Source organism: Acinetobacter sp. HY1485 (assembly GCF_027568475.1).
In the GTDB taxonomy this organism is placed as follows: Bacteria; Pseudomonadota; Gammaproteobacteria; order Pseudomonadales; family Moraxellaceae; genus Acinetobacter.
Genome location: NZ_JANKZG010000012.1, coordinates 1 through 45,358, shown reverse-complemented (window position 1 = coordinate 45,358; position 45,358 = coordinate 1). Strand labels below are relative to the sequence as shown.

The 45,358-nt window shown below is 38.7% G+C and carries 45 protein-coding genes, 1 rRNA gene and 2 pseudogenes; 31 read left to right on the top strand and 17 right to left on the bottom strand.

Annotation, left to right across the window (positions count from 1 at the left end; genetic code table 11):
* The first annotated feature begins 782 nt into the window (after positions 1–782).
* The 7 genes and pseudogenes from PCI70_RS11015 (at position 783) to polA (ending at position 8,521) form a co-directional block, all read left to right on the top strand.
* Positions 783–1,649 carry an MlaA family lipoprotein gene (locus PCI70_RS11015; protein ID WP_269915385.1) on the top strand — a complete coding sequence of 289 codons (867 nt, stop codon included), beginning with the start codon at positions 783–785 and terminating at the stop codon, positions 1,647–1,649.
* A 54-nt stretch (positions 1,650–1,703) separates the two neighbouring features.
* Positions 1,704–2,672 (top strand): RsbU family protein phosphatase GigA, encoded by a 969-nt coding sequence (gigA, locus tag PCI70_RS11010; protein ID WP_269915384.1) that lies wholly within the window; start codon positions 1,704–1,706, stop codon positions 2,670–2,672.
* Positions 2,673–2,750: 78 nt separating this feature from the next.
* On the top strand, positions 2,751–3,254 hold the full coding sequence (gene gigB, locus PCI70_RS11005) for an anti-anti-sigma factor GigB (RefSeq protein ID WP_269915383.1): 504 nt from the start codon (positions 2,751–2,753) through the stop codon (positions 3,252–3,254).
* Positions 3,251–4,066 (top strand): carbon-nitrogen hydrolase family protein, encoded by an 816-nt coding sequence (locus PCI70_RS11000; RefSeq protein ID WP_269915382.1) that lies wholly within the window; start codon positions 3,251–3,253, stop codon positions 4,064–4,066. The genes gigB and PCI70_RS11000 overlap by 4 nt, the downstream gene beginning before the upstream one ends.
* Positions 4,067–4,107: 41 nt before the next feature.
* The gene (locus PCI70_RS10995; RefSeq protein ID WP_269915387.1) at positions 4,108–4,902 is read left to right on the top strand and encodes a hypothetical protein; all 795 of its coding nucleotides are present in this window, start codon (positions 4,108–4,110) and stop codon (positions 4,900–4,902) included.
* Positions 4,903–4,910: 8 nt separating this feature from the next.
* A pseudogene (locus PCI70_RS10990) lies at positions 4,911–5,753 on the top strand (mechanosensitive ion channel family protein); the annotation flags it as partial.
* A 44-nt stretch (positions 5,754–5,797) separates the two neighbouring features.
* The gene (gene polA, locus PCI70_RS10985) at positions 5,798–8,521 is read left to right on the top strand and encodes a DNA polymerase I (protein WP_269915380.1); all 2,724 of its coding nucleotides are present in this window, start codon (positions 5,798–5,800) and stop codon (positions 8,519–8,521) included.
* A gap of 540 nt (positions 8,522–9,061) precedes the next feature.
* On the opposite strand, the gene PCI70_RS10980 is transcribed toward polA, so the two are convergent.
* Positions 9,062–10,066, bottom strand: a complete 1,005-nt coding sequence (locus PCI70_RS10980) for a metallophosphoesterase (RefSeq protein WP_269915379.1) — start codon at positions 10,064–10,066, stop codon at positions 9,062–9,064.
* Positions 10,067–10,097: 31 nt separating this feature from the next.
* Here PCI70_RS10980 and PCI70_RS10975 point away from each other — a divergent pair, with 31 nt between their 5' ends.
* Positions 10,098–11,699 (top strand): phospholipase D family protein, encoded by a 1,602-nt coding sequence (locus PCI70_RS10975; RefSeq protein WP_442865214.1) that lies wholly within the window; start codon positions 10,098–10,100, stop codon positions 11,697–11,699.
* On the opposite strand, the gene PCI70_RS10970 is transcribed toward PCI70_RS10975, so the two are convergent.
* Positions 11,700–12,485: a lysophospholipid acyltransferase family protein gene (locus tag PCI70_RS10970; RefSeq protein WP_269915377.1), complete on the bottom strand. Its 786-nt coding sequence runs from the start codon at positions 12,483–12,485 to the stop codon at positions 11,700–11,702. It abuts the gene before it with no gap.
* A gap of 138 nt (positions 12,486–12,623) precedes the next feature.
* On the opposite strand from PCI70_RS10970, the gene PCI70_RS10965 reads away from it, so the two are divergent.
* The 3 genes from PCI70_RS10965 (at position 12,624) to PCI70_RS10955 (ending at position 14,667) form a co-directional block, all read left to right on the top strand.
* Complete coding sequence (locus PCI70_RS10965; RefSeq protein WP_269915376.1) at positions 12,624–12,761, top strand: hypothetical protein; 138 nt, start codon at positions 12,624–12,626, stop codon at positions 12,759–12,761.
* 38 nt (positions 12,762–12,799) lie between these two features.
* A complete protein-coding gene (gene hflX / locus PCI70_RS10960; protein ID WP_269915375.1) occupies positions 12,800–14,125 on the top strand; it encodes a ribosome rescue GTPase HflX in 1,326 nt (441 codons plus the stop codon).
* Between the two features lie 101 nt (positions 14,126–14,226).
* On the top strand, positions 14,227–14,667 hold the full coding sequence (locus PCI70_RS10955; RefSeq protein ID WP_269915374.1) for a DUF2147 domain-containing protein: 441 nt from the start codon (positions 14,227–14,229) through the stop codon (positions 14,665–14,667).
* Here PCI70_RS10955 and PCI70_RS10950 read toward each other — a convergent pair.
* Genes PCI70_RS10950 through pdxA form a run of 3 tightly spaced genes read right to left on the bottom strand, consistent with a single transcriptional unit; the run spans position 14,613 to position 17,268 of the window.
* The gene (locus tag PCI70_RS10950) at positions 14,613–15,467 is read right to left on the bottom strand and encodes a symmetrical bis(5'-nucleosyl)-tetraphosphatase (RefSeq protein WP_269915373.1); all 855 of its coding nucleotides are present in this window, start codon (positions 15,465–15,467) and stop codon (positions 14,613–14,615) included. The two genes, PCI70_RS10955 and PCI70_RS10950, sit on opposite strands and share 55 nt — an antisense overlap.
* Position 15,468: 1 nt before the next feature.
* On the bottom strand, positions 15,469–16,281 hold the full coding sequence (gene rsmA, locus PCI70_RS10945; RefSeq protein ID WP_269915372.1) for a 16S rRNA (adenine(1518)-N(6)/adenine(1519)-N(6))-dimethyltransferase RsmA: 813 nt from the start codon (positions 16,279–16,281) through the stop codon (positions 15,469–15,471).
* Between the two features lie 15 nt (positions 16,282–16,296).
* Positions 16,297–17,268, bottom strand: coding sequence for a 4-hydroxythreonine-4-phosphate dehydrogenase PdxA (gene pdxA, locus PCI70_RS10940; RefSeq protein ID WP_269915371.1), 972 nt, complete (start codon positions 17,266–17,268; stop codon positions 16,297–16,299).
* Between the two features lie 440 nt (positions 17,269–17,708).
* Between pdxA and rplM the strand changes: the two genes are divergently transcribed.
* The 4 genes from rplM (at position 17,709) to PCI70_RS10920 (ending at position 19,712) form a co-directional block, all read left to right on the top strand.
* Positions 17,709–18,137, top strand: a complete 429-nt coding sequence (gene rplM / locus PCI70_RS10935) for a 50S ribosomal protein L13 (RefSeq protein ID WP_269915370.1) — start codon at positions 17,709–17,711, stop codon at positions 18,135–18,137.
* A 12-nt stretch (positions 18,138–18,149) separates the two neighbouring features.
* The gene (rpsI, locus tag PCI70_RS10930) at positions 18,150–18,536 is read left to right on the top strand and encodes a 30S ribosomal protein S9 (protein WP_016654987.1); all 387 of its coding nucleotides are present in this window, start codon (positions 18,150–18,152) and stop codon (positions 18,534–18,536) included.
* A gap of 115 nt (positions 18,537–18,651) precedes the next feature.
* A complete protein-coding gene (locus tag PCI70_RS10925) occupies positions 18,652–19,296 on the top strand; it encodes a glutathione S-transferase N-terminal domain-containing protein (protein ID WP_269915369.1) in 645 nt (214 codons plus the stop codon).
* A gap of 8 nt (positions 19,297–19,304) precedes the next feature.
* Positions 19,305–19,712 (top strand): ClpXP protease specificity-enhancing factor, encoded by a 408-nt coding sequence (locus tag PCI70_RS10920; RefSeq protein WP_269915368.1) that lies wholly within the window; start codon positions 19,305–19,307, stop codon positions 19,710–19,712.
* 34 nt (positions 19,713–19,746) lie between these two features.
* Here PCI70_RS10920 and PCI70_RS10915 read toward each other — a convergent pair whose 3' ends face one another.
* The 3 genes from PCI70_RS10915 to dxs all read right to left on the bottom strand — a co-directional run bounded on the left by PCI70_RS10915 (position 19,747) and on the right by dxs (position 24,734).
* A complete protein-coding gene (locus tag PCI70_RS10915; RefSeq protein ID WP_269915367.1) occupies positions 19,747–21,552 on the bottom strand; it encodes a DEAD/DEAH box helicase in 1,806 nt (601 codons plus the stop codon).
* A gap of 343 nt (positions 21,553–21,895) precedes the next feature.
* Positions 21,896–22,726, bottom strand: coding sequence for an inositol monophosphatase family protein (locus PCI70_RS10910; protein WP_269915366.1), 831 nt, complete (start codon positions 22,724–22,726; stop codon positions 21,896–21,898).
* Between the two features lie 100 nt (positions 22,727–22,826).
* The gene (gene dxs / locus PCI70_RS10905; protein WP_269915365.1) at positions 22,827–24,734 is read right to left on the bottom strand and encodes a 1-deoxy-D-xylulose-5-phosphate synthase; all 1,908 of its coding nucleotides are present in this window, start codon (positions 24,732–24,734) and stop codon (positions 22,827–22,829) included.
* Between the two features lie 231 nt (positions 24,735–24,965).
* Between dxs and ribA the strand changes: the two genes are divergently transcribed.
* The 3 genes from ribA (at position 24,966) to PCI70_RS10890 (ending at position 26,850) form a co-directional block, all read left to right on the top strand.
* Positions 24,966–25,577 carry a GTP cyclohydrolase II gene (ribA, locus tag PCI70_RS10900; RefSeq protein WP_269915364.1) on the top strand — a complete coding sequence of 204 codons (612 nt, stop codon included), beginning with the start codon at positions 24,966–24,968 and terminating at the stop codon, positions 25,575–25,577.
* A gap of 65 nt (positions 25,578–25,642) precedes the next feature.
* On the top strand, positions 25,643–26,569 hold the full coding sequence (hemF, locus tag PCI70_RS10895) for an oxygen-dependent coproporphyrinogen oxidase (protein WP_269915363.1): 927 nt from the start codon (positions 25,643–25,645) through the stop codon (positions 26,567–26,569).
* Positions 26,570–26,640: 71 nt separating this feature from the next.
* Positions 26,641–26,850 carry a hypothetical protein gene (locus PCI70_RS10890; protein WP_269915362.1) on the top strand — a complete coding sequence of 70 codons (210 nt, stop codon included), beginning with the start codon at positions 26,641–26,643 and terminating at the stop codon, positions 26,848–26,850.
* Positions 26,851–26,882: 32 nt separating this feature from the next.
* Here the strand turns inward: PCI70_RS10890 and PCI70_RS10885 are convergent, their stop codons facing one another.
* Positions 26,883–28,391 carry an OmpA family protein gene (locus PCI70_RS10885; protein ID WP_269915361.1) on the bottom strand — a complete coding sequence of 503 codons (1,509 nt, stop codon included), beginning with the start codon at positions 28,389–28,391 and terminating at the stop codon, positions 26,883–26,885.
* Between the two features lie 91 nt (positions 28,392–28,482).
* On the opposite strand from PCI70_RS10885, the gene aroE reads away from it, so the two are divergent.
* Positions 28,483–29,271 carry a shikimate dehydrogenase gene (gene aroE, locus PCI70_RS10880; protein ID WP_269915360.1) on the top strand — a complete coding sequence of 263 codons (789 nt, stop codon included), beginning with the start codon at positions 28,483–28,485 and terminating at the stop codon, positions 29,269–29,271.
* On the opposite strand, the gene PCI70_RS10875 is transcribed toward aroE, so the two are convergent.
* Both PCI70_RS10875 and hemW read right to left on the bottom strand, forming a co-directional pair.
* Positions 29,254–30,162 (bottom strand): Dyp-type peroxidase, encoded by a 909-nt coding sequence (locus tag PCI70_RS10875; protein WP_269915359.1) that lies wholly within the window; start codon positions 30,160–30,162, stop codon positions 29,254–29,256. The genes aroE and PCI70_RS10875 overlap by 18 nt on opposite strands.
* Positions 30,159–31,259: a radical SAM family heme chaperone HemW gene (hemW, locus tag PCI70_RS10870; protein ID WP_442865213.1), complete on the bottom strand. Its 1,101-nt coding sequence runs from the start codon at positions 31,257–31,259 to the stop codon at positions 30,159–30,161. The genes PCI70_RS10875 and hemW overlap by 4 nt, the downstream gene beginning before the upstream one ends.
* 185 nt (positions 31,260–31,444) lie before the next feature.
* Between hemW and PCI70_RS10865 the strand changes: the two genes are divergently transcribed.
* Complete coding sequence (locus PCI70_RS10865; protein ID WP_442865212.1) at positions 31,445–32,725, top strand: MATE family efflux transporter; 1,281 nt, start codon at positions 31,445–31,447, stop codon at positions 32,723–32,725.
* Between the two features lie 2 nt (positions 32,726–32,727).
* Entirely contained in the window at positions 32,728–33,618 is an 891-nt protein-coding gene (locus PCI70_RS10860) for a lysozyme inhibitor LprI family protein (protein ID WP_269915357.1), read from the top strand.
* Here PCI70_RS10860 and coaBC read toward each other — a convergent pair.
* Entirely contained in the window at positions 33,607–34,812 is a 1,206-nt protein-coding gene (coaBC, locus tag PCI70_RS10855) for a bifunctional phosphopantothenoylcysteine decarboxylase/phosphopantothenate--cysteine ligase CoaBC (RefSeq protein ID WP_269915356.1), read from the bottom strand. The two genes, PCI70_RS10860 and coaBC, sit on opposite strands and share 12 nt — an antisense overlap.
* Before the next feature lie 63 nt (positions 34,813–34,875).
* Here coaBC and radC point away from each other — a divergent pair, with 63 nt between their 5' ends.
* Together radC and PCI70_RS10845 are read left to right on the top strand one after the other, a co-directional pair.
* A complete protein-coding gene (gene radC / locus PCI70_RS10850; RefSeq protein WP_269915355.1) occupies positions 34,876–35,559 on the top strand; it encodes a RadC family protein in 684 nt (227 codons plus the stop codon).
* A gap of 5 nt (positions 35,560–35,564) precedes the next feature.
* Positions 35,565–36,476, top strand: a complete 912-nt coding sequence (locus PCI70_RS10845) for a bestrophin family protein (RefSeq protein ID WP_269915354.1) — start codon at positions 35,565–35,567, stop codon at positions 36,474–36,476.
* On the opposite strand, the gene PCI70_RS10840 is transcribed toward PCI70_RS10845, so the two are convergent.
* Entirely contained in the window at positions 36,473–37,321 is an 849-nt protein-coding gene (locus PCI70_RS10840; RefSeq protein WP_269915353.1) for a PHP domain-containing protein, read from the bottom strand. The genes PCI70_RS10845 and PCI70_RS10840 overlap by 4 nt on opposite strands.
* A 44-nt stretch (positions 37,322–37,365) precedes the next feature.
* Here PCI70_RS10840 and PCI70_RS10835 point away from each other — a divergent pair, with 44 nt between their 5' ends.
* The 4 genes and pseudogenes from PCI70_RS10835 (at position 37,366) to mnmD (ending at position 40,405) form a co-directional block, all read left to right on the top strand.
* On the top strand, positions 37,366–37,980 hold the full coding sequence (locus PCI70_RS10835; protein WP_269915352.1) for an inner membrane-spanning protein YciB: 615 nt from the start codon (positions 37,366–37,368) through the stop codon (positions 37,978–37,980).
* A 4-nt stretch (positions 37,981–37,984) separates the two neighbouring features.
* Complete coding sequence (locus PCI70_RS10830) at positions 37,985–38,272, top strand: YciI family protein (protein WP_269915351.1); 288 nt, start codon at positions 37,985–37,987, stop codon at positions 38,270–38,272.
* Between the two features lie 115 nt (positions 38,273–38,387).
* Positions 38,388–38,648: pseudogene (locus tag PCI70_RS10825) on the top strand (hypothetical protein); the annotation flags it as partial.
* Positions 38,649–38,650: 2 nt separating this feature from the next.
* Positions 38,651–40,405, top strand: coding sequence for a tRNA (5-methylaminomethyl-2-thiouridine)(34)-methyltransferase MnmD (gene mnmD, locus PCI70_RS10820; protein ID WP_269915349.1), 1,755 nt, complete (start codon positions 38,651–38,653; stop codon positions 40,403–40,405).
* Between the two features lie 9 nt (positions 40,406–40,414).
* Here mnmD and PCI70_RS10815 read toward each other — a convergent pair whose 3' ends face one another.
* Complete coding sequence (locus PCI70_RS10815) at positions 40,415–40,720, bottom strand: rhodanese-like domain-containing protein (protein WP_269915348.1); 306 nt, start codon at positions 40,718–40,720, stop codon at positions 40,415–40,417.
* 91 nt (positions 40,721–40,811) lie between these two features.
* On the opposite strand from PCI70_RS10815, the gene PCI70_RS10810 reads away from it, so the two are divergent.
* A complete protein-coding gene (locus PCI70_RS10810) occupies positions 40,812–41,300 on the top strand; it encodes a YajQ family cyclic di-GMP-binding protein (protein ID WP_269915347.1) in 489 nt (162 codons plus the stop codon).
* Positions 41,301–41,316: 16 nt separating this feature from the next.
* Here PCI70_RS10810 and PCI70_RS10805 read toward each other — a convergent pair whose 3' ends face one another.
* Together PCI70_RS10805 and trxC are read right to left on the bottom strand one after the other, a co-directional pair.
* Complete coding sequence (locus PCI70_RS10805; RefSeq protein ID WP_269915346.1) at positions 41,317–41,703, bottom strand: acyl-CoA thioesterase; 387 nt, start codon at positions 41,701–41,703, stop codon at positions 41,317–41,319.
* A 1-nt stretch (position 41,704) separates the two neighbouring features.
* A complete protein-coding gene (gene trxC, locus PCI70_RS10800) occupies positions 41,705–42,130 on the bottom strand; it encodes a thioredoxin TrxC (RefSeq protein WP_269915345.1) in 426 nt (141 codons plus the stop codon).
* Positions 42,131–42,237: 107 nt separating this feature from the next.
* Between trxC and PCI70_RS10795 the strand changes: the two genes are divergently transcribed.
* From PCI70_RS10795 to PCI70_RS10785, 3 genes are all read left to right on the top strand, one after another.
* On the top strand, positions 42,238–42,573 hold the full coding sequence (locus tag PCI70_RS10795; protein ID WP_269915344.1) for a TIGR01244 family sulfur transferase: 336 nt from the start codon (positions 42,238–42,240) through the stop codon (positions 42,571–42,573).
* Positions 42,574–42,675: 102 nt separating this feature from the next.
* Positions 42,676–44,034 (top strand): dihydrolipoyl dehydrogenase, encoded by a 1,359-nt coding sequence (locus tag PCI70_RS10790; RefSeq protein ID WP_269915343.1) that lies wholly within the window; start codon positions 42,676–42,678, stop codon positions 44,032–44,034.
* Between the two features lie 72 nt (positions 44,035–44,106).
* A complete protein-coding gene (locus PCI70_RS10785; protein WP_269915342.1) occupies positions 44,107–45,147 on the top strand; it encodes a 5'-methylthioadenosine/S-adenosylhomocysteine nucleosidase in 1,041 nt (346 codons plus the stop codon).
* A gap of 92 nt (positions 45,148–45,239) precedes the next feature.
* On the opposite strand, the gene rrf is transcribed toward PCI70_RS10785, so the two are convergent.
* Positions 45,240–45,354, bottom strand: a 5S ribosomal RNA gene (rrf, locus tag PCI70_RS10780).
* Between the last annotated feature and the right edge of the window lie 4 nt (positions 45,355–45,358).

The window sequence follows — 45,358 nt, the reverse complement described above, 5'->3', positions numbered from 1 at the left end:
ATTACTAGCAATATTCGCTCAAATAAATTTTCGAGTAAATTCTTACTAATTGTAACCAATGATTTTAATTTATCAGTGATCAATCAGTAAAAATCCACACAAGTTGTTCTTCAATTCTCTTAATGATCTTCTCGCTAATTCGTCATCAGCAAGCTAGGTCGGCTATGTTACTCGATTTAAAATCTTTGTCAACATGTTTTTTCAGCTTCTTCGTAATTCGTTGTTTCTTAACAACTTTTTCTCAGTCGCCCTGCCTATGGATACGCATTATAGACAATCCCTCACACAACTCAACCCTTTTTTTTACTTTTTTTAATGAACGATCACTTATAGTACGATTCGTAAGAAAATAAAGGGGTTTTGTTTAATTTATAGGCTTTTTCCCTACCGTTTTGAATGATTTATTTCTTTCTGTCCGTAAACAGATTGGGTTTTTAACTTTAAAAATCGAATTTATTAAGGCGATATTGCTAGTAATGACAGATTAAAATGACATGGTAAACACATTTTCAATTATTATATTTAGCTCTAACACTACTTCATCCCTTCCTTAGAAGATCAAAGTATCAAAGTATCAAAGTATCAAAGTATCAAAGTATCAAAGTATCAAAGTATCAAAGTATCAAAGTATCAAAGTATCAAAGTATCAAAGTATCAAAGTATCAAAGTATCAAAGTATCAAAGTATTGTTCATTAAAAATGACATTTTTCAGTTTTATATAACTTATTTTTTATTCATGTTATAAAATGCAAAGGTTTCTTCTATTTTTAGGTACTATTTTATGCGCCAATCTTGCATATGGTTAGCATCTTTTGTTTGTTTGGGCATGAGTTCTTCTTTGTATGCAAATGACACTCAACCGTCTGATGACACTATAACAACAACAGAAGTTGCAACTGAGAGTTCTTTTGCAACAACAACTAAAACAACGCGTCAATTGCGTCAACATCTAAAAGTTCTTTCTAATGAATTAAAGGTAGATGCAAATGCAGCCCAACCTGAGCATATTAAAGATCCATTTCAATCATTTAATCGTAAAATTTATAGCTTTAATGATTTCTTAGATCGTCATGCTTTACGCCCGATTGCTTTACAGTATAAAACTAAGGTGCCACAGGAAGTACAAGGCGCTTATGAAAATTTTCACGGTAATTTAGGTGAGCCTTGGAATGCGACTAACCAAGTAGTACAAGGTAAACCAATGAAAGCGCTTAAAACATTTGGACGTTTTACTTTAAATACACTTACCACATTAGGGTTAGGCGATCCTGCACGGCGTCTAGATCTACAACATGAAGGTGAAAGCCTAGGCACAACGTTAGGTTATTACGGTGTTCCATCCGGTCCTTATTTAATGTTACCTTTTTATGGCCCAAGTACATTGCGCGATGGGCTAGGCACGATTGTGGATAGTCAAGCACAAGTTCAACGATATGCCTTTGATGATTATCCAGGTTTATATTGGGGTGATTTAAGCCTAGCTGCAATTGATTTACGTAGTAATTTAATTGATATGGAAAGTGGTTTACAGGGTGATCGTTATTCTGCTATTCGTGATATTTACCTACAGCGTAAAAAATTTATAATTGCTGAAAAGAAAGGTACCGAAGATCAAGATGTTTCTTTTGTTAGTGATGCTACTGAGTAGAGTCATTCTGTAATTTAGCTTATGATTAATTTTTAGTTAGGTATATTTTCGCTTATGTATTTCATTCGCCCTACTCGTTCTGTTTCACATTTAGAACATGTGTTAAGTGCTTTACCGAGTGTACAGATGATTGATGTCGAAGATATTCCGCTTTACGAACAAAATATAATTGCAATTGCAGATGTGCAAGATTTTTTGAAATATCGTTGGCGGTTGCCTACTATTGTTTTGGCATTTGAACATGAAGGCTCTGCACTTGCAGAAGCATGGCAAGTGGGTGCTTTAGCAGGTTGGGTTTGGCATAAACTTCCTGAGCACCCTATCGTTGCGCTTGAAAAAATTGATGCTCAATATAAGCGAAATCAAGATAGTCGTGATTTACCTTCTGCAGCCGTTTTACAAAAAAAATTACTTCCTGACCCAATCCAAATTTCTAACTATGCAATTGACGCTTTTTTTAAACCATCTACTTATTTATCGGGTGATTGGTACGATTATTGGAAAATTAGTGATAAGGAAATTATCTTTTATTTAGCTGATGTGTCAGGACATGGTGTTACAAGCAGTTTGCTTACTTCTTGGATGGCAGCATTTCATGGACGTTCTAAAACGCCTAAAGAATTAATTAAAAAACTTAATAAAATGTTAGTACAAGAAAATATTGAAAAGCACATCACCATGATTACAGGCATTTTAAATTTTGAAACGCATACGTTACGTTGGTCAAGTGCTGGACATTATCCACCTGCTATTTTATTTAACCCAAACGAAGAGCCTATTATTTTAAATACCAGCAGTTTTCCTTTAGGGCTCACAGAAGATTTAGATGTTGAAGAATTTGAATGTAATTTAGCGAAAGATGCACGTTTTATTGTCTGCTCTGATGGTGCCTTAGAGTCGTACGATGGGGGATTAAACGAGCAATTTCAGCAACTTATTTTACACCTCAAAAATCATACGTTTACCCCACCACAACATGTGGCTGATGATATTGCTATTTTAAATATTTGTCGTTTGAAATAATGTGATGCATTCCCCCTCTTGAGTCTGCATATCGGCTATGGGATAATTTGACAATCCTTCTCAAAAAATGGCATATCTATGTCAACAGGTCATGTTGAATATGCAAGTTTGAATGGTACGCATTTTTTCAAAATTATTGGGGAAGTTCGTGCGCAATCTTGTATAAGTCTAGACAAACTATTGAGTAAGATTGAACAGCAATCTGATGTGATTGGTGCTGTGGTAGACTTAACTCAGACAACTTTTATTGACAGTACAGTTCTTGGTATTTTAGCCAAACTTGGTATTAAGCTTAAACAAGCCCATCATATTCAATCTGTTATGTTGTCGACTAATCCAGATATTACAACACTTGCAAACAGTATGGGTTTAGGACAGGTGTTTGTTATTTTAACGTGTAATGAAGAAACAGCTGTATGCACAAAAACATTGCCCGATGGTCAAGTGACTCAAGCCAATATGTTAAGCACTGTTTTAGATGCACACAAAACGCTTTGTCAACTTAGTGAAAGTAACCAAAATATTTTTGAACCCCTCGTTAAACAATTAGAAAAAGAATGTGAGTCATCTGAGCAAGTATGAACATCAAACTCTCTGTTGCACAAATGAGTTCTCAGGATTCAATTGAGGACAATTTTCAGCATGTTGAACATTTAATTCAACAAAGTGTTGCAACAGGTGCGAGTTTACTTGTTTTACCTGAGAATTTTGTTTGCTTTGCAGCAGGTAGACAACATGAAACCGCTGCACAGTTTGAAGTTATTCAACAACGTTTAGAACACCTAGCACATCAATATAATATTTGGCTGATTGCAGGTACCCTGCCATGTCCATTTAGACCAAATGGTACATCTGTGCCCAATGGTCGTGTTCGTACAACAAGCTTATGTATCTCCCCTGAAAAGACAGAAGCACGTTACGATAAAATTCATTTATTTGATGTAAACGTTTCTGATCATGTGGGTGGCTATCAAGAATCAACTTATTTTGAACCTGGTGATACACCTGTTACGGTAAGTACACCTTTTGGTACATTAGGTCTAATGGTTTGTTATGATTTACGTTTTCCCGAGTTAGCTCTTGCATTACGTCAACAAGGTGCACAAATTTTAACTGCCCCTGCCGCTTTTACATATCCGACAGGGCAAATGCACTGGCAGATATTATTGCAAGCACGTGCTATAGATACACAATGTTATGTCTTAGGTGCAGCTCAAGACGGTTGGCACGGTCAACGCCAAACATGGGGTCACTCTGCTATTGTGGACAGTCAAGGACATGTTTTGAGTCGTGCAACCAAACCGTATCAAGTAATCACTCATACATTTGACCTTGAAGAACAAGAACGTATCCGTTCGGCTATGCCTTTAATACAGCATCGTCGCTTAACTTAAAAGGAATCCCCGTGGTTGCTAAACCCGAAGAGCTACTTAGAATGCAACCCTCACAGTTCAAATGGTGGGGAGAATATGAGTTTGCAATTAATCAATCTCGTACGTGGCAATTTGGCTCACTTCTTTTTCGTTTAACACGTCATGCCCAAGAATGGCGTATGGAATATCACCGCCCCGACACACAACACGATGATGAACAAAGTTGGCGCGAAATTCTAGATCCTACGTTTCAACTGCCCAAACCGACACATATTGAACGCTATATGTTTCGAAAAACTCAAGATAAGTTTCAGATTATGCCTCGTTTGGCAGATCATTCCGTTGTGATCCGTCCGATAGAACCAATTTATGTTCCTGCAGGACAAAAGGGCTTGCTGTACATTAGTACACCTTTATGGATTGCAGGATTTGTACAGGGACAAAAAGAACCAGTTTTTGACTTACCTGTTATTCAACCTAAAGAAACATGGTTTGGACCTGATACACGTACAGGCGAATTATGCTATGCCGCTGATGTAAATGGTGTAACAGATTTAGAACCCCTTGTACGGCGTGCCTTTCGTGCAGTCACGCCTATTATTTTTCATAATACCAGTCACGAACAGCTGCGTTTTGACCGTATGAATATTCCTGTTGTGGCACTACCGCTATTTTTTAGTGAAAGTACAAGTCGTTTATGGACATCTCATATTAAAGTTGTGCATGATACTTCTGACCGTCCACCGCGTGTACGAATTGAAAACCGCACACCACCACGCGCAGGTGAAGTTACCTATGTACATCCACCACGTTCACCCGGTGGTGTATTATTTAATATGTTCGATTCGTTCTTTTAAGGAATTTCATGGATAAAACACAAATTCCGCAAGATCTTGCACAAAGTCTAAAATCTATTTTTACGACCATTAATATGGATCGGATTAATGAAATTTTAGTTGCGATTTTACTGTGTGTTATCGGTTTCTTAGCTGCACGTTTAATTTCAAATACTTTTATCCGTACCGTTGGATTACGTTTTAATGCGCATCAGCGTATGGTGTGGCGACGTGGTATTTTTTACGCCATTTTTTTATTTTTTATTATTGCAGCTTTAAAAGAAGCAGGCTTTAAAGTTAGTGTCTTTTTAGGGGCAGCAGGAATTTTAACGGTTGCATTGGGTTTCGCTTCTCAAACCTCTGCCACCAACTTAATCAGTGGTTTATTTTTGATTGGCGAAGGCTCTTTTGAAGTAGGTGATACTATTCAAATGTCACTGATTCGCGGGCAAATTATTGAAGGTGCTGTGGTCTCAATTGACTTACTTTCAGTCAAGCTGATGACGATTGATAACACTTATATTCGTGTACCGAACGAACAACTAATTCGAACACCTGTTTATAATTTATCTAAATATCCAATCCGCCGTATTCCGATTACACTCGCTATTAATTTTGATGAAAATCTGACACAAGTACGTGAAGTGCTGATGAAAACTGCAAAAGATTACCACTTAGTTCTAGACGATCCCAAACCACAAATGGCTGTCTCAAGTTTTGCAGAATCTGCCATTGAACTGACGTTTTCTGTGTGGTGTCAGCAAGAAAGATACGGCGATGTACAAGATGAACTCTTAGAACGTATTCGCAATAGTTTAATTGATAACCAAATTCACCTTTCTGTACCTAAAATGGGGTTTGTAAATTCACCCGATGTTTTTGTACAGCAAAATAACTAATTTTTAGGAAATTTAGCATGCCACCATTTGTTTTGGTCGATGGTTCTTATTTTTTATTCCGTGCTTATCACGCTGTTCCCCCTCTTACAACTTCGACTGGTTTACATACCAATGCAGTACGAGGAGCTATTGCAGCCATCCAAAAATTGATGCGCCGTATGCAGCCCACACATATGGCTGTGATATTTGATACGCCTGAGCCAACATTTCGCCATAAACTTTCGCCTATTTATAAAGGTGATCGTCCTGCAATGCCTGAAGATTTAGCTGAGCAAATTCCATATTTACATCAACTTATTCGTGCTTTAGGTATCCCTGTTTATAGTCTTGCAGGCGCAGAGGCAGATGATATTATTGGTACACTCACCAAGCGTGCTGAAAAAGAAGGACACGATGTCCTTATTTCAACAGGCGATAAAGATATGGCGCAATTAGTCAATGAGCGTGTCAAACTTGAAGATAGTTTTAGAGAACGTGTACTTGATATTGAAGCAGTCAAAGAAAAATTTGGTGTAGAGCCTTGCCAAATTATTGACTACCTAACCTTAATGGGCGATGCCTCTGACGGGATATTAGGTGTACCGGGTGTTGGACAAAAAACAGCGGCTAAACTTTTAAATGAATACGGCACACTCCAAAATATTTTAGACAATACAGCCAATATTAAAGGACGCGTAGGCAAAAACCTTGATGAAAACCGCGATAACATCAAAGTTGATCATCAGCTTGCCACCATTGTGTGCGACTTAGACCTTGCTTTGCAGTGGGAAGATTTAAAACTGAGCCACCCACGTGTAGAAGAATTACGCCGTTTATATACAGAACTTGAATTTCGTAATCAGTTACAGTCTTTAGACCACCCAAACAACCCTGACAATCAAGCCTTCAAACAACAAAAAGTAGAAGATCAAGCACAACTGACTAGCCAAGATGACCAATTAGGTCAGGCAAAATACCATATTGTACTTGATAGCACGGCGTGGACAGCTTTGCTTGCACGTATGCAACAAGCCCAAAAATTTGCCATTGATACCGAAACAACAAGTTTAGATTATCGCTTTGCAGAAATGGTGGGATTCTCAATTGCGTTTGACGCAAAAGAAGCCTACTACGTGCCACTGGCTCACGATTACGAAAATGCACCGCAACAGCTCGACCGTGAACACATTCTAAGCCAAATTAAACCCATCTTAGAAAATTCAAATGTTCAAAAAATTGGGCATCATTTAAAATATGATGCACATATTTTCAAAAATCACGGCATCCATTTAAAAGGTTGGTATTTTGATACCATGCTTGCCTCATATGTGCTGAACGCTACAGCAACGCGTCATGGAATGGACGATGTAGCACGTTTATATTTAAGCCATCTGACCACAACTTTTGAACAAATTGCAGGTAAAGGGGCTAAACAAAAAACCTTTAACCAAATTGAAATTGAAGTTGCAGGACACTACGCTGCCGAAGATGCACATGTAACCTATCGTTTGTACGAAGTACTCAATGAAAAATTACAAGCCTTCCCAACCCTATTACACATCTTGCATAAGGTAGAAGTGCCTGTAGCCGAAATTTTAACGGCGATGGAAGAAGATGGCATTCAACTTAACCCTGCTTTTTTGGGTGATCTAAGTGCAAAATTTTCTGAAAAAATGCAATCTTTAGAACATACAGCCACAGAACTTGCAGGGCAAAGCTTTAATATTGCTTCGCCAAAACAAGTCGGCGAAATTTTATTTGATAAACTTGGTATTGCAGGCGGTAAAAAAACTGCATCAGGGCAATATAGTACGAGTGAAAGCGTACTCGAAAAATTAGAACACCCAATTGCAGAAACGATTTTGGAATATCGTGGACTTGCAAAACTTAAAAGCACCTACACAGACCGTCTAGTAGAACAAGCTAACCCACGTACAATGCGTGTTCATACAAGCTATCATCAAGCCATTACAGCAACAGGTCGTTTGTCCTCATCAGACCCTAACCTACAAAATATTCCAATTCGTGGTGAAATAGGTCGTCAAATTCGTCAAGCTTTTATTGCACCGCAAGGGCGCGTCATTTTAGCAGCCGATTATTCACAAATTGAATTACGTTTAATGGCACATTTTTCTCAAGATGAAGCGTTACTTGATGCATTTCAAAATAATCAAGATATCCATCAACGTACAGCTGCCGAAGTTTTAGGTATCGCACTTGATGACGTCACTGCCGATCAACGCCGTCAGGCAAAAGCGGTGAATTTTGGTTTACTTTACGGTATGTCTGAATTTGGGTTAATTCGTCAACTTGGGTTTACCCGTGAAGAATCTAAGGCATATATCAAAGAATATTTCCATCGCTATCCGGGGGTGTACGAATATATGCAACGTACCCGCCAAGTGGCTTTAGAACAGGGCTTTATTGAAACACTACTTGGACGCCGTTTATACACACCTGATATTAAAGCACGTAATGTTATGGTACGAAAAGCAGCTGAACGTGCTGCCATTAATGCCCCATTACAAGGTAGTGCTGCCGATATCATTAAACTTGCTATGATCAAAGTAAATGAAATTCTGCCACATGATCAGGCAAAACTTTTATTGCAAGTACACGATGAACTTGTATTTGAAGTAGATGAAGCAATTGCAGACGAACTCACACCTAAGATTATAGAAGCAATGACATCTGTACTTATGCTCTCTGTTCCATTAGAAGTTGAGGTTGGACGTGGTTTAAATTGGGATGAAGCACACTAAACATTAACAAACCGTTGCGAAAACACAGCAAACCATGCCAATAAAGTATGGTAAAAATAAAGTGTTCCTAAGGCTTATTGGATATACCCTCCAACCAATAAGCCTGTTTGTTGATCCTTCTACGTGTATTCAAGAAGGATCTTTTTTTGTGTCTGAAATCATATAAATAATGTTCCCGTTATCGGAAAGACAAAAACAAGTGTGCTTTTGGAGGTAAGTAGATTGTAACTCTAAACCTACAGTTGGCGATAAACCTTTGTTTCTAAAATATAGTTTGATACAACACCGAACCCCAATGAACGCATTAATATCGTAAACGATAATTCACATAAAAATGATTTTGTACCTGTAGCATTTGAAAGTGGTAAACATGTAGTTAATAAAACCACATATTTACTAATTACCTTCTTTTTAGGTGACTTAGGTGTTCAAAATTGGCTTAGGTATCGTTTATCTGCTATTTTGTTGGACTTATATTCCATCTATCATTGCATTAATTGAGTTTATTTTGCAAACCTGCCGATGCACACGGCAGAATTGTTATTTAAGCTCAATAATATCCACTGTCGGGCGGATTAAAAATCTAAATGGTACACCCACCATACCCGTTCCAACAGTGACATAAACATCTGCATTTTTATGCTGATATAAACCTTTATTATGTCCCACAATTGAAATTTGTTTTAATACATGGGCTGTAAGCCATGGTATATAAACTTGCCCACCATGCGTATGCCCTGACAACATCAAAGGATGTGTTGGCAGTTGAGGTACCATTTCCACGGTATCAGGATTATGCGATAAAATGATCCATGGCTTATCTTGCGGTAGCTTACCCATCATTTCCATATCACTTTTACCTGCCCACATATCACCCACACCAATTAAGCGAAACTCATCAAATTCAATTACTTTCTTTTCAATATCCATGACATTGTTTTGATGTAATGCATCTGCAAGCAACTGCTGAATAGGAGGTCCAGGAACTTCTTCATCATGGTTACCATTGACCGAATATACAGGCGCTTTAATCTCTTTTAGCATATAAAGCTCATCAGCTAGTGTATTTTCAGGCTCGTATGTCCAATCTCCTGCGACAACCACCAAATCGGGCTGTTCTTGGTTAATCTTTTCTACAACGCGTTTGAGTTGCGACTCATGGCCAGAAAACAACCCCACATGTACATCAGCAATTAATGCAATTTTAACAGGATGTTGCAGTGGTTTATCCCAAGAATAAGAGGTATGTTTTACCTGAATCCAATTAGGTTCAATAAAGCGTGCATAAATAATCAATACACTAATAATCAGCAACGAAATTCCCTGTGCCCAAGAAAAGCGACCTAAATAAATTCCCGCAATACTAAAAACTGCCATCGGGAAAAATAAATAAGTTTGGTAAAACACAAATAAATGTAAAAAGGCTTTATATGGATGAATCGTTTCGGTTTTTGCCTGACTTTGCCATGCTTGTATCCCTGCCCAAATTGCAACGAGTGCAAAAATGATATAGAAGGTAAAAATAATTACTTTAGAATAGCTCATCTATACGTTCATCCAGATCATGTTTACCTATATGTATTTTATGCCAAAAAATCAAAAACAACATTCTTGTTTAAAAAAAAGCCTGATTGCATTAGGTCTAATCTTGTCATTGGGTGGATGCAGTACATTGCCCCATCAAACCACTCAAAAACTGACTTATGTATCCGATATTGATACATCTCAAACCGATTTAGCACAACTTATCACACCCTTACGGAATAAAAACCCCGAACTAACAGGCTACCATATTTTATTTGATCCTTTAGAAGCAATCGCAGCGCGATTAAGTCTTATCAATAAAGCCCAAAAAACGCTTGATTTACAATATTACATTTGGGATAACGATAAAATTGGTGCATTGGCCTTATATGAAATCATCAGAGCTGCCGACCGTGGCGTTAAAGTACGTCTATTAATTGACGACAATAATGCCAAAAAGATGGAAGGCATTTTATTGGCGTTAAATCAACATGTTAACATTGAAGTAAAGCTATACAATCCTTACAAATTTCGAAATTTCCGTCCTTTAGATATGGTCATTGATCTAAAACGGATCAATCGCCGTATGCACAATAAGAGCTTTATTGTAGATCATCAAATTGCGCTTATTGGTGGTCGCAACATGAGTAATCAATACTTTTTTACCAGTGATAAATATCAATTTTCTGATATGGATGTCATGCTTGTGGGTAAAGCAGCAGATGAAATTTCAACTTCTTTTGATGATTATTGGAATGACACCTACGCTTATTCAGTTAAAGACATTGTTAATCCAAGGCAACATTCATTACGTTACCCAGAATTAAAAGCTCAACTCACGGCACATTACCAACGTATTACGGTACAAAACTACTTAAACCTTGCAAATCATGGCAATGCCTTTAATCAATGGCTTTATCACAATTTACAATTAGATTGGGTCAAAGCCGAAATTGTCAAAGATTCGCCTGCTAAAATTCATGGCACTGCACTTCCTGAGGAATATCTACAAGCCCAGCTGACCCAGCACATGAACGTGCCACATCATAATTTAGATATTATCTCAGCTTATTTTGTACCTGAAAAACAAGGTGCGACCATGCTTGGTTCTTTAGCAAAAAATGGTGTCAATGTACGCGTACTGACCAACTCATTTAAAGCCAATGATGTATGGCTTGTGCATGCATTTTATTCTAAATATCGTCAACCACTTTTAGAAAGTGGTGTCCATTTATATGAGTTTTTACCTGCTTTAGGTGCTAAAGCTTTAGGTCCTTACACTAAACTTTTATCTAAAGAAGCAAAGATTAGTTTAAAAGACCTTAGCCGTTCTAGTTTGCATGCCAAAATGATGGCTATGGACGACCAAGTATTTATTGGTTCTTTTAATTTAGACCCACGTTCATCTCGCCTTAACTCGGAGATTGGCGTATTACTCGATAGCCCACAACTCGCGCAAACTATTCATAACACCATGACACACGACATTACTTATTATAGTTATGAACTTGTACTCACGCCCGAGCAAAATATTGAATGGATTCGAGAAAAGAATAATCAAATTAAAATCTTTCCTAAAGAACCAGGGATGTCATGGTGGCAAAAATCAGGATTAACCTTTATTTCATGGTTACCTTTAGAAGGTATGATGTAATCATGCCTTGAGTACCAATTGATGCAAATCTTTAAGACCATTTTGCATGGCAGTTTGCACTGTTTCTGTTAAAGACTCTAACGTATGTCCTTCAACCGAAATTTGTGGCAGACACATCATGTGCACAATCACTTTTGGCATTTCTAAAACATTAAATATATGCTGTGCAAGCGATAAATCTCCTACATACGGTGTTACATCGTCTAGTTTTCCATCTTGATTGACATAACAGAGTAGTGCAATTTGCACAGGTTTTTGTGCATCTATGGCAGATGCCAATAAACGCCCATGAATTTTTTTAATATAAGTTCCATCAGTTGTGGTGGCTTCAGGAAAGAATAAAACAGGCGTGTCTTGTTTTAAAAACGCTGTAATTTGTTCCCGCACACGGCTTGAATCCCCCGAACCACGTTTGATAAACAATGTACCTCCACCTTTAGCCAACTTACCTAAGAGTGGCCAAGAGGCAATTTCCGCTTTTGCTAAGAAAAAGACACGCGCACCTGCACCTAACACGGGAATATCTAACCAAGACACATGATTACTCACCCAAAGTGCAGGCGTGTTGTGTGCTGTTTCTCCGTGTACTTGCAATTCAACATTAAATACTTTGCATAAATGACGGCAATATTTTTGAACATACTGTGTATTATTTGGATTATTTGGTTCTTTATATAAACCATAACGATAAACGGTATAAAACCCTGCCCCAATCGCACCAATGCTACTGCCTACTTTTTTTGTATAATGTAGTAAGCGTGATAAACCTTTTTTCTGTGCTGTCATAAAAATTTCAACGTAAAAAGATAGATCGCATTATACCTTTTTAGACAATTATTCAAAATTCCGAACAAAACAATAATAATTCTCAATTTCATTTAAACACATAAATCTCCTAAAATAAGACTCATATTAAGGAGATTTATGATGAAGACATTACAACATATTGAAAACAAAACTTTGTCACAACACGCATTTTCACACTTAAGAACTATTGTGGGTTGTGCTATTTTATATTCAGGCGCACTTATTGGACTAAGTAAAATTTTTACGATGTCATAAGTGCAGGCTATAAATTTAAAAAGTGAGTACTTATATCAGTGGAATATTTTGATCGACATCAAGGTGGTGAACGCGCAATTCTCGTCAGTGTAACTGTCCAAATGCTTAAAGATCTTGATGGCGAAGAATTTCAACTTTTAGCTAAATCTGCAGGTGCAGAAATTTTAGAACATATCACTGCACAACGGATCAAACCAGATCCAAAACTCTTTATTGGTTCAGGCAAAGCCGAAGAAATTGCAACGCTTGTTCACGACTTAGAAGTAGAATTGGTCATCTTTGATCATTCTCTTTCTCCCGGACAAGAACGTAACTTAGAAAAAATATTAAAATGCCGTGTCATTGACCGTACAGGTTTAATTTTAGATATATTTGCTCAACGCGCCCGTACGCATGAAGGTAAATTGCAAGTTGAACTTGCACAGCTTGAACACCTATCAACTCGTTTAGTTCGCGGTTGGACACATTTAGAGCGTCAAAAAGGTGGTATTGGTTTACGTGGACCAGGTGAATCTCAGTTAGAAACTGACCGCCGTTTACTACGTGTACGCATGACTCAATTACAAAGTAAACTCGATAAAGTTCATCAAACTCGTATTCAAGGACGTGCTGCCCGTCAAAAAGCGGATATCCCAACGGTATCGCTAGTCGGTTATACCAATGCAGGTAAATCAACATTATTTAATATTCTAGCGCAAAGCGAGGTTTATGCCGCAGATCAGCTATTTGCGACACTTGACCCAACGTTACGCCGTTTAAATTGGGATGGGATTGGAGCACTTGTACTTGCAGATACAGTCGGTTTTGTACGTGATCTTCCACACTCATTGGTTGAATCTTTTAAAGCAACATTAGAAGAAACATTAGAAGCAACCTTACTGCTCCATGTAATTGATAGCAGTAGCCCTGATGTTTTAGAGCAAATCGAAGCCGTTGAAAGTGTACTTAAAGAAATTGGTGCAGATGTGCCTGTTTTACGTGTATATAATAAAATTGATCAATCAGGCGAAGATGCTAAAATTATTTATGCACAACCTAACTTGCCAGATCGGGTTTATGTTTCTGCACATTCAGGCGTGGGACTAGATAAATTACGTCAAGCAGTCCAAGAATGTTTAGTTGGGCAAATTCAGACTTTCGATTTAGTGTTAAAACCTGCCTACGGTAAATTGAGAACACGTTTATACGAACTCAACGTCATTCAAAACGAAGCCTATGACGATGAAGGTAATCTAAATTTACGTGTGATTATTGCGCCCTCTAAACTTGAACAAATTGTAAGACAACTGCACTTACCTTTAGACGAGATTTTAGGCGAACGGGCAATACAATTTGAGCGACCTTTAGAAGAATTCGAACTTTAACCACGCAATAGCGTGGTTTTTTATTAAAACCTGATGTATTTTTATAATTATTGATGTTTAAATAACCGCCATAAAATAATATGTTTTATCAAGGATATAAAATGAATTTTAAATATATGGCTCTCTTAGTTGCTTTCATTACGCATACTGCTTGTGCAGAAGACATTTCTGGAGTTTGGAAACAATTTGATGATAAAACAGGTTCATCTAAAGCCATGATCGAACTTACTAAAGATAAAGCAGGTTTATATACAGGTAAAATTCTTAAAGTAACACCGCGCGAAGGTTATAAACCTAAGGAAACTTGTGTTAAGTGTCCTGCACCTTATACCAATCAACCTATTATTGGCTTAGATCTTATTCATAACTTAAAGGAAACAAAACCTGGTATTTATGAAGGTGGTAGAATTATTGATCCACTTACAGGAAAAATGTATGACCTTAAAGGTAAAATCAGTGCCAACCACAAACAACTTCAACTTCGTGGTTATATAGGCACATCAATGCTAGGGCGTACACAGGTTTGGTTTAAACAAGATTGATGCTCTAAACAATATGCAATGAGTTGCCCACCCCACACACAGCCTCCATCTACATTCTGAATTTTTGGGCTAACGGTTTGACCTTGTAAAGCTGCCCAATGCCCAAAAAATATTTGATGTGTTTTAGCTGTTGGGCTTGCAAACGTAAACCACGGCGCAAAGCCGTTTGGCATTGGTTCATCTAAACTGTCTTTAAAGCTAAACTCAAGCTCACCCAAATTAGATGTTAATCGCATGCGTGTTAAATAATTAACAATCGTTCGATAGCGTTTATTGCCTATTAACTGCTCTGACCATACTGTGGGAGCAGTATCATACATATGCTTTAAAAAATGATCTCGTTTTGACGATTTTAAAACTTGGCTCACTTCCTCAGCATATGTTTGCGTTTGCTGTGCTGTCCAAATACAAGGCACGCCTGCATGCGTTAAAATTGTATTTTGATTAGGAAACAAACACAAAGGTTGACAACATAACCAATCAATCAACTCATTACAATCTGGTGCATTTAAGATGTCATCTATTTTATCTTTAGGATTTACTTTTTTAAATCCACGCGCACAGGCAATTAATGTTAAATCATGATTACCTAAAACAGTTGCAGCAGCACCTTGTTCGCATAACTGTTTAACTAAACGAAGCGTTTTTAGTGAGTTTTCCCCACGCGCAACTAAGTCTCCTGCAAACCAAATAAAATCTTGCGTAGGATCAAATGCAATTTTTTTCAGAAGTTGTTTTAAACTTTCAAAACATCCCTGTAAATCGCCAATAATATAGTTGTAACGCTTCGCTTTTATCATTCTACCTCACCATTTGGTCAGATAACGCCACAAATTGTGCTAACGTCAGTGTTTCAGGACGTGCCATTGGACTAATACCTGTTAGCTCAAATGCATCTTCACTAATCATACCTTTAAGGCTGTTACGCAAAGTTTTACGACGTTGCGTAAATACATGAGAAACTAAACGTGCCAAAGCCTTTTCATTGTTTGCCACAATTGGTTTATCCGCATAGGGTATTAAGCGAAACACTGCACTCGTTACTTTTGGTGGTGGGTTAAAAGACCCCGGTGGTACTTCAAATAAAAATGTCGGCTTACAATAATACTGAATCATGACCGATAAACGCCCATATTCTTTTGTATTTGGGCTTGCAGTAATACGGTCAACCACTTCTTTTTGAAGCATAAAGTGCATATCTTGCACCTTGCCACCAAACTCTAAGAGATGAAACAAAAGTGGTGTAGAAATGTTGTATGGTAAATTACCTACAACACGTAGCGGTTTGTCTTCTTTAAACAGTTCATTAAAGTCAAACTTCAACGCATCTGCTTCTACAATGGTTAAACGCTCAGGATATGGCACTCGTCCGGGTAAACCTGCTGCTAAATCACGGTCAAGCTCAACCACAGTCAAGGCATCACACTCACCAATTAATGGCGATGTTAATGCTGCCAAACCCGGACCAATTTCCACAATATTTTCGCCCGGACGCGGGTTTACGGCACGTACAATTTTAGCAATCACACGCTGATCATGTAAAAAGTTCTGACCAAAACGCTTACGTGTATGATGCCCTTCTTCTTTAGGGTTGAGGGCATTAATTTGATACATAAAAAATTCCAAATACTAAATAGACTGAGCAAGATGTAATGCTAAATCAACAGCAACATGTAAACTTGAGCTTTGCGCTTGCCCTGTTCCTGCTAAAGAAAGTGCAGTGCCATGATCTACCGAAGTACGAATAAACGGTAAACCTAACGTAATATTAATGGCTTCACCAAACCCTTGCGATTTTAACACAGGTAAGCCCTGATCATGATACATTGCCAAAACAGCATCCGCATTTTTTAAATGGGTTGGTGTAAATAACGTATCAGCAGGTAAACATAAACTGATATCTTCACCTTGCTGTTGATACTGCTGTAATACAGGATTAATGACATCAATTTCTTCATGCCCTAAATAACCATTTTCACCTGCATGCGGATTAAGTCCACATACCAAAACTTTGGGTTGTTTAATTTGAAATTTTGCTCTTAAATCATGGAGCAAAATATCAATTACTTGTACCAAACGTTCTTTTGTAATCGCATCTGATACATCACGTAGTGGTAAATGTGTGGTCACTAGTGCAACACGTAAATTTTTAGTTGCAAGCATCATTACCACTTGCTCAACCTGTGCAAGCTCTTGGTAAAATTCTGTATGCCCACTAAAACCAATACCTGCTTCATTAATCACAGACTTTTGCACCGGTGCAGTTGCGATCCCTACACTTTTTCCTGTCAGTGCATATTCACCCGAGCGCTTAAGCTGTTCTAATACATAAACCGAATTTTGTGGATTAAGCTCACCATCCACCACCTCACAAGGTAAATCTATATGCTCCACATATAAGCTATTTATGGCAGAAGGATTTACTTGTCCAACATAATCAATCAAATTAATGTCTAAATTTAACCTTTGTGCACGTTTAACAAGAAGATTTTTATCTGCCAAAACCACAATAGGACGTACATCTTGGCGCTGTGCAAGACTCAAACAAATATCAGGACCAATACCTGCAGGCTCACCCGACGTTATATATAACGGTTTCATCTTATGAACTATCTTAAATTAAAACTTATCATTGAATGTAACACACCTATATGATGCAAATATTCAGAAACTCCTGTTCCTATACACATAACAACGAATAATCAAACTAATATACTTTTTTTCTTTTTATAAATATGAAAAGGTAGAAATTTCATACTGTCACCAATAGGAATATAAATTATACTTGCATAGACAAACACGAGTCCAACGTCCACGCTTTTATAACCCTACCTGATTCCAAGTATCCCTAAAAAATAAAAGGTATATAAAGTAGTTACTAAAAGTATTTTAAAGAGTCTTCTGCTTTCATTTGATATTTTTCTTTAAGGCGAATTTATTCAATCAGATGATTGTGATTTACCACAATATCATATAAAATCTGCACTCCTTTTGTTTGGACGGCTTTTTTGTCCAAACCAACTATAATAGGTATGAAGTTCATGAAAACTCTCAGCGCGAAGCCAGCTGAAGTTCAACACGACTGGTACGTTGTTGATGCTTCTGGTAAAACTCTTGGTCGTTTAGCGACTGAAATTGCTCGTCGTTTACGCGGTAAGCACAAGACATCTTTTACTCCACACGTAGACACTGGTGATTACATCGTTGTAATCAACGCTGAAAATGTTCACGTAACTGGTAAAAAGTCGCAAGACAAAAAATACTATCGCCACACTGAATTCCCAGGCGGTTTAAAAGAAACTAATTTTGAAAAATTAGTTGCTCACAAACCTGAAGAGATCTTACAACGCGCTGTTAAAGGCATGTTGCCAAAAGGTCCTCTTGGTTATGCAATGATCAAGAAGATGAAAGTGTATGCTGGTAGCGAGCACCCTCATACTGCTCAACAGCCACAAGTTTTGGACATCTAAGGGATACAGCACATGGCTACTAATTATGGTACAGGTCGCCGTAAGACCGCAACTGCACGTGTTTTCTTGTCAGCTGGTACTGGTAAACTCGTAATTAACAATCGTTCTTTAGAGCAATATTTCGGTCGTGAAACTGCTCAAATGGTTGTTCGTCAACCTCTAGAACTTTTAGAAGCAACTGGTAAATATGACCTTTACATCACTGTTAAAGGTGGTGGTATCGGTGGTCAAGCTGGTGCAATCCGTCACGGTATTACTCGTGCACTTATCGCATCTGATGAGACTTTAAAACCTGCTCTTCGTCAAGCTGGTTTCGTTACTCGTGATGCTCGTGAAGTTGAACGTAAGAAACTTGGTTTACGTAAAGCACGTAAGCGTCCTCAATTCTCTAAACGTTAATCGTTTACAGATTTGGACAAAAAGCCTCGGTTATTACCGAGGTTTTTTTATTAGTCCGTGATTTTGCATGCTATTTTTAGTATGCTTGTTTATTCAATTTTCTTGTTATTGTTTTATGGCATTAGAAACTCAAGGTCTTACGCTCTTTAGCCATGCAGATGACTTTCGCTCACATTGGGTACGTTTTGTTCTTGCCGAAAAAGAAATTAAACACGAGCTCATTTTAGTTGATTACGATGACGAAGACCTCGCCTCTTTAAATCCTTATAATAATTTACCCATGTTGCTTGATCAGGGTTCAAAACTTTTTAATACAGCGATTATTACTGAATACTTAGACGACCGTTACCGGCAAACCAAACTTTATGCAGATGCACCTGTTGAACGTGCAGAACAACGTCAATATATTTGGCGCTTTGAACAAGATTGGTTTCGTCTTGCAGATATCATGCTCAAACATGCAGATACATTAGATCCAAAACAAAAAAATGCTGCTCAAAAAAAATTACAAGACACACTTATTTCTCTCACACCGCTTTTTCAGCATTTTCCATTTTTTATGTCTGAACAGTTTTCTATTTTAGATTGTATGATTGCACCTATGTTATTACGCTTAGAAAGTATGGGTGTGAGCTTACCTCAAGCACAATGTCGCGCTATTTATCTATACATGCAGCGTGTATTTAATCGTACAGCCTTTGTCAAAGCCATGACATTACAAGAAAAAAATCGTTATAGTAAATTTATTGTAAAATCTTAGAGAATCGTATGTCTGAGCAAGAATTAAATGTAACACCTACGCGCCCATATTTAGCGCGAGCTATTTATGAATGGATTTGTGACAACCAACTCACGCCACACTTACTTGTTGATGCAACGCAAAAAAATACAATTGTGCCTGCACAGTTTGTAAAAGATGGGCAAATTGTTTTAAATGCTGCACCACATGCAGTACATCAATTTCATACGGATAATGAAGTAATTACATTCTCTGCACGTTTTGGTGGTGTATCACAAAATCTGTATATTCCTTTTTCAGCTTTGATGGGAATCTATGCGCGTGAAAATGGACAAGGGCTGTTTTTTGATCCAACAGAATATGATCATATACAACAACAATCACAACCTGAACCAACACCTCCAAAAAAATCTAAACTTCGAATTGTTGAGGATTAAAAAAAAGCCAGTGATTAATCACTGGCTTTTTTGATTAGTCGTTAAATTTACGACGCATCGGACGGTCACCACCTTCACGGCGTGGACGATCACTATTGAATTCACGACGTGGACGGTCGTTGTTGAACTCACGACGTTGTGGACGATCACCACCTTCACGACGTGGTTTGTAATCTACACGATTGCCACGGTTGTCATCACCATTTGATTCAAAACGCGGTTTATCGTTAAAATCACGGCGCGGACGATCGTTATTAAAGTCACGACGCGGGCGATCATTGTTAAACTCGCGACGTGGACGATCTTCGCTAAATTCACGACGTGGACGATCATTATTAAACTCGCGACGTGGACGGTCTTCACCTTCACGACGTGGGCGATCATTATTGAACTCGCGACGTGGGCGGTCATTATTGAACTCGCGACGTGGACGGTCTTCACCTTCACGACGTGGACGATCATTATTGAATTCGCGACGTGGGCGATCTTCACCTTCACGGCGTGGACGATCGCTATTAAATTCGCGACGTGGACGATCACCACCTTCACGACGTTTAAAGCTGCTCTCGCCTTCAAAACGACGTCCGCCATCACGACGACCACCGCCACTGCGACCACGACCACCGTCACGACGACCGCCACCACCATCACGACGACCTGTGCGTGCAGGCGGTGGAGATGGCTCTAAACCTTCAATTTCAGAAACTTCTAAACGAGCTTCTAAATAATCTTCTAATGCACGGATTTTGCCACGCTCGCGGTAAGTTGCAAGTGTAACTGCTTGACCTGTACGACCCGCACGACCTGTACGACCTACACGGTGTACATAGTCCTCGTTTTTCATTGGTAAACCAAAGTTGATTACGTGCGAAATTGTCGGAACGTCTAAACCACGCGCCGCAACATCTGTTGCAACTAAGATTTTTGCACGACCTTCACGGATGCTGCGTAAACGACGGTTACGTACAGACTGTGGCATTGCACCATGAAGCGCAACAACAGAATGACCACCTTCTGCTAACTCTTCAGCTAACATATCTGTGTCTTCTTGTGTGCTTGCAAATACAACTGCTTGGTCTACACTTTCAGTACTTAACCAATGGATAAGCAATTTTTTCTTATGCTCAAAACCATCAGTCCAATGTAATGTTTGTGTAATATCAGTATTTGTAGAATGACCTGTCTCAATCGCAATACGCTCAGGTTCATTCATCATGCGTTCAGCTAAGCTAATAATACGACCTGCAAAAGTTGCAGAGAACATTAATGTTTGCTTACGGTTTGCTGCTAAATCGCTAATTGCTTCTAGGTCTTCAGAGAAACCTAAATCAAGCATACGGTCAGCTTCATCTACAATTAATGCATCAACTTGATCAAGTTTAATTTGACGACGGTTAACAAGGTCTAATAAACGACCAGGTGTTGCAACAACAACTTGTGCACCTTTTAATTGTTGGATTTGCTTACCGAAAGGCATACCACCCATCACTGCAGCAATACGTACACCTTTCATGTGACGTACAAAACCAATTGCGTCTTGGCTTACTTGCTGTGCAAGTTCACGTGTTGGGCAAAGTACTAAAATTTTTGGTTGTGTTACTGCACGCATACGGTCTTTAAAAGGAACAAATGTATCTTGTTCTGCAAGTGCGTGTAGTGTTGGTAATAAGAATGCAGCAGTTTTACCAGAACCAGTTTGGCTAGATACTAAAAGATCTTTACCGTCTAAAGCTGCAGGAATTGATTGTTCTTGAACGGGAGTAGGCGTAGTAAAACCTAGGCTTTGCAGTCCTTGTTGTAAAGATTCATGCAAAGGAAAATCGGCAAAAGTTTTGCTCATAGAGAGTTTCACCCTAATGGGGTGCTCCATTTAATAATATAACAAATGAACATCGGCAAAAAGCGGCACAGCAACACAAGGCTGAAAATATGAGTTCAGCGGCGATCCGAATACGACGATGTGGACTATATACGCACGCTTGATTACGCTTTAACCTGAAGGATCGCTTTTAGCGATTGGGGCGCGGGAATATGTCCTCTTTGGACCGCACGCGCATACACAATAATAAGAAGAGAAATGTTCAGGTAATGAACAGAAATGAAGTGCGTTCTGCAAGTATAGCAGAATAAATTTGAATGTCATCTATTTTTAAAAAAAAGAGGAGCAATTGCTCCTCTTATTCTTATTTAGCAGCGTCTGCCCATGCAGGTACAACCGCTTTCATCAAAGGTTTCAGCATTTTCATAGAAGATGCAATCACCTGACCGTTTTCAGCTGAATCTGTACCACCACGTGCATCAACTACTGTACCGCCTGCTTCTCTCACAATCAGCTCACCTGCAGCAATATCCCAAGGTTTCAAGCCAAGCTCAAAGAAACCATCAAAACGACCCGATGCCACATACGCTAAATCAAGCGCAGCAGAACCTGTACGGCGGAATTGTGCACCTGCTTCAGTTACAGCAAGCAATGCATCAAAATGTTGTTTTGCGTAAGAAATGATTTCGCCATTACGTTTTGCACGGTAAGCATGACCAACAGACAAGAACGTATTGTTTAAGCTATCGCGTGTGTTCACACGGATACGGCGTTGGTTCATCATTGCACCACGACCACGGCTTGCAGAGAATAACTCATCACGCACAGGATCATAAATTACGCCATGTTGCGTAATACCTTTATGCTGTACAGCAATCGAAATACAAAAGTGTGGAACACCGTTGATGAAGTTTAATGTACCGTCTAGAGGATCAATCACCCAGCACCAATCTGCATCGTGACCATTACCTTCTTGGTAACCAAACTCTTCACCTAAGAAACTGTGATTTTTATAACTTTTACGGAGGGTTTCAATCGCCAACTGTTCTAAATAGCGATCAACACGAGTGACAGGACCATCGATCCCTTTCTCTTCAACTTGTAGATCTAAATTATGACGATTTTTATGCGCTTTTAAAAGCTCTTGACCAACTAACTGAGCCGCACGCGCAGCCATCACCACCATAGGTTCCATTAAACACCCACTACAAATATTGAAAAGATTTTGACAAAGAATAATGCATAAAAGCGCAGGTATTTTAGCAAATATCTACGCTTTTATGTAAAAAATTTATTTAAAGCTGTTGTTGCCATGCCTGAGTAATTGATTTTGCTAAACCTTCTGTATCTAAGCCACAGTCATGTAACATTTGTTGATGTGTTGCTTGTGATAAAAAGGTATCAGGTAAGCCTAAGTTTAATATTGGTTTTACAATTTTTAGCTGTGCAAGTGCTTCATTTACGGCACTGCCTGCACCCGCCATCACCGCATGTTCTTCTACCGTTACAAAAAGATTAGTATTAGGGGCAATCTGCTGTAACATTTGTGTATCAAGCGGTTTAATAAAACGCATATTGATAATACGCACGCCTACATTCAGCTGTTGTGCCAATGTGTGTGCCATATCTAGGCATGCTTGTACACGGCTACCAAAAGCAAGCACACTAATGTTTTTTTCTTGATCGGTATTAATTTCGAGTAATATTTCAGCTTTACCAATATCTAAAGTCTTGAGTGTTGATTCAACTTCTACACCAACACCTACACCACGCGGGTAGCGTACCGCAGCAGGTCCATTATATTGATATGCTGTATGGAGCATTTGACGGCATTCGTTTTCATCTTTTGGTGCCATTAAAACCAAATTTGGAATAGTACGCATAAAGGCATAATCATATGCACCTGCATGCGTAGCACCATCCTCGCCTACCAAACCTGCACGGTCAATACCAAACGTCACATCTAAATTTTGGATTGCAACATCATGCACCAATTGGTCATAACCACGTTGTAAAAATGTGGAATAAATAGCAACCACAGGTTTTAAACCTTCACATGCCATACCTGCAGCAAGGGTAACTGCATGTTGCTCGGCAATTGCCACATCAAAAAAACGGTTTGGATATTCTTTAGCAAAACGTACCATTCCCGAGCCTTCGCACATGGCAGGCGTAATGGCAAGTAAGCGATTGTCTTGTGCCGCTTCATCACATAACCATTGCCCAAACACATCTGAATATTTAGGCGGTGTTTTTTTCTTTACTGTGGTTTGCGTTTGAGCAGAAATTTGTTTAGCAATGGCATGAAAACCTATCGGGTCTGCCTCAGCAGGGGCAAAACCTTTGCCTTTTTTGGTATAAACATGAATTAAGCGTGGACCTTTACGTTTTTTAAGCTCATCAAATACATTTACAAGCTGTTGAACATCATGCCCATCAAATGGTCCGTAGTATTCAAAACCAATAGCTTTAAATAAGTTATCTGGGTCTGTGGTTGCACCTTGATGCAAACGTGAGGTATAAGCCCATTCAGGATGAGGCTCGATGATGACCTCACCATTTTTAATATTAACGTACTGCTTTTGTTCCCAAATTGCGGCTAAATGTTTGGCAAAACCACCCGTACTACACGATATCGACATATCATTATCGTTTAATACCACCATCACATCGGCTTGGTGTGCCACCGCATCATTCATTGCTTCAAATGCCATACCTGCGGTCATTGCACCATCACCCACAATGGCAACCACATCACACGGTTTATTTTGATAGCGACGTGCCAATGCCATACCCACGCCCGCTGAGATTGCCGTTGAAGAGTGTCCAACACCAAACGTATCAAATTCTGATTCTTCTCGTGCAGGAAATGCCGCTAAACCATCTTTTGTACGAATTGTGGTGATTTGCTCACGGCGTCCTGTCAAAATTTTATGTGGATAGGCTTGATGTCCGACATCCCAAATTAGGCGGTCTTTTGGGGTATTAAAGCAATAATGAAGTGCTGTGGTTAATTCAACCACACCCAAATTTGCCCCAAAGTGTCCACCACTTTGCCCTGCTGCATATAAAATATATTGACGTAACTCGTCTGCCACTTGCTCTAATTGAGTTTTATCAAGCTGACGCAATTGTTGCGGATGATTAATCGTGTCTAACAATGGTGTAACAGGACGCTCGGTCGGTATTTTTGTATACAACATATGGGGTAAAGCCTTCTAGAGGGCATATCCTAAACTGAGTAAGTGGATATATTTGTGTATGGCACAAATAAGAGGGGAATTATCCTGAAAAACAATAGGGTTGATCAACCATTATCTTCTGCTTTATACAAAAATAAAATGTTTGATGTAAATTTTGTATGTTTAATCTCCTAACAGATCAACATTTCGTTATAATTTTCTGATCTTTCAAATACAAAAATGAGCTAGATTGTGTCGATTGCTTTTGTTGCAACTTCAAAACTCCCCACTGCTTTTGGTGAATTTAAAATCAGTGTGTTTCAAGACCCACAAACAGGCGAAGAACACGTTGCATTGCATAAAGGGTTAGATACCCCACCCAATGTGCCTGTTTTGGTACGTATTCATTCAGAGTGCTTAACAGGTGATGCGTTTGCTTCTTTAAAGTGCGATTGTGGACCTCAATTACAAGCCACGCAACGCCTCATTAACGAAGCAGGACAAGGCGTTATTTTATATTTACGTCAAGAAGGACGTGGCATTGGACTAACCAATAAAATTCGTGCTTATGCTTTACAAGATCAGGGACATGATACGGTAGATGCGAACTTGCTTCTTAATTTACCTGCCGATGCCCGTACCTATGATATGTGCCAAATCATCTTAGATCACTTAAATATTAAACAAGTGAAACTGATTACCAATAATCCTTTAAAAATAAAAGCACTGACTGATTTAGGCATTGATGTGGTAGATCGTGTTGCACTCACGGTCGGTTTAAATCCATTTAATGCAAATTACTTAAAAACCAAAGTAGAGCGTATGGCACATCTTTATCAACAAGATGATTTTTCCAAGAAATAATCCCTTACTTTTTTTATGGTTTTGTGGTTTTATTAACGAAGTTCTAATTTATGTATGAGGTCATCGTGCAACATCCTACTTCAACCGATATTCAACGGGTTCGTACATTCTTACTTGACCTACAAGAACGCATTTGTACTGCACTTGAACAACAAGAAACCTTAGGGGGCGGTACAGCTAAATTTATTATTGATGATTGGGAACGTGCCGAAGGTGGCGGTGGACGCTCGCGCGTATTACAAGATGGCGAAGTCATTGAAAAAGGTGGTGTGATGTTCTCTCACATTAATATCCGTCAATTACCTGCTTCTGCTACAGCTCGCCATCCCGAAATTGCAGGTGCAAAAGCCCAAGCCTTGGGTGTATCTCTTGTCATTCATCCTAAAAATCCAAATGTACCGACATCACATGCCAATATTCGTCTGTTTGTAGCAGAACGTGAAGGCAAAGACCCAATTTGGTGGTTTGGCGGTGGCTTTGATTTAACGCCATTTTATCCAAACGATGATGACATTAAACAATGGCATCAAAATGCTTACGATTTATGCCAACCATTTGGCGATACAGTTTACGATGAGCATAAAAAATGGTGTGATGATTACTTTTACTTAAAACACCGTGACGAACAACGTGGCGTAGGTGGTTTATTTTTTGATGATTTAAACTGTTGGGATTTTGAAAAATGCTTTGCCTATATGCAAGCAGTGGGTAATGGTTACTTAAATAGTATTTTGCCTATTTTTGAAAAGAACCAAGCAAAACCCTACACGCAAGAACAACGTGAATTCCAATTGTACCGCCGTGGGCGTTATGTAGAATTTAATCTTGTGTATGACCGTGGCACTATTTTTGGTCTACAAACAGGCGGACGCATAGAATCTATTTTAGTAAGTTTACCTAATCTTGTAAGTTGGTCTTATCGCCCCGAATGGAGTGATGAAGAACAACGCCTAACAGACTATTATTTGAAGCCACGTAATTGGTTAGAATAAGTTACATTCTCATAACGCGGTTGTCACATTATTCGGTTACACTATAACGGCTAAACCACGAGATACACATCATGCTAGACAAAATTATTGCACACAAATTCGTTCTTCTTATGGCAATGCTCTGCATGATGTTATGTAGTTCAATCGGAATTACACTCGCCTATCAGAATACACTGACAGACAGTATTTCAATCACGACAAGTATTTTTTTAGGTTTAACCTTATGTATCACTGTGGCACTGTTTATTTTGGATCAAGTCCGTTTGATTTGTAATCCATAAAAAAATGACGAGCAGATCGCTCGTCATTTTGTTTAGTGAGCGGCTTGCTCTGCTGTTGATGTTTGAGCATGTTGCTCATCTACCACAGATGTTTTGCCACTTTGGGTATTAATAACCTTAAATTCAATACGGCGATTACGGAATTTACCTTGATCTGTTGCGTTATCTGCAATTGGATTTTCTTGACCATATCCTACAGCTTTGAGTTTTTGACGCTCTACGCCTTTAGATACTAAGTAATCCACCACAGATTGCGCACGGCGTTGTGATAGATTTTTATTCAATTCAGGATTACCTGTAGAATCGGTATATCCTTCTACATCTAACTGTACATTTGGCACTTTCTTAATCAGTTCGGCTGCTTCGTCAAGTACATCTTTATTGACTTGCGGAATTGTTTTTGAACTACTTGCAAAATTAATAATTTGAATATTTAAGGCACGCGCAATATCTTCAGGACGTGCCGACTCATTTAAACTTGCTAATGCTTGTTTACTGTCATCCACACTTTGCCCAACCGATTTTTCTACATCTAGAGGTGCGGCAGTGGTGACTTGTAAATCAGGTGCAAGTGCTTTTGCTTTTTCTACTAACGCAGCAAGTGCTGTTTGGTCTGGTGCATTTAATACAATTTGATTGCCTTTCCATTCTAAACTTGCATTGGGTACTGCTTTTACAGCATTAAAAATATCTTGTAATTTATCTTGTGCAGGTAATGTAGTTGCATATGCTTGATCAACCATAATCTGACATTTTTCTTGCATACCAAATACTTGTGAAAATGCCGTACGGAACTGACTTGCTAAACTTTCATTACCTAAAGATGCATGACATGCTTGTACCTGTTGCCCCGTACCTGAAGTTAATGCAATTTGTGCAGGTGTTGTTGCAACCATTGTTGCTTGTGGTTGCTCAGTTGGTTGCGGATTCGATGCCACTGTATTTGTTGCCATATCATCTTTATGCTGACATGACTTCATAAAAAACATGACTAAAAACGCTAAAATTAAAAACGCAATCAATGCAGCCAACCAACGCCAAATGCCTCCTGCTTTACGCTCTTCTGTATAAACATGCTGTGAAGTATGATTTGCCGTTAAAATACTACTGAGCCCCAATGCACTTAAAATACCTGATGCCCAAGCAGGAAATGCATTTGCAATAACAGGCAGATGCTGATGTAAATATGCCGCCACTTTATCTTGACCTGCATAATCTTCTAAGGCTTGTGCAGATAATGGAATAGCCGTATTAAATAAAGCTTTTACGGTCGGCTCTGGCAAACTATGATGCTTAATAAAACCCGATACCAATGAATCAATCGCTGCGGTATCATTTACAAAAGCACGATTTAAAGCATCTTGTTGTAAATGAGCAACTTCTGACACTCGTTCTGGAAAATGATGGAACGTTGCCAGTAATATTGGATAAAACTGTGCAAGCAATGATGCTTTTTTATCGACATCAATGTCGAGTTGTTGACTATTCACCACCTGAGGTGTGACCTGCTCGTTGAGTAGATCTAAGGGGTTCATTGACATTTTTATTCTCCTTTATAGTGCTTACTTTTTATGCTTTTAATTTAACATCGAATTTACATAAACTGTGTAACAGTATGCTAAGGAAATATTTATGACAAAAAAATTTGCAGTGATTGGCAACCCTATCGAACATTCAAAGTCACCACAGCTTCACCATGCCTTTGCCAAACATGCCAATATTGATCTTATTTACCAAAAACGTTTAGCACCTTTAGATGGTTTTACGCACAGTATTCAAGAGTTTTTTGAACAAGATGGCTGTGGGCTTAATGTGACGGTGCCTTTTAAAGAACAAGCATATGCCCAATGCGATGAGCTTAGCGAACGTGCCAAAATTGCAAAAGCCGTAAATACACTTTGGAAAAAAGATGGAAAACTTTACGGTGATAATACCGATGGACAAGGATTGGTTAATGCCTTACAAGCGTTAGATTGGACGCTTCAACACAGTAAAATTCTAATTATTGGTGCGGGCGGTGCAACCAGAGGTGTAATGTATCCACTTGCACAGGCAGGTGTAGCACACATCACCATTGCCAACCGTACCATCGAAAAGGCAAATACCCTGATTCACGAGTTACAACCTGCTCTCAGCCATACGACGCTTAGCACTATGCCACTAAATGCATTATCAGGAAACTTTGATATTATTATTAATGCAACCTCGGCAAGTTTGTCGGGCGATGCATTAGATTTACCTGATGACTTACAGTTTAAATATGCCTATGAAATGGCTTATGGCAAGCCATCTCATTTCTTACAGCAAGCCCAACAACGTAATCTCCCTAATAGCGATGGTTACGGCATGCTTGTCGGGCAAGCCATTGAATCATTTTATATTTGGAATGGCATCAAGCTAAACTTACAAGATTTCCTTTAATAGCTCTTCTGATGGTGCAAAATAATACGCACCATCTACAGGCGTTACAAAGTGCAATAAGCGGTCATGGATACCATCTCCGCTTGTACCAAACATACGCTCTAACATTAAATCAATACGTTTAAGCTCTTTGGTATATGCCACAAAATATAAGCCTTGCTCGCCGTGCCCATCGCCATACGGTAAGCTATGACGTAAAATTTCAAGCTCTTCGCCTTCGTCATCTTCTACCACTGTACGGGCAATATGTGCGTTATCTGGTTTTACCTCATCATCTAATTCAATAGATTCAAGTTTAGTACGACCAATCACATTTTCTTGTGCATCTACTTTTAAACGTTGCCATTTTTGTAAGTCATGCACATAACGTTGTGCAAACACAAAAGTACCATCTTTAAATGCTTCATCTTCAAGTAACGTGGTTTCCGCACGGTCTTCTTTAAATTGTGGATTTTCTGTACCATCAATAAAGCCTGTTAAATCACGCCCATCTAAATAGCGGAAACACACACGTTCTTCTAAAACGTCTAGGTCATCACGCACGTTATTAAAAAATGCTTGGCTTAACGCAAAACAAATATCGGTACGTTGGCTGGCAATATGAATAAACACATCTGCTTCTTGCACAGGCATTTCAAATTTGCCCTGCTGAGGTTCAAGCTGATAAAAATTTTGTGGTGCTTGATCGTATAGCTGCGTCCAAAGCTGTGGACCAAATGCTATAGCAGTTTTAATTTGTGCCTCAGGATGTTGCGTAATTAAACGATCTCTTTCAGAAAAAAGTTTGCTTAACTGTTTTTTTAAACCTTCAATTGAAAGTTTCCCCAAGCGAATAGCAATAAAACGAGCATGGTCTGATGGCAACGGTAAAATAACGGATTGTGCTGTCATAAAAATTCTTCAAGTAACGAGTTTAAAAATAAGTGACCTTGTGGCGTACATGCTAAACGATGAGGTTGCATCAGTTTTTGTTGTTGTAGTTTCTCAACTTGTTTAGAAATGGTCTTAAAATCTAAACCTGTACGCTGTGTATATAACTCAAATGCCACGCCATCATTTAAACGTAATGCATTCATCATAAATTCAAAGGGCAAATCTTGATTTTGGATTTTTTGTAAATTCACTGTCGATGCAGGCACTTGTGCTAAGTAGTCTTTAGGCAAACGTGTTTTTTGAAAACGATAAATCCCATCTCCTTGAGTGAACTTACCATGTGCGCCTGCACCAATGGCTAAATAATCTCCAAACTGCCAATAATTTAAATTATGCGCTGAAGGCTGTTCTTTACGCCATGCCGACACTTCATAATTAATAAAACCTTTTGATTTTAAATAGGCTTCACCCTGTTCTTGAATGGCAAGTAAAGTATCTTCGTGCGGTAACACAGGTTGAGTACGGAAAAAAACTGTATTAGGCTCAATGGTCAGTTGATACCACGAAATATGTGTTGCACCCTGCTCAACTGCAAGTTGTAAATCTAATAATGCCTGTTCTAAGGTTTGCTCAGGTAAGCCATGCATAAGGTCAACATTAACACGTTGAAACCCTGCTTTTTTAGATTGCTCAATGGCATTTTTTGCATTATCACCACTATGGATACGCCCTAAACGCTGTAAATGTACTTCATCAAAACTTTGCACTCCGATGGATAAACGATTAATGCCTGCTTTTAGATAATCTTCAAATGGCTGATGTTCAAGTGTTCCTGGGTTTGCTTCTAACGTAATTTCACAATGTTTTTGGAATGGAATAATCGCTTGCAGTTGGTCAAATAACCACGCATAACCTTGTGCTGAAATTAAAGACGGCGTTCCACCCCCAATAAAAATACTATGAATTGCACGTCCTTGTGCCCATTGGGTTTGTGTTTTGAAGTCTTCTACCAATGCCGTTAAGTATTCTTGTTCAAGCGATTGCGATAACGCACCCTCTGGCACAGCATGTGAATTAAAATCGCAATACGGACATTTTTTCACACACCACGGCATATGAATATATAACGATAACGGGATATCTGACACAATCAACACACGTCTACCAACAAACCAAAACAGCAATTTTATCACGCTTCAAAAACAGCTCTGCATGTTTTTTTACGGTATCATGCGTGTTTTAACGGGAGTGAATTGTGCGAACATCATCCAAAAAAGAATTTAAGCATTTGCTAACCTTAATGCTCCCTATTTTAATTACACAGTTTGCACAAGCAGGTCTTGGTTTAATTGACACCATTATGGCAGGGCATTTCTCTGCGGTTGACCTTGCGGCGATTGCCGTAGGAGTGGGTATTTGGATTCCTGTTTTACTCCTTTTTACAGGTATTATTTTAGCCACAACGCCACTGGTTGCCGAAGCAGTGGGTGCTCGTTCGCCCGAGCGTATTCCACATTTAGTACGTCAATCACTTTGGGTATCAGCAGGCTTAGGTGTATTAGCACTGCTTATTTTACAAGTACTCCCCTTGTTATTGCCATTATTTAAAGTCCCTTTAGATTTACAGCCCAAAGCAAGTTTGTTTTTACATGCGATTGGCTTTGGTATGCCTGCTGCCTGTATGTATACTTCGTTACGTTGCTACTCAGAAGCATTAGGACACCCTCGCCCAATTACCGTTATTAGTCTTGTCTCATTGCTTGTACTGATTCCATTAGATTTAATTTTTATGTATGGTTTTGGACCAATTCCACAACTAGGTAGCGCAGGCTGTGGGTTTGCTACGGCGATTTTGCAATGGCTCATGTTGCTGTGTTTAGCGCTATATATTCACAAAGCCAAAGCCTACCAAACAATTTTTGATACCTTAGGTGCACTTGATATTACTGTCATCAAAAAAATTCTGATGCTCGGCTTACCCATTGGTATGGCAGTTTTTTTTGAAGTCAGTATTTTCTCAGCTGCTTCTATTATTTTAAGTCCATTGGGCGAAACAGTGATTGCTGCACATCAAATTGCGCTATCTGTTACATCTCAGTTATTCATGATTCCAATGTCACTTGCAATTGCACTGACCATTCGTGTAGGCACATATTACGGCGAAAAAAATTGGTATGCCGTTAAAAAAGTACAGAAAGTGGGCTTAATCACCGCAACGCTTTCTGCCATTTTTACTATGAGCTTTATTGCCTTACTCCATGATCAAATTATTCAGCTATATACACAAAATCAAGATGTTGCGAACATTGCACTTTATCTCTTACAATTTTGTATTGCATATCAGCTTATGGATGCGTGGCAAGTCAGTGCAGCAGGTTGTTTACGTGGTATGCAAGACACTCAAGCACCCATGTGGATTACCATGATTGCGTACTGGATGATCGCACTCCCTTTAAGTGTGTACTGGATACGCTATGCAAATTTAGGACCTCAATATATTTGGATTGGACTGATTATTGGCTTAAGCGTTGCCTGTGTACTGCTCATGTATCGCTTATATCGCTTAAATAAACAGCATTGATTATGAAAAAAACGTTACTGAGTTTAATGACCCTTTTGGCTTTAGTGGGCTGCAAAAAAGAAATGCCTGTTGAATGTAATTCAGCTGAAACGAAAGCCTTAGCGCAACAAACGCTTATAGATCAACTGACGAATATGGCAATTAGTCAGCAAAAAAAAATTATTAGCGAGGAAAATTTAACTGTTGATACAGCAAAAATTCGCCAAACACTTAAACAGTTTAAAATAGAAATTAACGATGTAAGAACTGATAAAAAAGAACAGAATAAACAATATTGCGTTGCCAATGTTCAAATTGAAGTACCACAACAAGTAATTGATGATGCCAATACCAATGCAGATTTATACCAAGAGCCAAATGTTGCTACAAATGCAGACCTCAAATATATTGAGTTAAAACAACATACCTTTGTTAAAGACATCAATTACAACTTACAACCGACTGATGATGGCAAAAAACTGTATATCAATTTAGATGCCAATGATTTACTTGAGCTATCTGCAAATACGCTTATGGATGCACTCGCTTTGCCGTTACGTAAAAATGCCGTACAAGCAGCACAAGAGCAAGAGACAATAGGTGAGGAAGAACCTGAGCCAACGGCAGAAGAAGTACATATCGAACGTATGCAAGACGCTCAAAAAAATATTGAAAAAGCCAATACAGGTTTAAACTTAGTTTGGAACAGCACCACAAGCACAGTCCGTGATGCTTTGCTTGATGAGCAACGCGCATGGCTCAAAAAACGTAAATTAGAATGTCAACTTCAAGCCAATGATGCAGAAGATTCTGAAAAAGACATAACAGAACTCAACTGCCAAGCTGAAATGACCAAAACCCGTACAAACGCCCTAAAAGATCAAATTGAAGAATTAGAAGCCTCAACCCCTTAGAGCATCAGCTATTGCACTCACAAGTTGTTGTGCAATCTGTGTTTTAGGTGCTTTTTCTAAAATACGTTTAGACAGTTGATAATGCTGTGCAAAAAATACCGTCATGGCATTATCATCTGCACCAAAACCAATATCCCCACGCGACACATCATTACAGGCAATCATATCTAATTTTTTATTCACCAATTTACCATTGGCATAATCTTCAATATTTTGTGTTTCAGCTGCAAACCCCACCATAAAAGGACGTTTAGATTGTTTGGCCATCGTCGCCACAATATCAGGATTTTTTACAAAATTAAGATTTAACGTATCGCCTGTTTTTTTAATTTTTTGAGAAGCAACTTTTTCAACTTTATAATCGGCAACTGCAGCAGTGGCAATAAATACATCGCTATTAACATGTTTTAAACTCTGCTCAAGCATATCATCTGCAGACACCACATCAACACGTTCTACACCCTTTGGCGTTGCTAAACTGACAGGACCTGCAATCAGCGTTACACGTGCGCCCGCCTTTACACAAGCTTCTGCCAAGGCAAAACCCATTTTTCCACTGCTATGATTAGAAATATAACGAACAGGATCAATTGCCTCACGGGTTGGTCCCGCAGTAATCACCACATGCTGACCTTGCAATAATTGCGGTTGTTTAAAATACGCATCAACTTGTTTAGCAAGATATTCAGGTTCAGGCATACGTCCCAATCCAACATCACCACATGCTTGCTCACCTGCATCAGGCATTACCACTGTTACAGCATCTTGTCTTAAAATATCTAAGTTACGCTGCGTGGCATGTGCGCTCCACATTTGTTGATTCATTGCAGGTACCACCCATACAGGCGCAGCCGTTGCTAGGTACAATGTACTTAACAAATCATCTGCTAAGCCATGTGCAAATTTTGCAATTACATCGCAACTTGCAGGCGCAACAAGTAATAGCTCTGCCCACTTTGCAAGCTCAATATGTCCCATCCCTGCTTCGGCTTCTGAGTCTAAAAGTGCTGTATGCACAGGATGCCCTGAAAGTGCTTGAAACGTTAAAGGTGTCACAAATGCTTGTGCCCCTTTGGTCATTACCACACGGACATCAAAACCATAATCTTTTAAACGACGAACCAAAATGGCACTTTTATATGCTGCAATACCACCTGTTACTGCCACTAAAATGTTTTTTACACCCGTACGCACAAATGGGCTATCCTTTGTTTTTTAATATTTTTTTACAATAGCACTAAATTAAGATTTACGACAATGACCATTTCTATTAAATCTTGGCCCGTACAAGAGCGACCAAGAGAACGTCTTCTTCAGCAAGGCGCTCAAAGCTTATCTGATGCCGAATTACTTGCGATATTTTTACGTTCAGGTTCAAAACAACAATCGGCAGTAGACTTATCTCGCCAACTTATTCAACATTTTGGTAGCTTAAAAGATGTTTTAGATAGCTCATTACCCGACCTAACGCACTTTAATGGCATTGGTGATACCAAATATGTGCAACTCATGGCAGCCAAAGAATTAGGACGGCGATATATTGGTGAAGACTACATATATCAAAAACAAACGTTTGATAATACACAAAAAGTATTAGATTTTTTACGTTACGAACTACAATCACAAAAACAAGAAGTGTTTGCTGTGCTGTGCCTAGATGCAGATTTTGCATTTTTAGGCTTTGATATATTATTTTTTGGCACAACAAATTATTGTACCGTTTCCATTAATCATTTAATGCGTCATGTTATTCAAAAACATGCTACACATATTGTAGTTGCACACAATCATCCTTTTGCTCAAGCACAACCCTCACAAGCAGATATTGAACTCACTAATAACATTCAGCGAGCCTCTTCTTTGCTTGAAATCAAACTCGTTGATCATTGCATTATTGCGCCAACAGGTTCATTCTCTTTTGCAACGCAACAACTGCTTTAAGTCACATGATTATCCGCGATAAAAGTAAAACCTTAAATATACTTTTTGCATGGAAAGGTACAATTTTGCCCCGTGTTTTACCCGCAATATGTGTATTGATGGCGATCTCAGCATTAATTTGTATCTTGGCTTATCATGGTTTTGTTCATCCACCACAAGTCCCTGCAATTGGATTTACCATTTTTGGGGTTATTTTATCTATCTTTTTAGCCTTTCGAAATAATGCCAGTTATGACCGTTGGTGGGAAGGTCGTAAACTTTGGGGTGCACTCATTGCAAATGCTCGGCATTTAGACCGCGACTCTCGAATGTTAAGCCATTCACGGCGTGAGAAAATTTTGCATCATCTCATGGTATTTGCCAATGTCCTGAGAGATCGTTTACGTCATCAAACTGCTAATCCAGAACAATTTTTGGATACGTTACAGCTTGATGCCAATACGATACAGCACCTCAACAACCATTTAAATGCACCACAATATACGTTGGGTCTAATGCAGTGGGAACTATTACAGGCATACCAAAATAAAGAAGTTACCGATATTATTTACCAACAACTCAACCAACATATTATTGCTATTGGTAATGTACAAGCAGGCTGTGATCGTATTGCGAGCACACCCGTTCCTTTTGCTTACTCTGTGCTGTTAAACCGTGCAGTCTATGGATTTTGCTTTGTTCTTCCATTTAGCTTAGGCGCAGTTTTAGGGTTGTGGACACCTATTTTGGTTGGGCTGTTGGCATATATGCTGTTAGGTTGGGATAAGCTCAGTGCAGAAATTGAAGAACCGTTTGGGACACAAAATAACGATTTGCCCTTAGATTCTATTGTACGGCTTATTGAACGTGAAATTTTAAGCTCATTAGGTAAACCTTTGCCACCCGCAATTCAGCCTAAACATCATAATTTACTTTAAAATTTTTCCCAAATACCCGTCTGATTTTCTTTAATTTTAGGAATATTCCCAAGTCTAAGCCATGGCATATGTGCTCCATGAAAATCACTGCCTACAGACACACTTAGCTGATGCTCATCAATGAGTCGGTCAACCATTTGGCGTGTACTAGATGGGTCAATAGCAGGGGGTAGTTCAACTGCATCCCCACCATGCTCTGCAAATAGACCAATCAAATAGCGGATATTGGTTGCAGATAAATCATAACGTGTTGGATGTGCAAGTACTGCAAAGCCTTTTGCATCATGGATAGCTTGTATTGTTTCGGCTAAACCTAGCCCCTCAAATTTAACAAATGCAGGCTTTCCTTCTTTTAAAAAACGATCAAATGCTTGTTGCAAACGACTCACTGCACGGCGCTCTACCAATGCCTTAGCAATATGACTACGGGTAATACGATCAGTGTGCCCATCTACCTGTTGTAAAATTTCAGGTAGAAAATCATGCTTTAAAATTTTTTCTAATTTTTGGCAAATGTCGACAGCACGAGTGGCACGAATTTGTTTTTGCTGTTGTAACACCTGCTCTAGAACTTCAGGCTGTTGCATATTAAGCCCAACAATATGTACCCCATAAGTTCTTTTTGTAGCAGGGCGTGACCATTGACTTGAAATTTCAGTGCCTGAAATTAAACGAATTTCATATTTTTGTGCTTCAATTTCAGCTCGTTTTAAGCCATCCATTGAATCATGATCAGTTAATGCTAAAGTATGAACACCTGCTTTAGCAGCATGTTGTACTAAAACTTCGGGCAATAATTCTCCATCAGAAATATTGCTGTGTGTATGTAAATCTATACCTTGCATATTCTATACTATACCATCCGCGCAACAGGACTTTACACTCTAACATGAAAGCACTTTTGGACTTTGTACCTTTAATTATCTTTTTTTACCTTTATAAAACAGTCGATCCAAAAGATACGCACCATCCGTTATTACAACTTATTCATTCTACAGGTGGCGTAGACAATAATAATATTTTAGTGGCAACCGTCGGTCTTATGATTGCCATGTTAGTGGTGTATGGTGTTTTATTTGTTAGCCAAAAATTCCGCCTAGACAAACAACAATGGTTAATTTTATTTATGACCATTATTTTTGGGGGTATCACCCTTGCGTTAAGTGATGATTTTTACATCAAACTTAAAGCAGCTCTTTTAAATTTAGCATTTGCAGGCGCATTTGCACTCTCACCATTTTTTACCAAAGACCGTGCACCCCTCATTAAACGTATGTTTGGTCCTGTATTAGAACTTAGCCAAGCAGGTTGGAAAAAACTTAACTATGCTTGGGCAGGCATGTTTGTGCTTATGTCATTTTTGCATGTATTTTTTGCATTTTTATTTATGCATGGTAAATACTGGGGCGAATTCAGCGCATTTGGCGACATGATTGTCATGTTTTCATTTATTGCAATTCAATTCATTCTCTTACGTAAACATTTTAAATCACCTGAAGAATAATATTATGGCTTTATTTATTGTGACGTGCATAGACAAGGAAGGCACATTAGAACAACGCATGACAGCACGTCCTGCCCATTTGGCACGTTTAGAACAGCTGCATCAAAAAGGACAACTTATTTTGGCAGGTCCAATGCCAAAAGACGTAGGCTTTTGGGGCAGTACACTTGTGGTAGATTTTGAAACACGCGAAGCATTAGATGTATGGTTACAAGAAGAACCATACCTACATGCAGGCGTATACGACCATATTGATGTGAAACCGTTCATCCAAGTTTTTCCAAAGGTCTAACCTTATGCGCTTTGCCATTGTTACACTGCTTGGGCTTTTAAGTCTTAACTGCATGGCTGCTCCTCCTGCTTTAATTGAGCCTGCACTACAACAACAAACTATTGTCAAAAAAGCAGATGAAGATGCAAAAACAAAGGCTTTAATTAAAGATCAAGCCAACCGTATGCAGCAGCTTGAAAAAGCTAATTTGGATGCACTTGCTCAAAATCAAGCTTTACAACTTAAAAATGACAATCTCAATGTTCAAGTACAAGTTTTACAAAGTGAACGAAGTGCTCAAATGTTTATGTATGGCGCAGCAACGCTTGGCGTTGGCGTCTTACTTGGTTGTTTAATTGCAAGTTATATTCATGCAAAACGTCGTCGTCAGTGGTAACCATGATTCAAACTGCAACATTACAATGGCAACAAATTGATGGCATCGACATTCCTGTATCCACACAGTTTGGCGATGTCTATTTTTCTAAAGATAATGGCTTACTCGAAACACGCCATGTTTTTTTAAATGGTAATGACCTGACAGAACGCTTAAGCAAGCTTGATGATTACGATTATTTCTGTGTTGGTGAAACAGGCTTTGGCACAGGGCTAAATATCCTAGCGTTATGGCAACTATGGCAACAAGTTCGCCCCAATAATCACAGCCATTTACATGCTATCAGTGTAGAAAAATTTCCACTTACTCGTGCAGATTTAATTCGAGCCCTGTCTGTTTGGACAGAACTGAAACCGCTTGCAGATCAAATCATTGAGCAGTATCCATCACCCATTGCAGGTTGTCATCGCTTAAATTTTCCTAAAGAACGTTTTAGCTTAGATTTATGGCTTGGCGATGCACACGATGTATTTCCTGTTATTCCCAAAATATTCAACGTCAATGCTTGGTTTTTAGATGGCTTTGCACCGTCTTGTAATCCTGAGCTTTGGGAAGAAAATGTACTCAACCATATTGTAAGACTTTCTGCTCCATCAACGACATTTGCGTCTTTTAGTGTGGCAGGCGTGCTTAAACGTGGTCTAAAAGCACACGGCATTCATATCACTCGCCCGCGTGGATTTGGACATAAAAGAGAAATGCTCAAAGCCATTTGGCAACCCGAAAATATATATCAGCCAACATCACAAAAACACATTGCGGTGATTGGCGCAGGGATTGCAGGCTTAAACATTGCATGGGCATTTGCACAGCGCGGGCATCAAGTCAGTATTTTTGAAAAAGATCAACCGCTTGCGGGTGGTTCAGGCAATCCGCTTGCACTACTTAACCCCAAATTATGCCCAATTGAGCAAGCACCCGAACATTTAATGACATTAAGTTGGCAATATGCACTTAATCACTACACACAATTTAAAGCATTCCGTGCCATACAAGTAGAACAAATTGGCGAACTACAACAACTTATTGCTGATTATCCACAACTTGAACAAGTCACAACAAGCGCTTTAGAAACACATCATCCTCGGGCTCAACTTAAACATGCAGGTGCAATTTCACCACATCAACTTAAAGATGAAATTTTAGAACATCCTCTTATTCAGCTGTATCAACAAAATATTAACGATCTATCTGCACTTGACCACTTTGATCATATTATCGTCTGTACAGCGCTTGCTAATCCTACATTGATTGATGATCATCCAATCCTTAAACCCATTCGAGGACAAGTAAGCTGGTGTACTTCAAATCAATTACCGCTCAATCAAGCATTTAGTTATGGTGGTTATTGTATGCAATTAGATGATGAGCAACTGATTTTAGGTGCTTCTTTTCATCCTAATCGTGCAGATACAGAGGTTACTGTAGAAGATCATGAGCACAATTTAGCACTGCTTGAAAAAGTTTATCCAAATTATAAATTACCTACTATCAACACATGGCAAGGGCGTGCTTCGGTACGTGCACAAAGCTTAGATTACTTTCCAACTGTCGGTAAGATAAACAATAAAGTATATAGTTTTGCGGGATTGGGGTCTAAAGGCTTTTTATTTGCACCTTTATGTAGTGAAATTTTAGTGGCAGATATTCTAAAACAGGCTTGCCCTGCACCACAGAAACTCATCGAAAAACTTTCACCATTGCGGTTCAAGAAAAAAATAAAACCAAAAAAACCGTACTATAAAAAAGCGCCTTAAGGCGCTTTTTTATTCTAATGGCAAACCTGCGTCTTTTACTGCACGCGTTCCACCCATTAAAATCACATATTCACGGCTAGCATCAAATCCTTCTAGTTTTTCTGCTGCGCGGGGGGCTTTACTACCGCCACCACATAAAAGATAAATCGGTTGATCCGTTGCAACCTTAGCCAATACTGCTTCATTCAGTTCTGTAATAGGTAGGTTGACTGCACCCTTTACATGCCCTTCTAAAAAAGCAGAATTATCACGAACATCCCAAATAACTGCGTCCTGTGGGAAATCAAATGTTGTAATTTCTTGTTTACGGATCATTGTGTACTCCTTTTATATAAACAACACTTGGCAAATGAAGAAAACCCTCTTAGCATCTCAGATATTCCATTTATTTGCAAAGGATATAAACATGCCATCATTTGATATTGTGTCAGAACTTGAAAACTTTGAGGTTGCACACGCTGTACAAAACACTCAAAAAGAGATTGCAACTCGCTTTGACTTCCGTGGGCAAGATGTCACGATTGAGCTGAATGAAAAAGCCAAAGAAATTAAAATTTCAACAGAAAATGATTTCCAATGTGAGCAAGTCTATAACATGCTTGAAAATCATTTTTTCAAACGTAAAATTGATATTCAGGCATTAGACCCACAAAAAGCAACCGCTTCAGGAAAAAACTTTGTACAAGTGATTAAGCTTAAAGATGGCTTAGACTCAGATACAGCAAAGAAAATTAACAAGGCGATTAAAGAAAGTGGCATCAAAGCACAATCTTCAATTCAAGGTGATAAAATTCGCGTAACCGATAAAAAACGCGATACGCTACAACAAATTATGGCGTTTTTACGCGAAGAAAAATTTGGTGTGCCTTTACAGTTTAATAACTTTAAAGATTAACAAAAAAAATCCCGATTTATTCGGGATTTTTTACACTTTGTGCAATTACTCGTTTTTTCCCTTCAGAGTCTACAGCTACAAAGGTAAATATGCCTTGTGTTACTTGCTTTGCAGGGCGGGAGCTATCGTGGCTATCCCAAACTTCAATCTGAATTTGAATAGAGGTATTGCCTACCTTTAAAATTTTGGTATAACAACTAATCACATCGCCAATTTTTACAGGTACCAAAAAAGACATTTGATTAATCGCAATCGTGGCACATCGTCCTTGTGTAAAACGTTCTGCATGAATTGCCCCTGCCAAATCCATTTGAGAAACAATCCATCCACCAAAAATATCACCGCTCCAATTGGTGTCTGCAGGCATTGCAATGGTTTGCAAAGATAAAGTACCTTCTGGCATATTATTCTCCTAAATGTTGCGCTAACCACTCTTTAAGCTGTGGCGCACGTAGCGCTCCACTTACTCGTGCTACTTCTGTGGTTTTATTCATTAAAACCAATGTTGGAATACTGCGCACATTAAATGCTTGGCTTAAACGTGGGTTATCTTCCGTATTAATTTTAGCAAAAACAACATGCGGATATTGCTTCGCCACTTCTGCAAAATGTGGTGCCATCATTTTACAAGGACCACACCAAGGTGCCCAAAGATCAACAAAAATAGGTAAATCACTATTTTGAATAAACGTACTAAAATTAGCTTCATTAAGCTCAATTGGCTCAAGTGGCACTAAATTTTTATGACACTGCCCGCAACTTGGTTGTGCCGTTAATTTATCTTCAGGCACTCTGTTTTTGGCATTACATGCGCCACACACTAAAATCATATTTATCACCTAAAATGAATATATTGGCATAACAACTAATGAAAGCAAATCCATACCCATGTAATATGAAAGACACTTTTTAAAAAATGCGCTTAATGGAGTTTAATATGAGCGAAAATGTTGGTTTTGCAGGACAAATTAGCCCTGAACACATGAGCCAAGTGGTAGAAAAAGGGTTTAAATCTATTATTAATAACCGTCCAGACCAAGAAGGCGGTGCAGAACAACCTACAAGTGCTCAAATTGAAGATGCTGCACGTCAAGCAGGTTTAGACTATGTTCATCAGCCTGTGATAGGTGGACAAATTACAGAACTAGATGTTCGTGAATTTGCAAATCATTACAACGAACTACCAAAACCTATCTTAATGTTTTGCCGTACAGGTAACCGTTCAAGTAACCTTTACCAATTGGCTGTTCAAATGGATTTGCTAGATGACTAGTAAACGATGTGCTTTCTATACGTAGAGAGCACATTTTTACAACACTTTAAAAAAAGTACTACACTATATTAAATGTAAGTCAAACAACATCAAATAAAAACCATGACATACGATCTTATTATTATTGGTGCTGGTTCAGCAGGCTTTAGCGCTTATAAAGAAGCCATTCAGCACACGGATAATTTACTTATTATTAATGATGGCCCATGGGACACTATGTGTGCACGTGTGGGTTGCATGCCAAGTAAAGTTTTAATTTCTAGTGCAAACCAACTTCACGATGCCCAAACATTAGAAAAAGTAGGAATTAAAGCAAATGTACAAGTAGACACTTCACAAGTGATGAACCGTGTCCGTACATTACGTGATTCTTTCACTGCTGCTACAAAAAAACAGGCAGACTCGTGGAAAGCAGAACATAAAATTAATGGTAAAGCCCAATTTATAGATGCCCATACAGTACAAGTGAATGGAAAAACTTATCGCTCAAAATCCTTCGTGATTGCTGTAGGCTCAACACCTAAAATTAATCAAGAATGGCAAAATGAGCTTAAAGACTGCTTTTTGACCTCTGATACTGTATTTGAACTCCCGCACTTACCTAAGTCTATGGCAGTGGTCGGTAGCGGTGTCATTGCATTAGAACTTGCCCAAGCAATGCAACGCTTAGGCGTAAACGTTACTATTTTTGCCCGTAGCAAGCAATTAGGCTCACTTACAGATCCAAATTTACAGGAACTTGCACAAAAAGAAATTAGCAAAGAACTTCATATTTTATTTGAAACCCTTCCACAACAAGTGAAGCGCACAAAAGCAGGCGTAGAAATTACCTATGGTTCAAATACAATAACTGTTGATTACTTATTAAATGCAACAGGGCGAATGTCATACCTGACTACCTTAGGGTTAGAAAATATTAGTACAGATTATCAAGACATAAAAAAACTTCCACTTCATCCTCAAACTAAGCAGCTAGATAAATTTCCTATTTTTATAGTAGGAGATGCCTATCCTACTTTACCTGTTCAACATGAAGCATCACAAGAAGGGAAACTTGCTGTACAAAATTGTTTTGAGAAAATTCAATCTATTACCTCTCTTACGCCTCTTACCATCACTTTTAGCTCTCCTGAGATGGCAACTTGTGGAAAAAACTATCAACAACTTAAAAATGAGAAAATTAAATTTATTACAGGTACAGCTTCTTATGAGGACCAAGGACGTGCAAAAGTATTAGGTAAAAATAAAGGAGCACTTAAAATATATGCAAACCCATCAAATGGGATAATTTTAGGAGCAGAAATATTTGTTGAACATGCTGAGCATTTAGCACATTTATTGGCTTGGAGTATGACAAACCATGCCACAGTTGATACTTTACTAGAACAACCTTACTATCATCCAACTTTACAAGAAAGTATTCGTACTGCACTAAGAGATTTAAAACAGCAAATCCAATAAAAAAATATTTTAAAGATGTGAGAGTTTTACTTTATTATTTAGCGTTAATCTTTCAGTAAATGAAGACTTACCATGCGCTTACTAAAACTCTCACTTTTTCTTGGTGCTGTTGCAACAGCAATCACTGGCTGTACAACAATTTCTCAACCAAAACATATTGTTCAAGCTAACCCTCAATATCTCACAGATAGTACACCTCGCTTAGGTTTAATTGCTGCATTTGGTCAAGAAGCAGATCTTCTTATGCATTCAATGCAAGATAAAAAAGAATATACTATTCAAGGTCGTAAATTTATTACAGGTAAATTGGAAAATACACCAATTGTTATTACATTAAGCGGTATTAGTATGACCAATGCTGCAATGACAACGCAAATGATGGCGGACCACTTTAAAGTTGAAGGTATTGTATTTAGTGGTATTGCAGGAAGTATTAATCCAAACTTACATGTAGGCGATGTCGTTATTGCAAAAAGTTGGATTGCGCCAAATGAAGTTTATTATGCCAATACTACTGCTACACCCGCTGCATGTGGTTCAGCAGGAGATATCTCTTGTTTAGGTCTTAAATTAGATCCTAGTATTCCTGCTTATGGTACACAGTTCTTCCGTCAAACCAATGTCATTAACTCTACAAATTATCAAAATGTGGCATTAACCACGAAAATTGGTAATAAAGATGAACCTGTTGCATATGGAGAAATGAAAACTGATTTTCCTGTAGATACAAAAATGTGGAACAGCGCGATTCAAGTTCAAGCGAATACTCAAGCAAATTTAGAATCTATTTGCCAAGATAGTCAAAATTGTTACAAACCCAAAATTGTGATGGGACAACGTGGGATTTCAGGTGGCGCATTTCTTGCAAATGTAGACTACAGAAACTACCTGCACCAATCCTTACAAGGTGATTGTGTAGATATGGAAACAGCAAGTGTCGCTCAAGTTGCTTATTCTAATCATATTCCTTTTATTGCTTTTAGAAGTCTTTCAGATTTAGCTGGCGCAGACCATGATCCAAATGTTGGCGCATTTTTTGGTTCAGGTGTTGCCCAACGCAATGCAGCTAAACTTACAATGGCATTTATACAAGAATGGAATAAAAGTAAATAACTTATAGGCCTCCTAAACTGGAGGCTTTTTATTATACGCAAGTAAATTACAGTCATAAAAAAAGCCCCTCATTGAGGGGCTTTAGAATAATGAGCTGGCGATGACTTACTCTCACATGGGTAACCCCACACTACCATCAGCGCAAAGAGGTTTCACTTCTGAGTTCGGGAAGGGATCAGGTGGTTCACTCTTGCTATGGTCGCCAGCACAA

Coding starts and splice junctions, on each gene's coding strand:
- PCI70_RS11015 (WP_269915385.1), top strand. CDS start 783: ATGCGCCAATCTTGCATATGGTTAGCATCTTTTGTTTGTTTGGGCATG.
- gigA (WP_269915384.1), top strand. CDS start 1,704: ATGTATTTCATTCGCCCTACTCGTTCTGTTTCACATTTAGAACATGTG.
- gigB (WP_269915383.1), top strand. CDS start 2,751: ATGTCAACAGGTCATGTTGAATATGCAAGTTTGAATGGTACGCATTTT.
- PCI70_RS11000 (WP_269915382.1), top strand. CDS start 3,251: ATGAACATCAAACTCTCTGTTGCACAAATGAGTTCTCAGGATTCAATT.
- PCI70_RS10995 (WP_269915387.1), top strand. CDS start 4,108: ATGCAACCCTCACAGTTCAAATGGTGGGGAGAATATGAGTTTGCAATT.
- polA (WP_269915380.1), top strand. CDS start 5,798: ATGCCACCATTTGTTTTGGTCGATGGTTCTTATTTTTTATTCCGTGCT.
- PCI70_RS10980 (WP_269915379.1), bottom strand. CDS start 10,066: ATGAGCTATTCTAAAGTAATTATTTTTACCTTCTATATCATTTTTGCA.
- PCI70_RS10975 (WP_442865214.1), top strand. CDS start 10,098: ATGTATTTTATGCCAAAAAATCAAAAACAACATTCTTGTTTAAAAAAA.
- PCI70_RS10970 (WP_269915377.1), bottom strand. CDS start 12,485: ATGACAGCACAGAAAAAAGGTTTATCACGCTTACTACATTATACAAAA.
- PCI70_RS10965 (WP_269915376.1), top strand. CDS start 12,624: ATGATGAAGACATTACAACATATTGAAAACAAAACTTTGTCACAACAC.
- PCI70_RS10955 (WP_269915374.1), top strand. CDS start 14,227: ATGAATTTTAAATATATGGCTCTCTTAGTTGCTTTCATTACGCATACT.
- PCI70_RS10950 (WP_269915373.1), bottom strand. CDS start 15,467: ATGATAAAAGCGAAGCGTTACAACTATATTATTGGCGATTTACAGGGA.
- rsmA (WP_269915372.1), bottom strand. CDS start 16,281: ATGTATCAAATTAATGCCCTCAACCCTAAAGAAGAAGGGCATCATACA.
- pdxA (WP_269915371.1), bottom strand. CDS start 17,268: ATGAAACCGTTATATATAACGTCGGGTGAGCCTGCAGGTATTGGTCCT.
- rplM (WP_269915370.1), top strand. CDS start 17,709: ATGAAAACTCTCAGCGCGAAGCCAGCTGAAGTTCAACACGACTGGTAC.
- rpsI (WP_016654987.1), top strand. CDS start 18,150: ATGGCTACTAATTATGGTACAGGTCGCCGTAAGACCGCAACTGCACGT.
- PCI70_RS10925 (WP_269915369.1), top strand. CDS start 18,652: ATGGCATTAGAAACTCAAGGTCTTACGCTCTTTAGCCATGCAGATGAC.
- PCI70_RS10920 (WP_269915368.1), top strand. CDS start 19,305: ATGTCTGAGCAAGAATTAAATGTAACACCTACGCGCCCATATTTAGCG.
- PCI70_RS10915 (WP_269915367.1), bottom strand. CDS start 21,552: ATGAGCAAAACTTTTGCCGATTTTCCTTTGCATGAATCTTTACAACAA.
- PCI70_RS10910 (WP_269915366.1), bottom strand. CDS start 22,726: ATGGAACCTATGGTGGTGATGGCTGCGCGTGCGGCTCAGTTAGTTGGT.
- dxs (WP_269915365.1), bottom strand. CDS start 24,734: ATGTTGTATACAAAAATACCGACCGAGCGTCCTGTTACACCATTGTTA.
- PCI70_RS10890 (WP_269915362.1), top strand. CDS start 26,641: ATGCTAGACAAAATTATTGCACACAAATTCGTTCTTCTTATGGCAATG.
- PCI70_RS10885 (WP_269915361.1), bottom strand. CDS start 28,391: ATGTCAATGAACCCCTTAGATCTACTCAACGAGCAGGTCACACCTCAG.
- aroE (WP_269915360.1), top strand. CDS start 28,483: ATGACAAAAAAATTTGCAGTGATTGGCAACCCTATCGAACATTCAAAG.
- PCI70_RS10875 (WP_269915359.1), bottom strand. CDS start 30,162: ATGACAGCACAATCCGTTATTTTACCGTTGCCATCAGACCATGCTCGT.
- hemW (WP_442865213.1), bottom strand. CDS start 31,259: ATGCCGTGGTGTGTGAAAAAATGTCCGTATTGCGATTTTAATTCACAT.
- PCI70_RS10865 (WP_442865212.1), top strand. CDS start 31,445: ATGCTCCCTATTTTAATTACACAGTTTGCACAAGCAGGTCTTGGTTTA.
- PCI70_RS10860 (WP_269915357.1), top strand. CDS start 32,728: ATGAAAAAAACGTTACTGAGTTTAATGACCCTTTTGGCTTTAGTGGGC.
- radC (WP_269915355.1), top strand. CDS start 34,876: ATGACCATTTCTATTAAATCTTGGCCCGTACAAGAGCGACCAAGAGAA.
- PCI70_RS10845 (WP_269915354.1), top strand. CDS start 35,565: ATGATTATCCGCGATAAAAGTAAAACCTTAAATATACTTTTTGCATGG.
- PCI70_RS10840 (WP_269915353.1), bottom strand. CDS start 37,321: ATGCAAGGTATAGATTTACATACACACAGCAATATTTCTGATGGAGAA.
- PCI70_RS10835 (WP_269915352.1), top strand. CDS start 37,366: ATGAAAGCACTTTTGGACTTTGTACCTTTAATTATCTTTTTTTACCTT.
- PCI70_RS10830 (WP_269915351.1), top strand. CDS start 37,985: ATGGCTTTATTTATTGTGACGTGCATAGACAAGGAAGGCACATTAGAA.
- mnmD (WP_269915349.1), top strand. CDS start 38,651: ATGATTCAAACTGCAACATTACAATGGCAACAAATTGATGGCATCGAC.
- PCI70_RS10815 (WP_269915348.1), bottom strand. CDS start 40,720: ATGATCCGTAAACAAGAAATTACAACATTTGATTTCCCACAGGACGCA.
- PCI70_RS10810 (WP_269915347.1), top strand. CDS start 40,812: ATGCCATCATTTGATATTGTGTCAGAACTTGAAAACTTTGAGGTTGCA.
- PCI70_RS10805 (WP_269915346.1), bottom strand. CDS start 41,703: ATGCCAGAAGGTACTTTATCTTTGCAAACCATTGCAATGCCTGCAGAC.
- trxC (WP_269915345.1), bottom strand. CDS start 42,130: ATGATTTTAGTGTGTGGCGCATGTAATGCCAAAAACAGAGTGCCTGAA.
- PCI70_RS10795 (WP_269915344.1), top strand. CDS start 42,238: ATGAGCGAAAATGTTGGTTTTGCAGGACAAATTAGCCCTGAACACATG.
- PCI70_RS10790 (WP_269915343.1), top strand. CDS start 42,676: ATGACATACGATCTTATTATTATTGGTGCTGGTTCAGCAGGCTTTAGC.
- PCI70_RS10785 (WP_269915342.1), top strand. CDS start 44,107: ATGCGCTTACTAAAACTCTCACTTTTTCTTGGTGCTGTTGCAACAGCA.